Genomic DNA, 55,454 nt, shown 5'->3' on the forward strand with positions numbered 1-55,454 from the left:
GCCGGGGCCGCAGAATTCGCCATAGCCAATTCTCTCAAACCACGAACCATAAACTAATTAACGACACGCGACACTAGCTCGATCAGCGGGCAAGGCGACTTCAAGTGAACTTGAAGTCGCCTATTGTCGTTGTATGGGCCTGAAGAAGATCGAATTGTCCGTCGGTGAGCTGGCGCAGCGCGCGGGCATCGCGCCGTCGGCCGTGCGGTTCTACGAAGACCAGGGGCTGATCTTCTCGCGGCGCACGTCGGGCAATCAGCGGCGCTACCACCGCGCGATGCTGCGGCGGGTCGCCTTCATCCGCGCCTCGCAGGCTGCGGGGATACCGCTTGCGGTGATCGGGGAGGTGTTCACCGAGCTCGGCGATCACGAGTCGCCGTCGCGGGCGATGTGGGAGGCGGCGTCGCAGCGGTGGATCGCCGACATCAATCACCGCATCGACCTGCTCGAGACGATGCGCGACATGATCGGTTCGTGCGTCGGATGCGGTTGCCTCTCGTTGGGTGCGTGCCACCTGCTCAACCCTGGCGATGAGTTGAACCGGCAGGGTCCGGGTCCGAGGCGGCTTCCGATCGACTGACGCGTGCGGCGTCGGACGTCATCGTTAGGCTGAGCATCATGGCCCGACCGTCTCGCGTGGCCCTCGCTCTGGGTAGCGGGGGAGCTCGCGGTTACGCACACATCGGCGTCGTCACCGAACTCGACGCACGCGGGTACGAGATCGTCAGCGTCGCCGGATCATCGATGGGTGCGCTGGTCGGCGGGCTCTACTGTGCCGGGCGTCTCGACGACTACGTCGACTGGATCAGCGGTTTGTCGCAGCTCGACGTGATGCGTTTGCTCGACGTCTCGCTGTCCAAGCCGGGCGGGATGATCGGCGCCGAGCGCATCCTGGCGCGTGTCCGGGAGATCCTTGGCGACACCGTGATCGAAGACCTCGAGATCCCGTTCACCGCGGTCGCCACCGACCTCGCCGCGGGTCGACCGGTGTGGTTCCAGAAGGGCAGTCTCGTCGACGCCATCCGGGCGTCGATCGCGATCCCGGGAGTGATCCGGCCCCATGAGGTTGACGGTCGACTCCTCGCAGACGGCGGCATCCTCGACCCACTGCCTGTCGCCCCGACGTCGGCGGTCAGCAGCGACGTGACGATCGGCGTGGTGCTCGACGCCGACGAGGGCGCGGAACACGGCGCGAGTCGAGCACCCAAGACCAAGGGCGTGATCCGCCGCAACATCACCCCGTTGTTGGAAAACGACTGGGTGCGCTCGGTGCGCGAACGGTTCGGCGTCGAGGCCGACGATTCCGGGAGCCACGACGCTCCCGAGGAGGACGCGCCCGCCGGGTCGGACGGATCCGACGACGTCGAGACGCTGTCAACGGCGAGCGAGGTCGACGACGGTGCCAAAGCGGCTCCGATGGGCAGAATTGAGATCCTGCTGCGCTCTCTAGACATCATGTCGATTGCGCTGACGCGCTACCAGATCGCGGGATACCCGCCGGACATTCTGATTCGGGTGCCACGTAAAGCCGTGCGCACGTTGGATTTTCACAAGGCCACGGAGATGATCGAGCTGGGTCGCGCGCTGACCGCCGAAGCGCTCGACAAGCTTCCGGAGGAGCCGTGATCTGAGTGAAGCAGATTCCTCGCGGGATCTGGGTGCTGCTGGCTGCCAACGTGGTCATCGCGCTCGGCTTCGGTCTGATCGCGCCCGCGCTCCCGACCTTCGCGCGCAGTTTCGACGTCGGCTACACCGCTGTGTCGGCAGTGGTGTCGGCGTTCGCGGTGATGCGACTGGTCTTCGCGCCCGCCACCGGACGCCTGGTGACGGTCCTCGGCGAACGACGCATCTATCTGACAGGTCTGTTGATCGTCGCGGCGAGCACATTGGCATGTGCGTTCGCGCAGAACTACATTCAGCTTCTGCTGTTCCGTGGTGCTGGTGGTATCGGTTCGACGATGTTCACGGTGTCGGCGATGGCGCTGCTGATCAGGTTGTCGCCCAACGAGATCCGCGGCAAGGTCTCTGGGTTCTTCTCCGCGGGCTTCCTGATCGGCAACATCACCGGCCCACTGATCGGCAGCGCGCTGGTCGGGTTCGGATTGCGTATGCCCTTCGTCGTGTACGCCGTCGCACTGTTGATCGCGTCGGCGGTCGTCGCAACACAACTGCGCGACACCGCGGCGCCCGAGGTCTCCGACGTTCCGCAACGAGGTGCGATGTCGCTGCGAACCGCATTGCACGACAGCGCCTACCGCGCGATCATCGCGTCGAACTTCACGCAGGGTTGGGCGTCGATGGGCGTGCGCGTCGCGGTGGTGCCGCTGTTCATCACCGAGGGACTCGACGAGTCGGCCGCCATGACCGGTGTGGTCCTCGCCGTCTACGCTGCCGGTAACGTCGCCGCGATCCTCGTCGCGGGAAGGATGTCCGACAGGCTCGGTCGCCGACCGGTGATGCTTCCCGGCCTCGCCATCATGGCGATCTCGACAGCCCTGCTCGGGTTTTCGCCGAATATCGTCTTCGCGCTGGTGCTCTCGCTGTTCGCCGGTGTCGGATCGGGATTGTTCGCCCCGACTCATCAGGCCGCGCTCGCCGACGTTCTCGGCGCCAGACGGCAGGGTGGTTCGGCGCTCGCGGCCTACAGCATGTCGTCGGATCTCGGTGCGGTCACCGGTCCACTGATCGTCGGGTTCGTTGCTGGAGCTGTCGGATTCGGCCCGGCATTCGTGCTGACCGGAGCGGTGGCAGCCGTTGCGTTCGTCGCGTGGCTGTTCGCCCGCGAGTCGGCTCCCGAGGTTGTCGGTGCCGCCCCGCGACTGCATCCGACGCAGCAGTCCGATCCCGACGCACCCTGACGCTCGGCGTCGAGCATGCGCGGCACTCGGCGACTAGATTTGATCCATGCCTGCGTCGACTGCCAGCGGTGACTACACACTCGGCTCCAACACGGAGGTCGGCCGACTACGCGCGGTGATGCTGCACCGCCCCGGCGACGAACTGCTGCGCCTCACCCCGCGCAACAGCGACCAACTGCTGTTCGACGGTTTGCCCTGGGTCGCCCGCGCTCAAGAGGAGCACGACGAGTTCGCGGCCGCACTCACCGCGCGCGGCGTCGACGTCTTTCTCCTCGGCGATCTACTCACCGAGACGCTCGACCACAGCGGCGCCGCGCGAATCCAGGGAATCGCAGCAGCAGTGAACTCCCGATTGCTCGGACCCCACCTTGCCGAAGAACTGGCAGGGTACCTGCGCGGCCTGCCCGCACCGGAACTCGCCGACGTGTTGACCGCTGGGATGACCTTCGACGAGTTGCCGTTGACCCCGGCGGCGGAGTCGGCGTCGCTGGTGCGTCGCATGCACGTCGGGCCGGAGTTCGCCATAGCGCCGCTACCCAATCTGCTGTTCACCCGCGACAGTTCGTTCTGGATCGGGCCGCGCTTCGCGATCACCTCGCTCGCTCTGCCCGCCCGCGTGCGAGAGACCTCACTGACCGATCTGATCTACGCGCACCACCCGCTGTTCACGGGTGCGCGACGCGCGTACGAATCGCAGGTCGCACCCGTCGAAGGAGGCGACGTGCTGCTGCTGGCGCCGGGAGTCGTCGCCGTGGGAGTCGGTGAACGCACCACTCCCGCCGGCGCAGAAGCCTTGGCGCGCAGCCTGTTCGCCGACGGATTGGCCCACACCGCTCTGGCGGTTCCGATCGAGCAACAGCGCGCATTCATGCACCTCGACACGGTCTGCACCATGGTCGACGCCGATGCCGTCGTGATGTATCCGAACATCCGCGACAGCATGTCGGCATTCACGTTGCGCGACCTAGGCGACGGCGACGTCGATGTGAGCGGGCCGCGCCCGTTCGTGGAGGCGGCCGCGGACGCGATGGGCATCGGCAAACTCCGTGTCATCGACACCGGCCTCGACCCGGTCACCGCCGAGCGCGAGCAGTGGGACGACGGCAACAACACTCTCGCTGTCGAACCGGGCGTCGTGGTCTCCTACAACCGCAACGTCGAGACCAACCGCAGACTCGTCGACTCGGGTATCGAGGTGATCGAGATCGAGGGCCGCGAACTCGGCTCCGGCCGTGGCGGTCCACGGTGCATGTCGTGTCCGCTGTCGCGGGACCCGCTCTGAGGTCGACGATGGACCTCGCCGCACGGCTCGCCATCGACCACGACTCCGATCGCGCACCCTTCGAACAGGTGCGCCTCGGCGTCATCGACCTCGTCACGCGGGGCCAACTGCTTGTCGGAGAACGACTTCCGACGGTGCGCGCACTGGCCGCCGACCTCGACCTCGCCCCCAACACGGTCGCGAAGAGCTATCGCGAACTCGAGGCCGCCGGGATCATCGAGACCAGGGGCCGACGCGGAACATTCATCAAAGCCGGATCGAACACGACGCTCGACGACGCCCAGCGCGCCACCGTCGACCACGTCGCCGCACTGCGTGCGATGGGAGTCGACGACGCCACGATCATCGACCTGGTCACGCGGGCCGTCGGCGGCGACGAGCATCCCGCTGGCTGAGCGCACCACCGCTGGTTGAGCGGCCCCCGCTGGTTGAGCGCCTCACCGCTGGTTGAGCCTGTCGAAACCACCCCGCCCGCGCGTCAGCCCCAGCTCGGCAGCCAGATCTGTTGGTGCCATTCCTCGGGCGAGATGGGACTGGCGGTCAGGATCGGCCACAGCCAGGCGAAGTTCGCGACGACCAGCCCGATGTAGATCGCGACGACGATGATGCCGAGAACCTGCCGTTCCGGCCGGGGTCTGGTCGGCGACGATCTGGTCGCTCGCAGTATGTCGCCACAACACAGGGCCAAGCCCATCACGAGGAACGGTGCCAGGACCGTCGCGTAGAAGAAGTACATCTGGCGGTCGAGTTCGGCGAACCACGGCAGAAAGCCCGCGCCGTATCCGACGATCACCGCGGCGTAGCGCCAGTCGCGTCGGATCAGGAACGCCCACAACCCCCAGAGCAGCATCGGAAGCGCCAGCCACCACATTGCCGGTGACCCGATCAGCATCTGGGCGCGGACGCATTGGCCACCGCCACATTGGTCGGGTCCGTTCTCCAGTGCGTACAGCATGGGGCGCAGGCTCATGGGCCACGTCCACGGCTTGGACTCCCAGGGGTGGTGGTTACCGGCCGAGTTCGTCAGACCGGCGTGGAACTTGAGCACCCCGGCCTCGTAGTACAAGAGCGATCGCCACGCGCCGGGCACCCACGCGTACGGTCCGTCGGTCCCGATCGTGTTGCCGACCTGGTAGCGGTACACCGACGTCTCGCTCGTGAACCACGGGACAAAGCTCGCGAAGTAGATGGCGATCGGCATCACGACGAGGCTCGCGACGCCGGGTACGGCGTCACGAACCAGCGCGCCCGCCCAGGGGCGTCGAACGTGATACGCCTTGCGTGCCGCGACGTCGAATCCGATCACCAGCAGGCCGAAGAAAATGATGTAGTAGATGCCCGACCACTTCGTCGCACACGTCAGTCCGAGCATCACCCCCGCGGTGAAGCGGTACCACCGGAAACCCAGGCGAGGTCCGAACTGTGAGTCGTTGATGCGGCCGTCGAGGTAGGCGTTGAACATCCGCTCGCGTACCTGGTCGCGGTCACAGGTGACCGCGGTGAATGCCGCGACCACGAACAGGCACTGGAAGATGTCGAGCATGCCCATGCGTGACTGCACGAACAGCACGCCGTCGCAGATCGCGAATACCGCGGCGATCGCTCCGATGAGTGTGGACCGTGCCATTCGACGCACGACCCGGTAGATCATCACCACGATCGCGACGCCCGCGACCGCGGACATGACCCGCCAACCGAGCGGACTGTATCCGAACATCCACTCGCCGACGGCCAACAGCCACTTACCGGCCGGTGGATGCACGACGAGTCCGTAGGCCGGATTGTCCTCGATCCAGTTGCCGCCGGTCAGCACCTGCCAGCCCTGCGGAACGTAGTGCTTCTCATCGAAGACCGGTGTGCCCTGGTCTGTCGGGTGGTTCAGCCCCCAGAAGCGGGTGGCGGTGGCCACCAGGGTGATGATCAGACCGACGATCAGGCCCCGCGTTCGGTCGGGTGCGCCGAAGAGCGGCACCTCGATTTCGGGGTCGGGTCGGACCCGCGTCGAACGCAGCGCGGCCACCTTGAGCAGGCGTCCGCGGGCGGGCGTCGGATCGGCGGCGGGCGCAGCGATGGGTCCGTCGACGATGGTCACCCGGACCATCGTAATGTCCCGCTCGTACAGTGATTCGCATGATTCCCGCTCCGGACGCGTCCGACACCGACACGGGCAACGGTCGACTCGTCCTGGCCGCGACCCCGATGGGCCAGGTCGACGACGCGTCGTCGCGGCTGCGGCACGCCCTCGCGACCGCCGACATCGTGGCCGCCGAGGACACCCGCCGCACCAAGGCGCTGGCCCAGGCGCTCGACGTCACCATCACCGGGAACATCGTCAGCTACTACGACCAGGTCGAGGCTGCGCGCACCCCGGCACTCCTCGATGCGATCCGCGCCGGAAGAACAGTGCTGTTGGTCACCGATGCGGGCATGCCCTCGGTCAGCGATCCCGGGCACAAGATCGTCGCAGCATGTGCGGCAGCGGGTCTGCGGGTGACGGCACTGCCCGGACCGTCGGCCGTGACCACCGCGCTGGCGGTATCGGGCCTGCCGTCGGATCGCTTCTGCTTCGAGGGGTTCGCGCCACGCAAGCACCAGGCACGGCTCGACTGGCTGGCCCAGCTCGTCGACGAACCGCGCACCGTGGTCTTCTTCGATTCGCCCCATCGCCTGGCCGACACCCTCGCGGACGCCGTCGACGTCCTCGGACCCGATCGCGAGGCGGCCGTGTGTCGGGAACTGACGAAGACCTACGAGGAGATCCGCCGGGGCCAGCTCGCCGATCTCGCGCAGTGGGCGGCCGAGGGTGTCCGCGGCGAGATCACCGTCGTCGTGGCACCGGGGGAACGTCGGGTACCCGCGGTCGACGACCTCGTCGAGCAGGCCGAACGGCTCGTCGCGGGAGGTCTACGACTCAAGGAGGCCTGCGCGCAGGTCACCGAGGGCACGGGCGTATCGCGGCGCGACATCTACGAGGCGGTCCTGGCTGCGCGGTCGGAAGCGGACTGACGACCCAAGCTGCGGATACCCGCCGACGGCCCACTCAGTCGGGGACGACGGTCAGCGTCACGTCGGTGGCAAGGCGGTACGGCCGACTCGACACCAGGGCGCCGACGACGCGTCGTAGGCGCGACATCTCGGACCGGACAGACACCTCGTGGGTCGTGTCGCCGAACAGAAACTTGCTCAACTGCGCAGAGGTGAGGCCTGCGCGCCCGGCGTCGGAGAGCAGTAGCAGGATCTGCGCGTGACGCCGCGTGACGACAATGGTGATGTGGTCGGGGCCGTCGGTGACGTGAATCGACGGTTCGCCACGGAGATCGAGCTCGATGAGGATCGGACCGGCCGGCCCTGACGGACGTACCACCCAGCCGCCGTCGACGCGCTCCGCGATGCACACGCCCAGCCCGGCCACGAAGCGCATCTCACCGTCGCCCGGTGGGGCTATCCGGGTCGGGGCGATCACTCCGCGGCTGTCGGCGACGAGACCATCGTCGTCGACGAGGAGCGCGGTCTTGAAGGCGGACAACGTGGTTCGGCCGGTCTCACGCAGTCGGCTCAATCTGCGCTGGTGCTCGTCAGAGACGTCGCGTGCGCAGAACTCGGCGACCGACGCGGCGAGCATGAGCGTCGCGGGCTGGACGGCATTCATCTGCCCTCCGAAGGCAATCACCCCGGCGACGTCGCCGGTGACCCGATCGAGGACGGGAGCTCCCGTGCAGTACCAGTCGCCCAGTGCCTTCGCGTAGTGCTCGGCGGGGTAGACGCGCTGCGGTCTGGGGTCGGCGAGTACCTGTCCCACCACGGTCGTTGCGGCCGATTCTTCATCCCAGCGCGCACCCTCGGTGATGTGCAACCCGTGCGCCGCGTCGCGGAGTCGGGAATCGGCTTGTCCCCACAGCATCACGCCGTCTGCGTCGAACATCCCGAAGACGAGCTCGGATTCGTCGGCGCTTGCCTCGACGATCGCCCGGGCTGCCGTCGACGCGTGCCGAAGCGAACTCTGTTCACGGCGACGGTCGAGTTCGTCGGCATTGACCAGTTCGGGTTGATGAGTGTCGCGTTGGTGTCCGCGGGCGCGGGCGCGCAGCCACGATTCGAGAACTGATGTCGGCGGCGTGTAGTTGTCCGGATAGCGGTGCGCAGTGTGTGTGGAGCCGACCGCGTCAGCGCCGAGTGATTCACTGATGATCGAGGCTCGGATGTCGGCGAGGTCGGTGGTGATCTCGGCGGCCTGCTGGACGGTCGCGGCCCAATTCATATCGATAACGTTAGCCGAGCACACTCGGTCGCGCGTTGACCACACTTGCGGCTTTGTCGAGGCATTCCTGCCATTCACGATGCGGATCCGAATCGGCGGTGATGCCGCCACCGACGCCCAGCGCCATCGAGCCGTCGGGTGCGATCTCGACTGTCCGGATCGCGACGTTGAGGTCGAGCAAGCCTCCTGGACCTGCCAATCCGACTGCCCCGCAGTACACCCCGCGTGGGTCGCGCTCCCAGTCGGCCAGCAGTTGCATTGCCCTGAGTTTTGGAGTTCCGGTGACCGAAGCCGGAGGGAAGGTGGCATCGAGTAACGCCACGTTGCCGATCTCCGGCGGCAGTTGTGCCCCGACCCGCGAGACGAGGTGCCACACGCCCGGCGCGCCGACGACCTCGAGCAACCTCTCGACGCGCACAGACCCGGTGCATGCCACACGACCGAGGTCGTTGCGTACGAGGTCGACGATCATGATGTTCTCGGCGATGTCCTTCGACGACGCCGCGAGCACCGTCGGGTCGTCGCCCGCGGCGATCGTGCCCTTGATGGGCGCCGACCACACACGCTCGCCACGTCGGGACAGGAAGGTCTCGGGGGAAAAGCTCGCCACTGCGCCCCAATCACCCTGTAGGAAAGCAGATTTGGCGGGTCGGGTGCGCGACACGAGATCTGCGAAGAACCCGCACGCAGATCCGGTGAGCGTTCCGGTGAATCGGGTACACAGGCATGCCTGATAGATCTCGCCAGCGCTGATGGCCTCGAGACAGTGTTCGATCGCTGCCAGGTGTGGTCGAGGGTCTGGCGGTTCCCACCGGGTCGACCACCCTCGGGTCGAGTCGTCGACTTCCGTTGCGGCATCGGCTAATACCTCGCGCACCCAGTCGGGCGGCCCGGTGCCGGAGGCGCTGACGTGCTGCCAGCGCCCGTCTTTGAGTACGAGGAGGTGGTCGGTCTCACCGCCGGCGATCGTCGGCAATGCTGATTCGACGCCGCGCACCGGAAAACCCAAGTATCCCAACCAGAATCGGTCGGGACGATCGGGTGGTGCAAGACCTGGGCGTACCTCGATCGACGGCGCGATGACCGCGTCGGCGTCCCACCAGTCGCCCACAAGGGCTGCGGGAGGCGGTGATCCGCGACGCGCGGTCGCCACCTGCAGCGTGCGTAGCAGGTCCGTCGCGGTCGGGGTCAACGCGTCACCGCACACCGGCTCACGCGTCGCGGCGCGGGAAAATCACTGTGGGCTTGGGCAATTGGGTTCCGGGCGTGAGGCGGTCGTCGACGGTTGTGAACTCTCGATCGTCGCCGACAGCCAGTAGGTCGAGCAGCGCGTTGCACGACGTCGGCATGACCGGCTGCGCCAGCAGTGCGACTACGCGCACCACCTCTGCGCACACGTAGAGCACGGTGCCCGTCCGGTCGAGATCGGTCTTCGCGAGCTTCCACGGTTCCTGTGCCGAGATGTACCGATTGGTCTGCGCCAGCACCGACCACAGTGCCTCGAGTCCAAGATGGATCGCCTGCACGTCGAAGTTGTCGCGTACGCGCGGCAGCAGTGTGCTTGTGGCGCCGAGGATCTCGGAGTCGGCGTCGGTGTAGGCGCCGGGGGTCGGGACCGCACCGTCGAAGTACTTGCCGATCATCGACAGCGTGCGCTGCGCGAGATTGCCGAACTCGTTGGCGAGGTCGGCGTTGACGCGTGCGGTCATGCTCTCGGCGGAGTACGAGCCGTCCTGGCCGTAGGGCACCTCGCGCAGCAGGAAGTAGCGGAGTTGGTCGAGACCGAACTCGTCGAGGAGGCTCTCCGGATCGACGACGTTGCCGAGCGACTTGCTCATCTTCTCGCCCTTGTTGAACAAGAAGCCGTGCGCGAAGACCCGCCTGGGTAGTTCGATTCCCGCGCTCATCAGAAACGCCGGCCAGTAGACGCAGTGGAAGCGGATGATGTCCTTGCCGATCACATGCAGATCGGCGGGCCAGTACCGCTCGAACGTGGCGGCGTCGTCGGGGAAGCCGACGCCGGTGAGGTAGTTGGTCAGCGCGTCGACCCACACGTACATGACGTGATCGGGATGCCCGGGCACCGGAACACCCCAGTCGAACGTGGTGCGCGAGACCGACAGGTCGGTCAGGCCCCCCTTGACGAAGCTGACCACCTCGTTGCGTCGGACATCTGGTCCGATGAACTCCGGGTGCGATTCGTACAGTTCGAGCAGTCGATCCTGATACGCCGAGAGTCGGAAGAAGTAGGTCTGCTCTTCGGTCCAGGTCAGGACATGCCCGTTGTCGGAGGCCACGCGCTCGCCCGCGTCGTTGACCGTGGTGTCGGTCTCGGCGTAGAAGGTCTCGTCACGGACGTCGTACCAGCCCGAATAGGTGTCGAGGTAGATGTCGCCCGTGTCGGCCATGCGCTTCCAGATGACTTCCGACGCGCGCTTGTGGTCGTCGTCGGAGGTTCGGATGAAGCGCTCGTAGCTGGAGCCGAGGCGGTCTTGGAGAGCCTGGAAGCGATCGGAGTTGCGCTTGGCCAACTCCGCCGTCGGGATGCCCTCTTTCTCGGCGGTCTGCTGCATCTTCTGCCCGTGCACGTCGGTTCCGGTGAGGAATCGGACGTCGAATCCGTCGAGACGCTTGAACCGGGCGAGTGCGTCGGCCGAGATGTACTCGTAGGCGTGCCCGATGTGCGGTGCGCCGTTGGGGTAGGCGATGGCCGTCGTGATGTAGTACGGGCGCCCGGCGCCGTGTGATGTACGCGTGTCGGTGCTGGTCAGATCAGTGGGCATAGTGCCTGCCAGGATACTTGGTCGCCCGACGCCCGAGCGCCCCGCGTCGACCGCGCGCTCGGGGACGGCCGACTGGGCGCTCGAGGCGGCCGACTGTGCGCTCCTGAACGCCGACTGTGCGCCAGATCGTGCCGACTGGGCGCTCGAGACAGCCGACCGTGCGTTCATCGAGGCCGATCGAAGTGACACGTCCCGTATTCTGACCGCATGGTGATGGCTGATCGACCCGAGGTGGAGACCGCATCCAAGCCCGTCGCGGCGTTGACGATGGTTGGCCTCGGCGAGAGTCTGCTGAACGGTCTCGCGCGAGTGCCCTTCTCAAAACCGTGGAAGGGGCCTGCCGGATTCCTCGACAACGTCGGCCAGTCCGTCACCAGGAACACCATTCGCGCGTTCATGGGGTATTCGATGGGATTGCCCATCGAGGAGTTCCGTTCGATGGAGAAGGCGCTCGACGATATCTGCAATGTCGTCTTGCCGCCGGTCATCGAACTCGCCGGCAAGGTCGACATCTCCGAAGACGAGATCAACGGCGTGTCGGGAATCTGGTGCCGTGCCAAGGCCAGCAGCGACGAATTCGTCGACGACGACGAAACCAAGGAATCCATCGGGGCAACTGTCCTGTACCTGCACGGTGGCGGATATATCGGTACGACGCCGATCATGTACTCGGCATTCGCCGCAGCGCTGGTTCGGATCACCGGTTTCGAGATCTTCATCCCGGACTACCGTATGGCACCCGAATTCCCCTTCCCTGCAGGAGTTCTCGACGCCGCCGACGTCTACCAGGGCCTACTCGACCGGGGGATCGACGCCGATCACCTGATGGTGGCGGGAGATTCCGGCGGTGGTGGTCTCGCGACGTCGTTGATCAGCTATCTACACAACCAGGGCATGCCTCGGCCGGCGGCGCTCGCGCTGTTCTCGCCCGAGATCGACCTCGACCTCGACAACGCCTCGGTGACCGAGAACGCCAAGTACGACATCCTGCCGTGGAGCATCCCGGTCACTCCCTACCTGCACGGCGTGCAGCCCAACGACGTCAGGGTGTCGATCGTCTACGCCGAACCGAGTCCCGACTGGTTTCCCCCGACGTTCGTCTGCTGGGGCGAGTACGAGATGTTCCGCGACGGCATCCGCGACTTCGTCGGGAAACTCGAGGCCAACGGTGTCGGCGTGTACGGATACGAGGGTCGCGGTATGTTTCACGTCTTCCCGATCCTCATGCCGTGGGCGGAGGCGTCGAAAGACGTTCTGAGAGAACTGCGGACGCGCATCGCCCGCAACATCAAGGCCGACCCGGAGGCCAAGCCGACGCACTGAGGCGTCGGACTCGGCCACCCGGGAATCAGTCTCGGTGATACGGCTCGCAGCCCACCGGCGCCTTCGGCGGCTCACGATGTTCGATCTCCGCGATGTCGCGCGTCACCGGGTGCTCCGCGGTAAGCGTGAACTTCTCACCGTGGTGCGCGAGGTCGATCTTCGGACCGGAGAGCAAGCGGTACGTCGCGGTCTTCTTGTCGACGGCGACGACGATCTTCGAATCCCGCACCGTCATACGGAAAGACATGTAGGTCAGTCGCGGTGGGAGCCGGGGCGCAAACGTGATGTGGCCACCGAAGTCACGCATGCCGCCGAATCCCGCGACGCAGTCCATCCACGCACCCGCGAGCGCGGCGATGTGCAGACCACTGCTGACGTTGCTGTGTAGGTCGTGGAGATCGGTGAAGACCGATTCGGCGAGGAGGTCGTAGCTGAGGTCGAGATAGCCCACTTCGGCAGCCGTCACGGCCTCACAGCACGCCGACAGCGAGGAGTCGCGAACGGTGAGCGGATAGTAGTAGTCGAAGTTGCGGAGCTTCTGTTCCTCGGTGAACGCCCGGCCGAACATGTACATCGCGAACACGAGGTCGGCTTGCTTGACCACCTGTTTGCGATACAGGTCGTAGTACGGATAGTTCAGCAGCAGTGGGTATTTGCCGACCGACGCCGCGAAATCCCACGCGCCGAGCAAAGTGAACGCCTCGCACTGCTGGTGGACTCCCAACGCGTCGTCGTACGGGATCGTCATGTCGTCGGCGCACGATTCCCAGTGCGCCGCTTCAGCATTCGTCACGCCGTACTTCTGCGCGAGATCGGGCCGGCGATGGACCCAGGCCACGCCGTCGCGAAGTGCAAGTTGCGCAGCGAGATTCGTGAACACGTTGTTGTTGACGACGGCGGTGTACTCGTCGGGTCCGGTCACACCGTCGAGCCGGAAGTGTCCGTTGACGTCGTGGTGCCCGAGACCGGCGAAGAGGCGGGCGATCTCGACGAGAAGCTCGACGCCGCACTCGGTTTCGAACTGTTCGTCCTCGGTGGCGCGCATGTAGCGTGCGGTCGCGTTGGCGATGTCGGCGCTGACGTGCACACCCGCGGTACCGGCAGGCCAGTAGCCCGAACACTCGTCACCATTGATCGAGCGCCACGGGAACATGGCGCCGCGCTGTCCGAGTTCTGCTGCGCGTGACTTCGCCTTGTCCATCGTCGAATGGCGCCAACGCAATTCCTCACCTGCTGCCGCCGGGACGGTGTAGGTGAGCATGGGCAGGATGAAACTCTCGGTGTCCCAGAAGGTGTGGCCGTCGTATCCCGGTCCGGTGAGTCCCTTGGCCGGGATTGCGCGTGACTGTCCGCGCGCACCGGCCTGCAGCACGTGGAAGAGCGCGAAGCGCACCGCCTGCTGAACCTCGGGATCGCCGTCGAGTTCGATGTCGGCGTCGCGCCAGAAGTCGTCCATGTAGGCGGTCTGCATGGCCTTCAACGATTCCCAGCCGGTCTCCATTGCCATGGCGAGTGCGGCGTCGACCTGCGCACGAAGCGCGGGAACCGACCGTCGCGCCGACCACCCGTATCCGATGTACTTGGTCATCTTCAACGACGTTCCTTCCGGAACGTTCGCCGCGATGGTCAGCCGGGCCAGATCGTCGTCGGCACGGATGAAACTGTCTGCCGCGCCGGGGAAGTCGATCTGATGATCCATGCCGGCCGCCATGTGCAACCCGGACTGTTTGGTGTGGTGCACCAGGATGCCCCAGTAGTTGCGGCACGTCGCGAGGTCGGAGACCAGTGGCGACTCGAGTGCTGCGGCGAGCCGGGGATCGTTACCCGGCACCGGAACCGGCTCGTTGGCGAGCAGATCGGACTGCAGCACGATCTTCATGTCTTCGCCGACGGGCTCCACTTCGTAGTGGATCGCGGCGATGGTGCGTTTGGTGAACGACACCAGCCGCTCGGACTTGATGCGCACCGTGCGGCCGGTCGGCGAGGTCCAGAGAGTGTTGCGACGCAGCGTTCCGGTACGGAAATCGAGTGTCTGCGAGTGTTCTTCGGTGCGGCCGTACCGGAGATCCATCGGCTCGTCCTCGACGAGGAGGCGAATGATCTTGCCGTCGGTCACATTGACGACGGTCTGGCCGGATTCGGGGTAACCGTAGCCGCTTTCGGCGTACGGCAGATCCCGCAGTTCATAGAAGCCGTTGAGGTAGGTGCCGGGATGGTCGACCGGCTCACCCTCTTCGAAGCTCCCACGTAGTCCGATGTGGCCGTTGGACAGGGCGAACAGCGTCTCGTTTCGACCGAGCTTCTCGAGATCGACTCCGCGCCAGTGCAACTGCCACGGATCGATGTCGAATCCGGTGGTCTGTTCTGTGGTGCGGCTCATGCGGGGATCAGCTCGTCTAGATCGTTGACGACGATGTCGGCGCCCGTGGTGCGCATCGCCTCAGCCTGGGTGCCGCCGACTCGGTCGATACCGACGACGTAGCCGAAGTGGCCTGCCACGCCTGCTTGTACACCTGAGATCGCGTCCTCGAAGACGGCTGCTGCCGTCGGTTCGACGCCCATCAATTCTGCCCCCAAGAGAAATGAGTCGGGCGCGGGTTTCCCGCGCAGTCCACGTGCGGCCGTTTCCTGTCCGTCGACACGCACTTCCACGTACTTCGACAGTCCTGCAGCGTCGAGTACGGCCTCTCCGTTCTTCGACGATGTCACCACTGCGATGCGTAGCCCGGCTTCCTGGGCGGCCTGCAGATAACGCACCGACCCGGGATAGGGATTCACGCCGTCACTGGAGAGTTTGTCCAGGAACTTCGCGTTCTTCTCCGAGCCGATTCGCTCGGTCGTCGCCTCATCGACATCGTCGATGCCGCGTGACGACAAGAACGCGCGCACACCGTCCTCCCGTGGACGACCGTCGACGTAGTCGAGGTAGTCCTGTTCGGTGAACGGCACGAAGTCGTCGCCGTCGCGGTCACGTAGGAAGTCGTCGAAGGCGGCTTTCCACGCAACGCGATGTAGGACGGCGGTACTCGTGAGAACACCGTCGAGGTCGAATAGGGCGACCGAGATCTGTTCTGGCAAACCCAACACGTCCGACACGCTACCCGCCTGGGGGGTTCACGGCGCGGTATGCGCACAGACCACACGTCGAGCCAGGCGCGTCGCGCCGGTGCCCGGCGGTGCGAGATCCGTCTTCGCAAATCGCTGGACAACCCTCGGTCGCGGCGGCGAGCATGGGTTCATGTCTTCAGTGCAGCAGTCCCGACGTTTCGCCCAGGTCGACGTGTTCAGTTCGAAACCGTTGCGCGGCAACCCCGTTGCCGTCGTGGTCGATGGAGACGGGATATCCGACGATGATATGGCGGCATTTGCTCGCTGGACTAATCTTTCCGAGACGACGTTCATCCAGTCTCCGACCGACCCCGCCGCCGACTATCGACTGCGCATCTTCACTCCCGGTGGCGAACTCCCTTTCGCGGGACACCCGACGCTCGGGTCGGCGCACGCGTGGCTCGCCGCTGGCGGATCGCCGCGCGGTGCGAACGTCGTTCAGGAGTGCGGCGTCGGACTGGTCACGATTCGTCGTGACGGCGATCGGCTCGCCTTCGCCGCGCCTCCGCTGCGCCGGTCGGGTCCGGTCGACGACGCACTCGTCGACGAGGTTTTACCGTCCCTCGGACTCTCACGTGAGCACGTCCGCGCCGCGGAATGGATCGACAACGGCCCGCCGTGGTTCGTGCTCGAACTCGACTCCGCGGAACGGGTGCTCTCGGCGAGACCCGACCTCGCTGCACTGGGGGCGCACGACGTCGGCCTCCTCGGACGCTACGAGTCCGGGCACCCCGACGACCCGGACGTCGAGTTCGAGGTTCGCGGTCTCGCGGGCGGCGAGGCCGTCGGCGAAGACCCCGTCACCGGCAGTCTCAACGCGGGGATCGCGGTGTGGCTGCGTTCGAACGGCCGCGTGAGTGCGAGCTATGTGGCATCGCAGGGCACCGCCGTGCAGCGTTCGGGACGAGTCCACATCGACGACGACGGTGAGCACATCTGGGTCGGCGGGCAGTCGACGACGGTCATCAGCGGGACCGTCGATCTCTGATCGCTGCTTTCTGCTCTCTGGATCGCTGCTCGCCAGCTCTCTGGCGGGGTCGCGTCCGCCACCTTCTAGAGTCGAGTCCATGACGGAGGGTGCAGACACTTCGGCCGGCGCGCAGCCGGTTGGAGAATCGACGACCGAGAGCGCCAAGGCCGCAAAGAAGCGTCGACGCCGCGAGCCGCCGCCGGACCCGACGCCGCTCTACGGGCTGATCGACGCGCACACGCATCTCGCCGCGTGCGGCGGGCGTTCGCCGGAGACCGTTCGTGCGATCGTCGACCATGCCGAAGGTGTCGGCGTAGAGATGATTGTCACAGTTGCCGACGACATGGTCGACGCTCGGTGGGCCGTATCGGCGGCGGACTGGGATGACCGGGTCTACGCGGCAGTCGCGCTGCACCCGATGCACGCGGGCGACCTCGATGACGCGACCTCGCGTGAGCTGGAGCAGATGGCGCAGCATCCGAGGGTGGTGGCGGTCGGCGAGACCGGTCTCGATTACTATTGGCCCGCCCGGTCCGACGACTGTGCGAAGCCCGAGATCCAGCACGAAGCCTTCCGCTGGCACATCAGGCTCGCGAAGAGCATCGGTAAGCCGTTGATGATCCACAACCGCGAGGCCGACCGCGATGTGCTGGACATTTTGGCTGATGAGGGCGCTCCCGACACCGTGATCATGCATTGCTTCTCCGGTGACCAAAACGTTGCACGAGAGTGCGTCGAACGCGGCTACTTCCTCAGTTTCGCGGGCACTGTGAGCTTCGCCAATGCCGTGTCGCTACGAGATGCCGCACGCGTTGTGCCGGATGAGTTGCTGCTCGTCGAAACCGACGCTCCGTTCCTGACGCCGGATCCCTATCGGGGACAACCCAATCAGTCGTACTGTCTTCCGTACACGGCGAGGTCGTTGGCCAGGACGCGTGGAGTCGACGCCGATTCGTTGGCCAGGACGCTCGGCGAGAACGCGCGACGCGCCTACCAGCTACCTTTGCGGTAATCGCCCCGTCTCGTTATCGTATTGTGATCCCGCGTGATGGTGGGCGTCGATTGATCGGATGATTCGGTCTTTCTTCGGGAGCGATCTCGAGGCCACAGAGCCTCTGCAACTCGCTCCTGCGACGCCTGACGTGGGTTGACTCTGTCGCCGATCAGGATGCTTGGACCTTGTCTGTACTTGCGAGAATTCACAACTCAGAATCGATGCGCGCTCGCGTGGCCGTTGGTGCCGTGCTCGCCACCCTCGCCGCCGGTGGCGTCGCGGGCGTTGCGATGCACAAGAACGTGACGCTCGACGTCGACGGTCACACCATGAAGGTCTCGACCATGGCGATGTCTGTCGATTCGGTGCTCCGCTCGCAGGGGTACACCCCGGCCGAAGGCGACCAGGTCAGCCCAGGAGCAGATTCCGGCTTCGGCGACGGCTCGACGATCACCATGAAGCGCCTCAAGACCGTCGTCCTCGATGTCGAGGGTCAAAAGCAGCAGGTGAAGACCACCGCGGTCAAGGTCGACGAGCTTCTCGCCGAGAAGGGACTCGCTCACGGCGAAGACCAGACCAACTTCTCGGCCGGCGGAGCCATCCCGGTCAGTGGTGCCGTCGTCGACGTCACTCTGCCCAAGGCCGTCACTGTTGTCGACGGCGGAGTGCGGTTCAACACCACCGTGCCCGCTGCGACCGTCGCCGACGTTCTCACCGCGACCGGCAAGCCGCTGTCCGACGAGGACAAGGTCACTCCGGCTGCGGACACCAAGGTCGCGCCGAACATGGTCATCGACGTCACCCGTATCCGGACCGAGCGGGACACCGTGCTCGAAGACGTCGCCCCGCCGGAGATCAAGCAGGACGATCCGACCCTCATCCGCGACAAGAAGGTCGTCGTGAAGGCGGGCAAGCCGGGACGTGCAAACGTCACCTACAACGTCACTATCGTCAACGGCAAGGTCGTCAAGCGCGACAAGCTCTCCGCCGACCAGCTCGCTGCTCCGATCGCCGCAACCGTCAAGATCGGCACCAAGGAAGGCGCGCCCGACGTGCCGTCGGGTTCGGTCTGGGACCGTCTCGCGCAGTGTGAGTCGACCGGAAACTGGGCCATCAACAACGGCAACGGCTTCTTTGGCGGCATCCAGTTCGACCAGAACACCTGGGATCGCTGGGGCGGCCAGGAGTACGCGCCGCGCGCCGACCTCGCCACGCGTGAGGAACAGATCGCGGTTGCCTCGAAGACCCAGGCAGCGCAGGGGTGGGGCGCTTGGCCCGCCTGCTCGTCGAGTCTGGGCCTGCGCTGACAGACGACGCGGAATCGCCCGCTCCGCGGCTGCTCGGCCCGGCACAGATCCGACGCCTCGCCGCGGAGCTCGACGTTCGTCCGACCAAAACACTCGGACAGAACTTCGTCCACGACGCCAACACGGTTCGACGCATCGTCGCGGCGTCGGGTGTCGGGCCTGACGACACCGTCCTCGAGGTCGGACCAGGCCTGGGCTCACTGACGCTCGCGCTGCTGGGCACCGCGGGACAAGTCGTCGCCGTCGAGATCGACCCGAAACTCGCTCAGCGGCTGCCGCACACCGTCGACGAGTTCGCTCCCCAGCGTGCCGACGCACTCGACGTCGTCACCGCCGACGCACTGGCCGTGACCGCCGACGATCTGCCGGTGACCCCCACCGCGCTCGTCGCGAACCTGCCGTACAACGTTGCGGTGCCCGTGCTGCTGCACCTGATGACCCAAATTCCCTCGATCGCAACGGCTCTCGTCATGGTGCAGGCCGAGGTTGCCGACCGACTCGCGGCAGGCCCCGGCTCCCGCGTCTACGGTGTGCCGAGCGTCAAAGCACGATATTTTGGAGACGTGGCCCGCGCAGGTGCCGTGGGACGTAACGTCTTCTGGCCGGAGCCCAAGGTCGAGTCGGGTCTCGTCCGCATCACCCGGACGGACCCGTACGTCGATGAATCAGCCACCCGCGCACAGGTTTTCGCCGTCATCGACGCTGCCTTCGCGCAGCGCCGCAAGACAATGCGGTCGGCGTTGGCCACCTGGGCCGGATCGCCGGCCGAAGCCGAACGACGACTCCGCGCGGCGGGCATCGACCCACAGATCCGCGGCGAGAAGCTCGACGTCGGCGACTTCGTGCGCCTCGCGGGCGTCGAGCCCGCCTGAGCTGCCGACTGGGCGCTAGGGACTGTCGACTGGGCGCTCGGGACCGTCGACTGGGCGCTCGAGACCGTCGACCGGGCGCTCGAGACCGTCGACTGGGCGCTCACCCCGCAGCTGACCGCAGCTTCGCGAGCAGTGGCTCGGCGGCTTCGTCGAAGAATGCCTGCTGCGAGTCGGCGCCGATCTGGATGAGCGCGACGTCGGTGAAGCCCGCTTTCCAGTAAGCGCTCACAGCCTCGACTATCGCGTCGAGGTCGGGTCCACACGGAATAGACGCCGCGACGTCGTCGGGTGTGACGTACTTCGTTGCCGCGGCGAATCCTGCAGTGGTGCGCAGGTCGGCGTTGACGTCCCAGCCGCCGCTGAACCACCGAAACTGTTCGTGGGCGCGCTTTTTCGCGACGCCTGCGTCGGGATCCCAACAGATCGGGATCTGGCCGATCGCGCGTGCGTCCGTGCCGATCGTCGGAGCGTCGTCGACCTCGTTCCACAGCGAGATCAGCGACGCCTCCGGCTGTACTGCGATGAGGTGATCAGCGATCGGCGCGAACTGTCCGATGCCGCGCTCACCTGCGACTGCGACACCGATCGGCACGCCGTCCTCGGGGACGTCCCACAGCTTCGCGGAATCGACCTGAAAGAACTCGCCGCGATAGTCGAGCAGTCCGCCGTCGAGGAGTGCTCCGATGATCTCGATGCCCTCCACGAGCATCTCCTGCCGGTCACCGACCGACGGCCACCCCTTTCCGACAGCGTGCTCGTTGAGGTTCTCGCCGCTGCCGAGGCCGAGCGTGAACCGTCCTTCGGCGAGAATCTGCAGCGTCGCGGCCTTCTGCGCGACGACGGCCGGGTGGTAGCGCATCGTCGGACATGTCACGTAGGTCATCAGCCCGACGCGCTCGGTCGCGTGCGCGATGGCACCGAGCACTGTCCACGCGTAAGGCGCGTGTCCCTGCGCCGACAGCCAGGGAGAGTAGTGGTCGCTGGATACCTCGAAGTCGAAGCCCGCGGCTTCGGCACTGGCCGCGTCCCGGACGAGTTGTCGGGGCCCGGCCTGCTCGGTCATCAAGGTGTAGCCGAATCGAATTGCCATGTCGTGAACTCCATCGGTCGCGAACGTCGAGACTCTGGCAGGAGAGATGGCCGCTTGCTGGACCCGGAGGAAGGCGATGAGACCGACGCATGTGGCGCAGGACCGGATCGCACCCGCCTCGACAACACATCCGCCTCGACATCGACGCTACGCTCATCGATTCGTCACACCGGCTGTCGAGCCGTCAGCACCTCTCCCGGCTCCTCGCCCAGACCTTCACTCGGACCGCAGTCCATTACGCTGGAACATTGTGTCTCCTACGTCGTTGTCGGTCGTGTCCGACGCCGTGCGTGTGCGGGTGCCCGCGAAGGTCAACCTGCACCTCGGCGTCGGACCGTTGCGTGCCGACGGCTATCACGATCTCGTGACCGTGTTCCAGGCGCTCTCGATCTACGACGACGTCTCCGTTGCCCCGGCGACAACGCTGAGTGTGTCTGTGACCAGGGACAGCGGCAGGGGTTCCGGCTCACGCGATGTCTCCGACATTCCTGTCGACAACACCAACCTTGCTGCACGCGCGGCCATCGCTCTCGGTGAGTACGTCGGCAGGGAGCCCGCGGTCTCGATCGACATCGTCAAACGCATCCCGGTAGCCGGTGGCATGGCGGGTGGCAGCGCCGACGCCGCGGCAACTCTCGTCGCGTTGGCAGCGCTCTGGAAGCTCGACATCGACCGCGCGGAACTCGTCGAGCTCGCCGCGGGCCTCGGCAGCGACGTCCCGTTCTCGTTGCGCGGCGGCACGGCACTCGGTACCGGCCGCGGCGAGCGACTCGTGCCCGTCCTTGCCCGCGGAGATCTGCACTGGGTGTTGGCCCTCGCACTCGACGGACTGTCGACACCAGCGGTCTATCACGAGCTGGATAGATTGCGGGACAACGGTTCTCACGATGTCCCCGAGGGCGACGTCGACCCGGAAACCGCGCACCCCGACGCCCTGATCTCGGCGTTGGCATCCGGCGACGCCAACGCTGTCGCCTCCCACCTGCACAACGATCTGCAGCGCGCCGCACTGAGTCTGCAGCCGACGCTGCGTCGAACCCTGCGTGCGGGGGTCGACGCCGGGGCGCTCGCCGGAATCGTCTCGGGCTCTGGACCCACATGCGCGTTCCTGTGCGCCGACGACGTGTCGGCGGTCAACGTCGCAGCCGAACTGTCGGGCGCAGGTGTCGCCCGCGCGGTTCGCACCGCGAGCGGACCTGTCCCCGGCGCACGCGTGACCGATGAGTGACGTGTTGATGAGTGACGCCCAGCCAAGCGATCGTCGACGCCGCTCCGCTGTGCGAACGCGATACGGGCGGCGCGGTCTGGCGCGTGGTGTCGGTGTACTGCTCGCGGCGGTCGTGTCGGCTTCGGCGAGCGTGATGCTGGCACCGCAGGCCGCCGCCGACGATCTCGTGCCCGGCGGGACGATCATCACGCGCGAGCGGGTGCCCGCCGAACAGCTCCCGCCAGGCGCCGCAGCGGCCGAGCGCGTCGAATACGTCACACGCGACCAGACCGGACGCAGCGCGCCGTCGTCGGGAATCTACTGGATTCCGCAGGGCACACCACCGCCCGGCGGGTGGAAGATCGTTTCGTGGGCGCACGGCACCACCGGAATCGGCGACGCCTGCGCGCCGTCGAAGACCAAGACGGGGTCGGGAGTCGACGCCGCCGTCATCGCCGCGCTGAAGGCGGGATATGCGGTCACCGCAACCGACTACGCGGGCCTCGGTACGGCGGAGCAGACGGAGTACCTCGGTGGTCGGGCCGCCGCGCACTCCGTTCTCGACATGCTGCGTGCGGCGCGATGGGAAGAATCCCGGCTGAGCAACGACTGGGTGTCGATGGGCCATTCGCAGGGCGGACATGCCGCACTCTGGGCCGGACACATGGCTGCCGCATATGCCCCTGAACTGCGGTTACATGAGGTTGTCGCCGCTGCGCCCGCGTCGGGGATCGAGTCGGTGTTCAGTGCGTTCACACCCAACGTGCCGAGCCTCGGCAAGGGAAACATCGTCGGCGGGCTGCTGTTGTTCATCCTCGCGGGCCTCGACCACGCCCGCCCCGATCTGAACGTGCGCGATCATCTGACCGATACGGGGGAGAAGTACCTCGAACTCGCACACCAGAAGTGCTCCGGCGACTTCTCCGATGCGTTGCGCTCGGTGTCGCCGGGGTCGCTCGTGGCGCGCGCCTTCACCGACAAGGCATTCACCGACGCGCTCGCGGACTACACATCGGTTCCGTCCAACGACTGGCACGTGCCGATCCGGATCGACCACGGCCTGTTCGATCCTGCTGTGCCATACGTACTCTCGGCCTCACTGGTGCGTCGCTTGCGCTCGGCGGGCGCCGACGTCTCGTTCGTCACACACCCGCGTGCAGATCACACGAGCGTCGTCGAACAGTCTCTTGACGACGAGATGCGCACTATCGGGCAGGCGTTCGGACGCGATTAGGCCCGCCGGCAGGGCACGGGGCCACAGACGGCCACGCCGACCAGCGCCGCGCGCATTGGTAGCCTCGACCGGTGTCACCTGCCAATCCAACCGCGCTGATCAACGCCGACCGCATCAGTAAGAGCTACGGGATCAAACCGCTGCTCGACGAGGTGAGCCTCGGCGTGCACGAGGGTCAGCGCATCGGTGTCGTCGGACTCAACGGCGGCGGCAAGACCACGCTCCTCGAGATCCTCGGCGGCGTCACCGAACCCGACGCCGGGCGCATTTCGCAGACCGGCGGCATCCACGTCGCGGTCGTCACGCAGCGCGGTGAACTACCCGCAGGCGCAACAGTTTCCGACGTCGTCGTCGGCGACGATGTGGAAGTCCACGAGTGGGCAGGCGATGCGCGAGTGCGCGGCGTCCTCGCGGGAATCGGTATCGACGGCCTTCTCGATCGACGCGTCGACGAACTGTCCGGCGGGCAGCGGCGTCGGGTCGCGCTCGCGGCCGCGCTGGTCACCGACTCCGACGTGCTGATCCTCGACGAGCCGACCAACCACCTCGACGTCGAAGGCGTGCAGTGGCTTGCCGAGCACCTCGTTTCTCGACGCGGCGCGCTCGTCGTCGTCACCCACGACCGCTGGTTCCTCGACACCGTCGCCACGCGCACCTGGGAGGTGCACGACGGTCAGGTCGATGAGTACGAGGGCGGCTACAACGACTGGATCTTCGCGCGCGCCGAGCGGGCACGACAGGCCGACGTCGCGGAGGAACGTCGCCAGAATCTTGCGCGCAAAGAGTTGGCATGGCTGCGGCGCGGACCGCAGGCGCGCACCTCCAAACCTCGGTATCGGGTCGAGGCGGCCGAGAAGTTGATCGCCGACGTCCCGCCGCCGCGAGATTCGGTGGCGCTCTCGGCATTTGCCCGACGCAGACTCGGTCGCGTCGTGATCGAACTCGAGGACGCGCACATCGAGACACCTCCGAGCGACGACGGCGCGCCGGGCCGGGTCCTGCTCGACGACCTCACCTGGCGACTCGCGCCAGGCGAACGTGTCGGTCTCGTCGGGGTCAACGGCTCGGGTAAGACCACATTGCTGCGGGCGCTGGCCGGTGAGGTCGACGTCGAGCCAGGGCGTCGGGTCGAGGGACTGACCGTCAGCATCGGTTGGCTCAAACAGGAACTCGACGACCTCGACCCCGACCAGCGGGTCCTCGACGCCGTGGAGTCGGTGGCAACGCGAATCACGCTGGGCGACAAAGAGATCTCGGCCAGCCAGCTCGCCGAGCGACTCGGTTTCTCGCCGGCACGCCAGCGCACTCCAGTCGGGGATCTCTCCGGCGGCGAGCGGCGTCGACTCCAGTTGACCCGCATCCTGATGGGCGAACCCAACGTGCTGCTACTCGACGAGCCGACCAACGATCTCGACATCGACACCCTGCAACAACTCGAGGACCTGCTCGACAACTGGGCCGGAACCATGGTCGTGATCAGTCACGACCGCTACCTCATCGAGCGCATCGCCGACAGCACGTGGGCTCTGTTCGGCGACGGCAAGCTCACCAATCTTCCCGGCGGGATCGAACAATATCTGCAGCGGCGCAAGGAGATTACGGCGAGCAGCTCCGGCGACAACCGTTCTGCGGTGCTGTCGGGCGTGGCGGACAAGGCGACGGTGTCGACAGGGGAGACGTCGGCGGTGACGGCCGGCGCCCCGCAGCCCGCCGCGCCTGCGTTGAGCGCTGCGCAGCACCGCGAGGCGCGCAAGGCGATGAACCGACTCGAGCGGCGGATCGCGCAGCTGGACGAGCGGGAGGCGAAGCTTCACGTCGAATTGGCCGACGCGGCAAGCGATCCCGGCCGTCTCGTGACGCTCGGCGCCGAGTTGCGCGGCGTCGTCGACGAGAAGGAGACGGCCGAGATGGAGTGGCTCGAAGTCGCCGAGCAGCTCGAATAAGGTTGCGAGAGTTCGCGTTATGCCGTGCAATCAGCGGCGGATCGCGCCGTTGACAAGTGTCGCGACACCGATCGACCCCGCCTTGTTCAGGTGATAGGGATACGCGATGCGATTACTCAGGCTCGACTCGTACCACGACGTGAGACCGCACGGATCATGGCCTGCCGACGCACGATTGACGTCGACGAACTGTCCGTCGACCTTCGCGGTGGCACGTGCGAGAGCACTGTTGGCCCGATCGAAAACCCCGTGAAGCCACCGCACGTCTGGATCGCTGATCGGTACCAGCGGCCAGCAGCCGTGTGAACCCATGAAACCGCCGATACCCACGACGACGATCTGAGCGTGGGGGGCTTTTCTGCGGATGGCGGCGAGCGCCGGTGTGACCGCGTTCTCCATGACGGCGATGCGGTTGACGGCGAGCTGTGCCAGCCCGCGGTTGGAGCGGCAGTGTCTGTCGCCGAACGGCGAAGTGCCGCAGGGTCCGACGATGCGTCCCCACGCCATGTCGTTTCCGCCGATGCTCACGGTGACGACCTGCGCATCCGACGGGACCGACCACACCTGGGGCGGCTTGTACCCACCGCTGGTCTGCTGGCCGACGCGGTAGAGATGTTCGGCCAACGCGCCCGAGCAGGAGATGTCGATGAAGCGTCGCGGCAATGTCAGCGCCGCGACCACGGTCGGGTAGTTCAGTGCCGAGCGTTTGCATCCTCCGAAGTAGCCGGGCGTCGGAGTGAAGAAGCTGCCCGAGGCGCGTGAATCGCCCAGCGCCACGTACGGACCGCCCGAGTAGCGCACCGGTGTGCTGCCGGGATCCGCGCCGGCCCGCGAGGACGTGAATCCGCCGCCGGCCAGCAGGGTCGCAGTGCACAGCATCACGAGCGCGATCGCGACGATCGGCCGTCGTAGGAACCGCTTCAGATCAAGCCCATCAGGTTGCACAGAATGAACTTTAGGTTGTCTCGCACACATTTTTGGTATGCGGTGTGAATCACATATCCGTGAGTAGAGTGATCCGCGGCATGTGCGAGCTTCCAAGGAAGGGCAGTGAGCGATGACAACCGTGTCAGAATCTTCGACGTCGACGCGTGACGAGTTTCCCGACGTCGAGTTCGTGACTACCGATCCCGACCGACCACCCGTAGCGGTGATCGACCGGAGTCCGATGACACCCGCGAAGAAGGCGATCTTCGCGGTGATCGGCCTCCTCGGTGCCATTGCCTGGGTGGTCATCGCCCTCGTCCGTGGCGAATCGGTGAATGCGGTGTGGTTCGTCATCGCGGCGCTGTGCACCTACGTCGTCGCGTATCGCTTCTACGCTCGGCTCATCGAGATGAAGGTCGTGAAGCCGCGCGACGACATCGCGACTCCCGCCGAGGAGTACGACAACGCTCGCGATTACATGCCGACCGACCGTCGGGTGCTGTTCGGTCACCACTTCGCGGCGATCGCCGGTGCGGGGCCGCTCGTCGGGCCGGTGCTGGCCGCGCAGATGGGCTACCTGCCGGGCACGATCTGGATCATCATCGGCGCGGTGGTCGCCGGATGTGTGCAGGACTACCTCGTGCTCGCGATCTCGACTCGACGTCGAGGACGCAGCCTCGGCCAGATGGCCCGTGACGAACTCGGGTCCGTCGGCGGCACGGCCGCGATCGTGGCGGTGCTAGTCATCATGGTCATTCTGATCGCGGTGCTCGCGCTCGTCGTCGTCAACGCACTGGCTGAGAGTCCGTGGGGTGTCTTCTCGATCGCGATGACCATCCCGATCGCGCTCTTCATGGGTGTCTACCTGCGATATCTCCGGCCGGGCCGGATCAGCGAGGTGTCGGTGATCGGCGTCGTGCTGCTCCTGTTGGCCATCGTCGCCGGCGGGTACGTCGCCGAGACGTCGTGGGGGCAGGACTGGTTCAGCCTCTCGCCGGTGGTGCTCAGCTGGGCGATCATCATCTACGGCATCGCGGCGGCCGTGCTGCCGGTCTGGTTGCTGCTCGCTCCGCGCGACTACCTGTCGACGTTCATGAAGGTCGGCACCATCGCGCTGCTGGCCATCGGCATCCTGGTGGTACAGCCGGTCATGAAAGCCCCCGCGGTCAGTGAGTTCGCGTGGAACGGAAACGGCCCGGCATTCGCGGGTGCCCTGTTCCCGTTCCTGTTCATCACGATCGCCTGTGGCGCGCTCTCGGGCTTCCACTCGCTCATCGCGTCGGGCACCACTCCCAAGCTGCTGGCCAAGGAGGGACAGGCTCGGATCATCGGCTACGGCGGCATGCTCACCGAGTCCTTCGTCGCGATCATGGCGCTGATCACCGCATGCATCCTCGATCAGCACCTCTATTTCGGCATGAACGCACCGAAGGCGCTCACTCAGGGAACCAATCAGGGAGCTGCCGACTACGTCAACGGCCTCGGACTCAGCGGAAAGCCGGTCGACGCACAGTATTTCGCCGACGCCGCGCAGAGCGTCGAGGAGAAGTCGATCGTCTCCAAGACCGGCGGTGCACCGACGCTCGCGATGGGAATGTCAGAGACGCTGCAGCGTGGTTTCGGCGGAGAATCGTTGCGCGCCTTCTGGTATCACTTCGCGATCATGTTCGAGGCGCTCTTCATCCTCACCACGGTCGACGCCGGGACACGCGTGGCGCGCTTCATGCTGTCCGACGGTATCGGCAACCTGCCGGGTGCTCGTCGTTTCAAAGATCCGTCGTGGCGCCCCGGAGCGTGGGTGTGCACGCTGATCGTCTGTGCCGCTTGGGGTTCCATCCTGCTGATGGGTGTCACCGATCCACTCGGCGGTATCAACACGTTGTTCCCGCTGTTCGGCATCGCCAATCAGCTACTTGCCGCTATCGCGCTGACTGTTGTGACGGTGGTCTTGATCAAGCGGCGCCAGTGGAAGTGGGCGTGGATACCCGGTGTGCCGTTGGCATGGGACCTCATCGTCACCATGTCGGCGTCGTGGCAGAAGATCTTCTCGTCGAATCCGGCCATCGGCTACTGGGCGCAGCACCGGGCATTCGTGAACGCCAAGGACGACGGTCTGACCACGTTCAAGACCGCCAAGAGCATCTCGGAGATCGATGCGGTCATCCGCAACACGTTCATTCAGGGAACACTGTCGATCATCTTCGCCGTGCTCGTGTTGATCGTCGTCGCGGCGGGCCTCTGGGTCGCCATCAAGGCCGTGCGCGCGGGCGGACTACCCACCACCGAAGAGAAACCCGTTCCGTCGAAGATCTTCGGGCCGCGCGGACTGTTCCCGACACGCGCCGAGAAGGCGGTGCAGCGCGAATGGGACGAATATGATGCCGCCCACGGGATTTCAGCTCGGAGTAGCGGACACTAGAAGGCGATGACATGAAGACCGGCCTCACCCACGCCCTGACCTCGGTGCGCTGGTACGTGCAGAGCGTCATGGGCGATCGAGACTACGACCGCTACCTCGCACACCACGCATCGGAGCACGGGGCGTCGGCTCCACTGACCGAGCGCGAGTACTGGCGACAACGCTTCGCCGACCAGGACCGCAACCCGCAGGGACGGTGCTGCTAGGCGGAGATGGGGAGCCGGCCCCAAATGTGTGTCCAATTGAAGGATGTGGGTGCTGCAGCAGCCACATCTTTCGATACGACACACATTTAGGGCCGGGGGGCTCGATCAGTGGAGCGGGGCCCGGTCAGCGGAGTCGACCGTGTCCGCGAAGTCGTCGATGAGCCCGGCGGTGAATTCCGGCTGGATCAGTGGGAACAGGTGCATGGCCCGCGGTACGACGACGAGGTGTCCGTCGGCCGCGGTCTCGACGAACCTCTTCTCGTGCAGCCGGAACTGGTCCCACGCGCCGTTCGCGAACAGCGTCGGTCCGGGATAGGCCGCGAGGGCGGCGAGGGCGTCGAAGTGGAGCACCGCGTCGACGACGTCGCGGATCGAATGCAGCGCGAGGCCGCCTGCCTCCATGTCGTCGGACACCTCTCGGCCGACGGCGATGCGCGTCAGAACCCTGCTGACCTGGGCGGCTTCGGACGGAAGGACGCTGGTCGCCGCGCCGAAGAGGCGAAACGGCGCGGCGAGCAGGCCACTCGGCTGCGCGGTTGCACACAGCACACCGAGGCCTGCGACGCGGTCGGGATGTCTCGCAGCCGTCGCCATTGCGACGTAGCCGCCCATCGACATACCGACGACCAGCGCTGAGCCGCCGACCGAGTCGATCGCGTCGCTCACCGCGACGACGGCTCCGTCCAACGTGAACGTCTCATCGGCGCGTGAACCGTGGCCGGGCATGTCGGGGCACACCACCTCACGGTCGGCGAGCGAGCCGGCCACGCGTCGAAAGGTCTGTCCGCTCACGCGCAATCCGTGCACCAGAACGATCGGTGTGCGTGCTGTGGTGGGGGGAAAGTCGGTGGCAGCGCTGTCGGTGCTCATCGAAAGTCAGTATCCACAAAGAGTTGCGTGGGATCCACAGGTACAAAAATGCCCCCGTGGATCCCACGCAACTTTCACCCGAGCGTGACCTCGCGGTCGATTCCGACCTCGTCGCGGAAACCCGCGTCATGCGAGACGAGCAGCAGCGCGCCCGACCAGTCCCGTAGCGCCGTGACCAACTCCTCGACGGTGTCGATGTCCAGGTTGTTGGTCGGCTCGTCCATGATGAGGAGCTTGGGATCGGGGTCGACGAGTAGCGCATCCGCCAACGCGACGCGAAGCCGTTCGCCGCCGGAGAGTTCGTCGAGGCGCCGATCGCCACGTGAGCCGCGGAACAGGAATCGCGCGAGATGAGCTCGCACATCCTGACCGTCGACTTCTGGGTGCCGCTTGCCGACGAATTCGACGACGGTCTGCGCCGGATCGTCGAACGAGATCTGTTGCGGCACATATGCGTAAGGAACGACGATGCGCTCGTTGTCGATGAGGTCGGCGATCAGGGTGGTCTTGCCGGAGCCGTTGCGTCCGGTGAGTGCAACGCGTTCTGGGCCGTCCATTCGTAGCCGATCGTCGACGATCACCTGAGCCGAACTGCCAAGTGCCACATCCGGCATGGTGATCCGCGCGCCCCGATCGGAGCGCACGTCGTCGCGGACGGACTCGAGCCGTCCGGCGGCGGCGGTCACGTCGTCGCGGTGCTCGTTGCGGAAGCGTCCGGCCGACTTCTCGGCGGCGTCGCGTCGGAGATGCGCGATGATCTTGGGGACACGCTTCTCCCGTTCGGCCTTGGCCGCGGTCCGTGCTCGTCGGTCGAGGGCGATCTGCGCGTTCACCATCTCCCGACGCTGCTTGCGAAGATCGTTGGCGGCGTTGGCAACTGCGGCCTGCGCCGTCGCCTGTTCAGACTCGACCACCTCGCGATAGAACGAATAGGGGCCACCGAACACGCGCACGTCGCCGTGATACAGCTCGAGTGTGGCGTCGACGCGTTCGAGGAGCTCGAGATCGTGGGAGACGACGAGTACGGTTCCCGCGAATCTGTCGATCAGCTCGAAAACCCTGGCCCGGGAATCGGTGTCGAGATTGTTGGTGGGCTCGTCGAGCAGCAGTACCGCCGGCGAGTGCACGATCCGCGACACGATCGCGAGCAGCGTCGCCTCGCCACCGGACAGTGTTCCGACCGACCTGTCGAGGTCGGTGGGCAGCCCCAGCGCCGCCAGTTCGGAGGTCGCGCGCGCCTCGATGTCCCAGTCGTCACCGACGGCATCGAAGTGTGCGCCGTCGACAGAGCCTGCTTCGATTGCGCTGATCGCGGCCCTGATCGGCTCGATCCCCAACGCCGACGCGATGGTCAGCGAGGTGTCGGAGAAGGCGTGTTGGGGAACGAGCGAGACCTCGCCGGTGGTGGCGATACTTCCCGATGTCGGTACGAGCTGGCCCGCGATCAGCCGCAGTAGCGTCGTCTTTCCTGCGCCGTTGGCGCCGACCAGCGAATACACGGCGCGTGGAACCGAGAACGAGAGCTCGTCGAATACCGGTGTCCCGTCCGGCCAGCTATACGAGACGTCCGAGAGCGTGATCGACGGTGCGAGATCGACGGATGACGGTGTGGACATGAACAACTCCGAGAGATTGGTGGGTGCGTACGGCGTCGGATCGACGCGGTCGCGCTGAATGCCAATCTCAGATGTTCATGTCTGTCAGATCACCCCTGTGCTCATCGAAGAATGGTGCCGCACATCGTGCGAACCCAATCAACCATAACTCCGACGACCGACCCCCTGTCAACAGAGTTGTGTTCGCCAGCCGATGGAGTCGGTGTTCGACGACGCGCTACCGTGAAACGCATGTCCTTCATCCGAACTCAGGTCGGCAACGGCGTCGGTGAGATCATCCTCGACCGTCCCAAGGCACTCAATGCGCTCGATCAGACGATGATCGACGACATGCACGACGTCCTCGGGCGTTGGGGCGACGACGATTCGATCGAGACGGTGTTGGTGACCTCCGCGAGCGATCGCGCTTTCTGCGCGGGCGGCGACATCCGGGCGATCCGCGAGCATGCCGTCGCTGGTGAGTACGACGAGATCCGAAACTACTTCGCCGCAGAGTATCGACTCGATCAGATGATCGCGCACTATCCCAAAGCGTACGTCGCGCTGATCGACGGAGTGGCGATGGGTGGCGGACTCGGGATCAGCGTGCACGGCGAGGTTCGCGTCGTCACCGAGAACTCGCTGATGGCCATGCCCGAGACCGCGATCGGATTCTTTCCCGACATCGGCGCAACCTACTTTCTGCCTCGCCTGCCGCGTGGTGTCGGAATGTGGTTGGGGCTCACCGGTTCGCGCGTGCGTGGTGCCGAGGCCGTACACCTGGGGCTTGCCACTCACTTCGTGCCAGCGGCCGAGCTGGAAGCCGTCGCAGACGCGCTGCGCGCCGGCGAGTCGCTCGTCGACATCCTCGGTGGCAGAAGCGAATTGCCCGTCTCCGATATCCCGATCGCCAAGATCGGCGAGTACTTCGGCGACGACAATGTCGCCGCGATCCTCGGCGGGTTGCGCGGCGCGGCAGGTGACGACTGGGCCGCGGAGATGGTCGAACTCCTCGAAGGTGCGTCGCCGACGAGTCTGTGGGTGACCGCAGCACTCCTCGACGCCGGCCGGGATTCGACGCTCGACGAGTGCTTCGACCGCGAATTGCACGCGGCGACAACGATAACGAAGACCAATGACTTCTCCGAGGGCGTGCGGGCGATGCTCGTCGACAAGGATCGCAGCCCGTCATTCGAGCCGTCGACCGTCGACGCCGTCGATCAGTCTGTGGTCGCCTCGATCGTTGAGGACTGAGCCGATCACGGCTGCAGGTCGAACCATCCGGTGAGGCTTGTCGGGCGCTCGGGCTGAGCGCCCGGTGTCGGTGCGGCAGCAGGCGCCGCGCTGTCGTCGTCGACGGGCACATCGTCGTTCGGATCGAGCGGATTCTGTTCGGACACAATCGTTTCGGGGCAGTCGAATGATCCTGCGGCCCGCTTCGACGACATCGCGGTCAGCGTCAGCCTGCACGCCGTCGACGACCTGTAGGTCCCCTTCTCCGACAGTCCGATGGTGGCGGTAATCGATGTGGTCAGGGGGCCAACCGGCGGGCGTGGACCATCGGTTGGCGGTAGGTGTTCGCCGGTCAGCGCGCCCACCGGGAATTCGATCTGTGCGCCCTCGGTGCCGTCGCCCTTGAACACGAACAGCAGAGAGTCGGGCGGGACATCGGGCGTCGGCTCGCCCCAGCGGCCGAACTCGTAACATGTTGGGGCAGGCGACATTTGCTGCGCAGTCGGGCTGACGGGTGCAACTACCTGCCCGTCCGCCCCTACCTGTCCATCCACGCCCACCTGCCCGCCAACGCCGGGCTGGCCCGTCGATGCCGTGAGTTGTCGCGGCGAGATCAGGACGTGTCCCCGGGTGAATCTCAGGTCGGAGCCCTGCCGGTCGATGGGCCCCGACGGGGGCTTCTCGGCGCAGCGTGCCGGATCCTGTTGCGCGGAGACGGTTGGCGTTGCTGATGACGACTGCGCCGCACGCGTCACCGATGTCGAGTCGGCGCACGCCGAGGTGATCGATGTGAGTGCGGCAGCGACCGCGAGCAGTGCGCAGATCCGCAGCGTGCTCGAGTGGCGTGCGGTCGATCGTCCGATCACGTCAGCCCGCCCTGGTCAATCAGCCGTTGCGACAAGCGGTTCGAGCGTCAGGTCGCCGTGTTCCTTCTCGATGTACTGCAGTCGCCATTTGTCGCTGAAGAGTGCGAGTATCGCGCCGTCGGTCCGCGTGAACACCTCGACGCCGCGCTGGCGGTTGAGTTCCGACGCGCTGTCGGCGTCGGTACGTCGGGCGAGGCTGTACCCGAGTGGCTCGATCACGGTGTCGACGTTGAACTCCGTCTTCATCCGTGCGGTGACCACCTCGAACTGCATCGGTCCGACGGCGGCCAGTACGGGTGACGCGTCTCCGCGGGTCTCGTTGCGCAACACCTGCACAACGCCTTCGCTGTCGAGCTGATCCATGGCCTTGCGGAACTGCTTGTACTTGTCCGCGGTGGTGACGCGGAGCGTCGAAAAGTGTTCTGGCGCAAAGGAAGGGATGGGCGGGTACTGGATGCGCGGGCCGTCGTAGAGCGTGTCGCCCGGTGCGAGTGCCGTCGCGTTGACGAGGCCGATGACGTCGCCGGGGTAAGCGGTGTCGACCGTCGAGCGGTCGCGGCCGACGACGGTGTGAGCGTACTTGGTGGCGAAGGGTTTTCCGGTCTGCGCGTGGGTGACGACCATGCCGCGCTCGAACTCGCCGCTCACGATGCGCATGAAGGCCAACCGGTCGCGGTGGCTGGAGTCCATGCCTGCCTGGACCTTGAACACGACGGCGCTGAACGGGTCGGTGACCTCGCGTTCGGTCCCGTCGATCCCGGTGCGACCCGACGGTGCGGGCGCGAGCTCGACGAGCGCGTCGAGCAATTGGCGGACACCGAAGTTCAGCATCGCCGAGGCGAAGATCATCGGCGACGTCTGGCCTGCGAGGAAGAGTTCCTCGTCGTGATCCTGGCCCATCTCGGAGAGCAGTTCGCTCTCTTCCACGGCCGCGATCCAGGCGTCGCCCTCGCGCTCGAGAGCGGCGTCGGGGTCGAGCAGTTCCTCCGGCGCGATCTTGGCTCCACCGGCGGTGCGGGTGAAGTGGATGTACTCGCCGGTGCGGCGGTCGAGGAGTCCGCGGAAATCGCCCGCGATGCCGACGGGCAGGAACAGCGGGGTGGGGATCAAGCCGATGCGTTCGCTGATCTCGTCGATGAGCTCCAACGGGGTGCGGCCGGGGCGGTCCCACTTGTTGATGACGGTGATGACCGGGATGCCTCGATGGCGACACACCTGGAACAGCTTGAGCGTCTGGGGCTCGAGCCCCTTGGCGGCGTCGATGAGCATGACCGCGGCGTCGACCGCGGTCAGCACTCGGTAGGTGTCCTCGGAGAAGTCGGCGTGGCCGGGGGTGTCGACGAGGTTGATGACCGCGCCGGGGCCGTCGGTGCCCTCGAGGGCGTAGTTGAACTGCAGAGCGGTCGAACTGACGGAGATTCCGCGAGCCTTCTCCATCTCCATCCAGTCCGACACCGTCGATTTACGGCCGGCCTTGCCGTGGATGGCACCCGCCTCGCTGATCACGTGCGCGTGCAACGCCAGTGCCTCGGTCATCGTCGACTTACCCGCGTCAGGGTGGGAGATGATGGCGAAGGTACGTCGACGCTGGGCCTCGAGCCGCAGCTCACGCGCGTCAGAACTCACCAGACGAGGCTACTAGCCGGGCGAGCGTCGGAGCAAAACGCTCGACGCTGCCCGACGGTCAGGTCAGCCGCTACTCGAACGGGACCGGCGGCATCTTGACCACCTGCGCGGCGTAGCTGAGGCCCGCGCCGTAGCCCAGCAGCAGGGCGGTGTCGCCCGGCTGGGCCTTGCCGGTGGAGAGCAGATCCTCCATTGCCAGCGGGATCGACGCCGCCGACGTGTTGCCGGTGTATTCGATGTCGTTGGCCACCGGGGTGCCCTCGGGCAGATGCAGCGTCTTCGCGAGCAGATCGTTGATGCGGGTGTTGGCCTGATGGGGGACGAAGACGTCGAGGTCTTCGGCGCCGATCTTGGCGGCGTCGAGCGCGCGCTGTGCCACCTTGCCCATTTCGAAAGCGGCCCAACGGAATACCGCGGTGCCCTGCAGGCGCACGTAGGGCCGCTGCACCCGGTCGCCGTCGAGGAAGGTCACCCAGTCGATGTCTTGACGAATCGCGTCGTACTGACTGCCGTCGCTACCCCAGATCACTGGTCCGAGCTGCTGATCCTCGGTGGGTCCGACGACGACGGCTCCGGCGCCGTCGCCGAAGATGAAGCAGTTGGTGCGGTCGGTCATGTCGAGGGTCACGGACAACTGCTCGGCGCCGATGACGAGGACATGCGTCGCGCTTCCGCCGCGCACCATGTCGGCGGCGAGTGCCATCCCGTAACCGAATCCGGCGCAGCCGACGGTGACGTCGAACGCGGGAACACCGTTCGCGCCGAGTTCGGTGGCAACCTTCGTCGCGCCTGCAGGCGTCATGAGCAGATGGGTGTTGGTCGCGAGGATGACGGCGTCGATGTCGGAGCCGGAAAGCAGAGCATTGGCGATCGCCGTGCGCCCGGCCTTGATGCCCATCTCCACGACGTCCTCGTCGCGGCGCGCGAAGCGTCGGGTTTTGATGCCGGTCCGCGTGTAGATCCACTCGTCGGAGGAATCGATGTGCTCGCAGATCTCGTCGTTGGTGACGACGCGCTCGGGGCGGTACGCACCGATGCCGAGCATGCCGATGTTGTTGACGCCCGATGTGTCCGCGATCTCTGCCATGATCTTCCTTCCGTTATGCGACCCGACATAGACCGTCTCACATCGCGGAGCTACTCGGAAGTACCGATGCGCGAGGAGGGGACATCGTGGCCGGGCTGACCTTCGAGAATGCGCCTGTAGTCAGTGCGGTCTGCGGTCATCTGGTGCCCGGGATCGTCGGGCGGTGGCGTCCAGTCGGCGTTCTCCAGGAACGACAGCTTCCCCTCGTGCACGTCGGCGATGACGTCGGTGAGCCAGTCCGCCTCGGCCTGCGCGAGACGCAACCACAGGCGAGCGCCCTCCATGGCATGTGGTGGAGCGTAGGGGTTGGCGCCGGGTTCGGTGTCCGCGCTGTATTCGCGTATGACCTCCCTCAGCGTCACCAAACGCTGCTGCAGCAGCGTCGTCGCATGGTCGTCGCCGAGGAGTGGCAGGAGATTGAACGCCGCTTGGAACGCGCTGCGGTCGAAGACGTCGACGCCGATCATCGCGCGCTCGATCATGCTGTGCAGCCTGGCCCGACCCGACTCCGTGATCTCGTAGACGCTGACCTCGCGCGAGCCGTCGGAGACCTCGCGGCGTGTGAGATCGCCTGAGTCGCTGAGCTTTCCGAGCGCGTGGTAGATCGAGCCCGGATTCACGTTGGCCCACTTGTCGACCTGCCACGACAACAGTTCGCGGCGGATCTGATAGCCGTTGACCGGCCCGAAGATGCCGACGACGCCGAGCAGGAGTAGCGGCGTCGTCGGTGGGATGGGTGGCGTGGAAGCCATGACCTGACAGTAATGCGTCGAGAAAGATTTCGAATCGAGGGCAGGGGTTGTCCGCATTTCGATGAATCATCGACGCGTAGGTGATCAGTACACGCAGACAGTCACGACGACGCCGTCGGGTTTCAGGGGCCTTTCGACGACTACTTCTGCGACGAAGTAAGCATCTAGTCAACTTTGACTAGATGGCTTATATTCAAATTTGAACACGATGCGTGAGCGGCTCACTCGACGTTCACACAGAGAGGGGACGAGCTGTGATACCGACGATGATCCAAGCGCGAGGTCTGGTGCAGACCTTCACGACGGGGCGAGGCAAGAACAAACGCGAGGTGCGAGCCGTCGACGGCGTCGACCTCGATATTCACGAGGGTGAGGTGGTCGGTTTTCTCGGCCCCAACGGCGCGGGGAAGACCACCACGCTGCGTATGTTGACGACGTTGCTGCGGCCAACCGCCGGAACCGCGACCGTCAACGGATACGACGTCGTGAACGAGTCGGTGATGGTCCGTCGCAGCATCGGCTACGTGTCACAGGCGGGTGGAACGTTCAGCCAGGCCAGAGCGGGTGACGAGGTGGTCGACCACGGGATGCTCTACGGACTCTCACACGCCGACGCCACTCGGCGCGGGCACGAACTGTTCTCCCGACTGCAACTCGACGGTCTCTGGGAGCGGCAGCCCAAGAACATGTCGGGCGGTCAGAAGCGTCGCCTCGACATCGCGATGGGATTGATCCACGACCCCTCGCTGGTCTTCCTCGACGAACCGACCACCGGCCTCGACCCACAGGCACGGGCGAACCTCTGGGACCACATCAGCAGGCTGCGCACCGAGCGCGGCTCCACGGTCTTCCTCACCACGCACTACCTCGACGAGGCCGACGAACTCTCCGACCGCATCCTGATCATCGACAACGGCAAGATCGTCGCGGCCGACACCGCTCAGAACCTGAAAGACCAGGTGTCGGGCGACCTCGTCGACCTCGAGGTCCAGACGGCAGCCGAGGTCGACATAGCCGCGGATCGTCTACGACGCATTGCCAACTCCGTGGAGACCGACGGCCGCCACGTCCGCGGACGTGTCCGGCACGCGGGGCGCGAGATACCGGGACTTCTCCGCGAACTCGACGCGTCGGGTATCGCGCTCGACAGCATCGAGGTGCTGCGACCAACGCTCGACGACGTGTTCCTGACGATGACCGGGCGTTCGCTGCGCGACGCGCAAAGCGGGACCGAAGACGCCGCACTCGAAGAACTCGACAACGAAGGAGCCATCCGATGAACTTCCTCCGCGATTCCACCATCGTGTTCCGTCGACAGATCCGGATGAATCTGCGCAACCCGGCCTGGGTGCTGATCGGGGTGCTGCAACCCGTGCTCTATCTGGTGCTCTTCGGTCCACTGCTCAAACCCATCGTCAACCAGTTCCCCGGGGGCGCCGACAACGCCTACACGTTCCTGGTGCCGGGTCTTCTGGTGCAGCTCGGGTTCTTCGGCGCGTTGTTCGCCGGTTTCAGTCTGATCGGCGAGTGGCGCGAAGGCGTCGTCGAGGCCGAACGTGTGACGCCCGCGAGTCGCTCCGCACTGCTGACCGGTCGGCTCATGCGCGACGTGCTGCAGTTGTTCGTCCAGGCGCTGATCCTGGTGTTCCTCGGCTACGCCATGGGCATGCGCGGATCCGTCAGCGGCGCGATCGTCGGCATCGCCATCACGCTGCTGATCGGCGCAGCGTGCGCCGCGGCGTCGAACGCGCTTGCTCTGACTGCCAAGAGCGAAGACGTCATGGCGCCGGTCATCAACATGGTGATGATGCCGGTGCTGTTGCTGTCGGGAATCCTGCTGCCGATGACGCTCGGACCGATGTGGCTGCAACGGGCCAGCGATTTCATGCCGTTCCGCTGGATCGTCGACGCCGTCCGAAGCAGCTTCGTCGGTGGCGTCGCGACATCGACGGTCGCGTGGGGTCTGCTCACCGCCATCGCGCTCGCGATTCTCGGAACATCGTGGGGCACAGCGGTCTTCCGCAAGGAGAACGCGTAGCGGGTTACCCCAGGTCGTCGAAACTGCTCACCTTAGGTGCCGGGGGAAGCGTAACGACAGCCCCGGCGTAGGAGAGGCCAGCGCCGAACCCGAGCAGCAGCGCGGTCTGTCCGCCCTTGGCTTTGCCGGTGGCCAGCATCTCTTCCATCGCGAGCGGGATCGACGCCGCCGACGTGTTGCCGGTGTTCTCGATGTCGTTGGCCATCGGCAGGTCGTCGGGGAAGCCCAGGTTCTTCTTCATCAAGTCGTTGATCCGGGCGTTCGCCTGGTGGGGGACGAACACCTCGATGTCGTCGAGTCCGATCCCGGACCTCTCGATCACCGACGACAACGCCTTGGGCAGTGTGATTGCCGCCCAGCGGAATACGCGCGAACCCTCCATGGTGACCACCATTCGGCCGACAGGCTCGGTCTCCGGATCCTTGTGCTGATATTCCTGAGCGCGGTCCATGTACTCGGGGATGTCGTAGTTCTGGCCGATCGCCTCGGCGTTCTCGCCGTCAGAACCCCAGACGGTCGGGGAGATCCCGTTCTCGTCGCTCGGTCCGACGACGACCGCACCGGCGCCGTCGCCGAAGATGAAGGCGGTGTTGCGGTCGGTGGGCTCCATGACGACCGACATCGTCTCGACGCCGACGACAAGTACGTACTCGGCCGAGCCCGCGCGCACGGTGTCGGCCGCGACGCCCAGGGCGTACCCGAAGCCGCCGCATCCCGCGGCGATGTCGTAGGCGGGAATCCCGTTGAGGCCGATGTCGTATGCCACGATCGGGCCGCCGTGCGGAATCTTGGTCTTCCAGCTGTTGGTGGCCAGGATCAGCGCACCGATCTTGTCCTTGTCGATCCCGGAGTTTTCGATGGCCCGCTCGGCTGCGGCGGCGGCCATCGACCGTGCCGACTCGTCGCCGCTGATCCACCGGCGATTACGGATGCCGCTGCGTTCGAAGATCCACTGATCCGAACTGTCGAGAACCTCGCACACCTCATCGTTGCTGACCAGGCGTTTTGGTCGGTACGCGCCGATGCCCAACATCGCTACGTTCTGATGGCCTGTGTTGGCGGCGATGACGGTCACGCGTACTTCCCTTCGACAAACGGATCACGCAGCGGATAGCCCTGCGCCCGAAAAGAGTGTAGGCCCCGCCACATCCGGTGACGAACAAGGCCGCTTCTCACGGCGCCTGCTCGTCAGCCGTTGATCGGCCAGAACACCGGGACCAGGGTCACGGTGACGACCAACCAGCAGACCATCAGGACGATCCCCAGCCGCCAATAGTCGCCGAAGCGGTATCCGCCCGGATTCATCACGATCATGTTGGCGGGAGTGGCGATAGGCGTCAGCAGGGAAGCGGCGGCAGCGACGCAGACCACCATGAGCACCGTTCGGGCGTCGACACCGACGTCGGCCGCGGCGACGAGCGCGATCGGTATGACGATCAGCGCGGTGGCGACGTTGGAGATGAACTGCCCGAGTACGGCGGTCAGCACGAACAGCATGGCCAGCAGCAGATACGCACTGTGTCCGGACACCAGGTCGACGATGGGTCGTGCGATCAATTCGGCACCGCCACTGCTCGTGATCGCCGCCGACATCGGGATCAGCGCGGCGATCAGGACGAGCGTCGCCCAGGGAACGGCACGGTATGCCTGCTCGCTCGACAGCACGCGGAACAGCACCATCGCACCCGCTCCGAGCAGACCCGCGACCACCGGCGGCACGGCCCCACTGGCCAGCAGCGCGATCGTCACCACCAGGATGACTGCCGCACGTGGAGCGCTTCGCCCGAGCGGAACCGTCTGCCGCCGAACGGTTTCCGACGATGCGACCACCAGAACGTCCTTGTCGTCGGCGAGAGCGTCGAGCGCGCCCCACGGGCCGTACACCAGTAGTGCGTCGCCTTCCTGCAGCGTCGACGCACGTGACGAGACGTCGTCGTTCTGCCTGCGCACCGACAACACGAGCAGCCCGTCTTCTGCGCGCACCATCCCGCCGAACGCCGGCCGCCCGATCCACGACGAGCGCGGTGGGATCACCAACTCACAGATTCCGTTGTCGCGGTTGATGAGACTGTCGCGCTGGCCGCTCATGCGCCTGCCGATGGTGTCCTCGACGGTGAGGTCGGCTTCCCGTGCGAGTGCCTCGACGGCTGTGCCGACGCCCGAGACGACGAGCACGTCCGACGGTTCGAGGCGATGCGTCGAACTGAGCACGCGGCCACGTTCGGACTGCGCGGCGACGGTGTCGATCGCGTCGTCGGTGATGGCCGCGCGGACCGTCTTCCCGACGAGCGTCGACGCTGGTTCGACGTGCAGGCGAAAGGTGCGCACGCCGGTCGTCGCCAATCCCGACAGTTCGTAATGCTCGACGACGTCGCGCTGATATCTGCTGAAATCCTCTGGCAGTGACTGCGATTCACGACGTGGAATCAGCCGGTCGCCGACGAGGGCGATGACAACCAACGTCACCACGACCAGGGGGACGCCGATGAGGGAGAAGCCGAAGTAGCCGATGGACGAACCGGTTTGCTCGGTGGCCGCCTCGTCGATGATGACGTTGACCGGGCTGCCGCTCAGGGTGAGTAGCGAACCGGCGCTCGCGGCGAACGCGAGAGGGAGCAGTACGCGCGACGGCGACAGATGTGCTCGCCGCGCGACGGCGACACTGACCGGGACCAACGCTGCCGCTGCGCCGTTGATCGTGATGAGCGGACTCAACGCCGCGGCGAGGACCATGATTGCGGCAACCACCCTGGTGCGCGTACGACCTGCGACGCGCGCCAGCACGCTGCCCAGCCACGCGGTGATTCCCGATGCCTCGAGTCCCTCGCTGATCACGAACAGGGCGGCGATGAAGGCGATGACGCTCTGACCGAGACCCGAGGTCAGTTCGTCGAGCTGTACCAGTCCGAGGAAGTAGAGCGCCAACGCCGACCCGATGGCGACGAGCCCGACCGGCAGCTTGTTGATGATGAACAACACGACCGTGACGCCGAGGACGATGAGACTCAGGGCGGCGTCCGACATTGGACCATCGTTGCACCGCGAGGGGGTTCATGCTGCGGTGTCGGGCAGTGCGTGCCGCTTCTCAGTCGGTGGCGGCGTCGTCGAACCGCGGTATCACCAGGTGTGGACGACGTTCTGCGCTGCCTCGAGACCTGAGGCGATCAGCGCCTCGGTGGCGTCGGCGCCATGCTGGATGAGCAGTTCGACGTCGGCGCGTGCCGACGACGGAAAGGGTTTGAGCACGAAGTCGGCGGGATCCTGGCGACCGGGCGGACGACCGATGCCGAGGCGGACGCGGTAGTAGTCACGCGATCCGAGTGCCTGGCTGATCGAGCGCAGCCCGTTGTGGCCGCCCTCGCCGCCGCCGAGTTTGAGCCGGACGGCGCCGAAGTCGATGTCGAGTTCGTCGTGCAGCGCAATCAGATCCGACGGGCCGATGGAGTAGAACTTCGCGAGCGGGCCGATCTCGCGACCGGTGGTGTTCATGTACGTGCGCGCACGTGCCACCAACACCGACTGGCCGGCGAGCGTGATGGGTGCCACCACCGCGCCGGAGCGCTTGTGCACCTTCCATCGCTCGCCGGCCGTCGTGACGAGATGGTCTGCGACCATCGCGCCGATGTTGTGACGCGTCCGCTCATACTTGGAACCCGGATTGCCGAGTCCGACAACAAGTTTCATGATTCCTGTGTCATCAGTAGGGGCGGCGCGTCGGCGGAGATGACGCCGAATTACTCGGCCTCGGCCTCAGCGGCGGCAGCGTCGGCGTCAGCCTGCTCGGCGTCGGTCTCTTCCTCGAGCTCTGCGGCGGTGGTCGCCTCGTTGACCGCGACGATGAGGGTCTCGGGGTCGGTGACGAGCTCGACGCCCTCGGGGAGGACCAGGTCCGACGCGTGGACCGACGTGCCGACTTCCTTGCCCTCGACGTCGACGACGATCTGCTCGGGGATCGACAGTGCGTCGGCCTCGATCTCGACGGTGTTGGCGTCCTGGGTGACCAGGGTGCCGGGAGCGGCGTCGCCCTCGACGACGATGGTGACCTCGACGGTGACCTTCTCGCCGCGCTTGATGACGAGCAGGTCGACGTGCTCGATGTAGTTGCGGATCGGGTGGATGTCGATCTGCTTGGTCAGCGCGAGCTGGCTGGTGCCCTCGATGTCGAGGTCGAGGACAGCGTTGGTTCCGTTGTTACGCAGGATGGCGGCGAAATCGCGAGCCGGGAGGTTGAGGTGCTGCGGGTCGGTGCCGTGGCCGTACAGCACGGCGGGCACGTTGCCTGCGCGACGAGCGCGTCGAGCGGCGCCCTTGCCCTTTTCGGTGCGGGTGGTGACTGCCAGCGCGTTTGCCTGGGTTGCCATGTGACTCTCCTTGGTGGTTCGGCCGCGTCGGTGCGTGCAGCCGGATGGTCGGTGCTCGGCGCTCTGTGGCAGTTCCGCAGGCCGACAATCCACGACCACCTGCGGAAACTCGAGTCCGCAAGGAGATGTGCGATGGTCGCGCCGATTACGGTGACTGCTCACCCTCGCCGAGACAACCCGTCAAGAATAGACGACGACCTGCGGTGAAGTCACATCGCGCACCGTACGGTGACACCATGACCTCCCGTACCCCTGATCGCGTCGTCACCGACTTCCTCGATGCTCTCGCCCGCGACGACAGTTCCGCAGCCATGGCAGATCTCGACGAGAACGTCGTCTACACCAATGTCGGACTGCCGACGGTCCGTGGCAAGCGCAACGTCGCCAAGGTCTTCGGTGCGATGGACGCGTCGTCGTTCGCAGGCTTCGACTACGGGATGATCAACGTCGCCACCGACGACACCGTGGTGCTCACCGAGCGGATCGACGAGATTCGCCTCGGTCCCGTACGTATCCGGTTCTGGGTGTGCGGACGCTTCGAGGTTCTCGACGGTGCGATCGCCGTGTGGCGCGACTACTTCGACTTCTGGGACTTCACCAAGGGCATCGTGCGTGGACTCGTGGGCGTCGTCGTCCCGTCGGCAGTGCAGTCGCTGCCGCCGCGCACGGTCGACGTGCCTGGAATTGCCTAGCCCCCGCGACCTAGCCGAGTTCGCCCTGCGCAGCGGCCGCGGCGACGGCGGGGTCGGCAGACGAGGTGTCTTTGAGTGCGACGCCCGAGGCGCCGAGTTGCCGTGCCCCGGACACCAGTGCTCCGACGATCCGCGCGGCATCGCGGTATCCGAGCCCGTCCGGCGGATGGATGTTGGAGATGCAATTGCGTTCGGAGTCACGACGACCCGGCTCCGGGCGATACGTCAAGTAGATGCCGAGGCTGTCGGCGACGGACAGTCCCGGACGTTCCCCGATGATCACGAGAAGGATCTCGACGCCGAGTGCCTCCCCGATGTGATCACCGAGCGCGACGCGCGCCTGGGTGGCCACGACCGGTGGAGCGATCGAGAATTGCCGCGACAGTTCGGCGGCGATCGTCTCGACGAGCGTGACCGCGTGCGTGTCCACCGCCGTTGCCGACAGGCCGTCGGCGATCACGAAACCGATGTCGGCGCCCGAATGTTGCACTGCGGAAAGGTCATTCGGGATTCGGCCGAGATCGGGCCGGCGCAGGTACTCCGCCCGCGACGACGCCTGACTCGTGACGACCGCCGGCTCACCCAACCCCAGCTCCCGCAGACCGTCGACGACGCCGTCGGAGTCCATGGGCGTGTGCACGGCGTCGCGCGCTGCCGCGTGGTCGGCCTGGTACTGTAGGACGTCGGTACTCGACAGCGCATTCCCGCTGCGCTGCAACCCGATTCGCGCCTGGGTGAGTCCGCGCATCGATCCCCACGGATCGACCGACGGGGTCGACTGCGTGTCGGGTGTGTTCACGACGCCGCCAGTCCGCGCAGCGCCGAGGTCTGCGGGTCGAGTGGCACGACGTGGCCGCCGTCGTCGGCCATGCCGATCGTCTGCATCCACGCCTCGAACTCCGGTGCCGCGCGCAGACCGAGGACGTCGCGCAGGTACAGGACGTCGTGGAACGAGAGGCTCTGGTAGCCGAGCATGATGTCGTCGGCGCCCGGCACGGTGATGACGAATCCGACTCCGGCCATCCCGAGCAGGCTCAGCAGCGTGTCCATGTCGTTCTGGTCGGCCTCGGCGTGGTTGGTGTAGCAGACGTCGACCCCCATCGGCAGCCCGAGGAGTTTGCCGCAGAAGTGATCTTCGAGTCCCGCTCGGATGATCTGTTTACCGTCGAAGAGATATTCGGGGCCGATGAATCCGACGACGGTGTTGACCAGCAGAGGCTCCAGCGACCGTGCGACCGCGTAGGCGCGCGCTTCGAGGGTCTGCTGGTCGACGGGCCGGCCACCGGTCCCCAGGTGTGCGCCCGCCGACAGTGCCGAGCCCTGCCCGGTCTCCAGATACATCACGTTGTCGCCGACGGTCCCGCGGTGCAACGACCGCCCGGCCTCATTGCCTTCGTTGAGAACTGCCAGGTCGACGCCGAATCCGCGATTGGCGCCCTCGGTGCCCGCGATCGACTGGAAGACCAGGTCGACCGGTGCGCCCGCCTCGACCAAGCCGATCGTCGTGGTCACGTGCGAGAGCACACACGACTGCATCGGAATATCGAAACGCTGCCGCACGTCGTCGAGGAGTTCGAGCAGCGTCGACGTCGCCTGTGGTGAGTCGGTTGCGGGATTGATTCCGACGACGGCGTCGCCGCAACCGAGGAGCAGGCCGTCGAGCAGTCCTGCCGCGATGCCGCGCGGATCGTCGGTGGGGTGGTTGGGCTGCAATCGTGTCGCGAGGCGGCCGGGCAGTCCGATCGTGGTGCGGAATCCGGCGGTGACCTCCATGCGGCGGGCGACGGAGATCAGATCCTGATTGCGCATCAACTTGCTCACCGCCGCAACCATTTCCGGGGTCAACCCGGGGGAGACGGCCTGCAGGCGCTGCGTTCCACCCGACGCCACGACCTGCTCGAGCAGCCAGTCGCGGAGACCGCCGACGGTCAGGTGCGCGATGGGGGCGAATGCCTCTCGGTCGTGGGTGTCGATGATCAGCCGTGTGACTTCGTCTGATTCGTAGGGGACGAGCATCTCTTCGAGGAAGACGGTGAGCGGAAGGTCGGCGAGAACCCAAGCCGCTGCGGCCCGCTCGGCGTCGGATTGTGCTGCGCACCCGGCCAATTCGTCGCCCGAACGTGCCGGGGTGGCCTTGGCCATCACATCGATCAGGTCGGCGAACTGGTAGGTGTGCCCACGAAGCGTGTGGCGGTAGATCACGAGAGTCCCTCTTCGGCGTCGGCAATGGCCTCGAACTCTTCGTCGGCGCTGGCGAAGACCAACCGGTTGCGGCTGTACAAGCCAAAATACGTCATGAAGAGCGCGAACACGATGAGACAGCCGGTCGCGGCCTTGATGTCGACGAGGAACGTCGCGACCAATGCGAGCACAGCGATCACGAGGGCGAAGCCCGTCGTGACCATGCCGCCGGGGGTGCGGTAGGGGCGCGCCAGTTCCGGCTCCCGGATGCGTAGCACGATGTGGCTCACCATCATCAGCACATAACTCAGCGCGGCACCGACGACGGCCATGTTCAGCAGCGTCGCGCCCTGTCCGCTGAGTGACAGGAGGAACCCGACGACTCCGGGGACGATCAACGCCAGCGTCGGAGACTTGCGAGAGTTGGTGACGGACAACGACTTCGGCAGGTATCCGGCGCGCGAGAGTGCGAACAACTGCCGCGAGTAGGCGTAGATGATCGAGAAGAAGCTCGCCACGAGCCCCGCCAAGCCGATGTAATTGACGACCGTGTGTGCGGTTCCGCTTCCCAGCGCCTCGACGAGCGGGTTACCCGAACTCTGCATGGCCGATGCCCCACCGGCTCCCGGCACCAGGAACAACACCAGCGCACACGTGAAGATCAGCGCGCACATCGCCGCGATGATCCCGCGCGGCACGTTGCGGGCAGGATCCTTGGCCTCCTCCGCGGCGAGGGGGACGCCTTCGACGGCGAGGAAGAACCAGATGGCGAACGGGATGGCCGCCCAGATGCCGAGGTATCCGTGGGGCAGGAACGAACTCGCGCCCGCTGCATTCGTCGGGGCGATATCGGTGAGGTTCGACCACGAGAAGTCGCCGATTGCCGCGACCGCGAACACGATGAGGCCTGCGAGCGCGACCGCGGTGATCACGAACATCACCTTCAGCGCCTCCCCGACACCCGCGAGATGTACGCCGATGAACAGTGCGTAGACCGCGAGGTACACCCACCACCCGTCGGTGATGCCGAACAGGTGCAGCGACTCGACGTACGCGCCGATGAAGGTCGCGATCGCTGCGGGCGCGATCGCGTATTCGATCAGGACCGCGGTACCGGTCGCCATCCCGCCCCAGGTGCCGAGGGCTCGGCGCGCGAAGGTGTATCCGCCTCCTGCCGCAGGCAGCGCGGAACTCATCTCGGCCATGCCGAGCACCATCGCGAAGTACATCGCGGCGATGATGACGGCCGCGATCGCCAGGCCACCGAAGCCGCCCTGCTCGAGCCCGAAATTCCACCCGGAGTAGTCGCCGCTGATGACGTAGCTGACCCCGAGGCCCGCGAGCAGCACCCACCCGGCCGTGCCGGTCTTGAGTCGACGTTTGTCGAGGTAGTCGGTCGAACTCGCTGCCGACGACGTGGCAGCCGTCGTGCCGCCTCCGGATTCGATTGTGCTCATGAACGCGCCTTTCGTGCGGAGGCGAGATCACCGTCGGTCTCGCTGCTTACTTGATTCCGGCAAGACGGTACGGAGTGTGTGTCACATCACAATGGCGTCGACGTAAGAGTGGCTGAGAAATGAGAACCCCGGATTTCTCACGCGGGTTAACACGCTGGAAACACGAAAACGATGCGTCGCAACGACTGCTCCGTCACGGTAGAGGGCGCTATGCCGACATCCTCCACCGCCGAATCATCGTCCAGCGCAGAATCGCCGTCAGCGACGTACCCGTTGGTCGCCGACGAGTCGCCGGTGCGCGGCCTGACCCGTCGTCAGCTTCCCTTCATACCCGTCTTCGCGCAGTCCGTCGCGGCCATCGCGCCCGCCGGGACGTCGGCGGTGACGCCGTTGTTCGTGATCGCCGCGATGAGTGGTGCCGGGGGAGTCATCTCGTTCGCCGTCGCGATGGTCGTCGTCATGATGATCTCGGCGTGCGTACGGCCGATGGCACAACGACTCGCCGTCGTCGGCGGTCTCTACTCGTACGTGGCTCAGGGGTTTGGCCCGCGCGTGGCGCTGCCGACGGCGTGGTCGGCGATTGTCGGATACGGCTCGGTGAGCATGGCGGGACTTCTCGCAGTTGGCTTGTACCTCAACCACATTGCCGTCAGTATCGGCGTGTCGACGTCGGTGTGGCTGCCGATCGTCTGTGTGATCATCGTCGTGGCCGCTGTCGCGATGACGGTGCTGATGGTTCGCGGGATCAAGGTCTCTGCGACCGCGACACTTGCGATCGAGGTCGTCGCCGTTGTCATTCTGGTGGGCCTGATGGTGTGGCTCGGGATCACGCACCATTCGGCTGACTGGTCGAAGGTGTTCGCGCCGCAGGTCGACGTCGGGTCGATGGGTCTGATGATCGTGGTCGCGGTCAGCGCGTTCGTCGGATTCGAGAGTGCGACGACGCTGTCGGCAGAGGCACGTCGACCGTTCCGCAGCGTTCCGCGGACCCTGCGTTGGACCCCGATCGCCGCCGGGCTCATCTATCTGCTCGCCGTGACCACTCAATCGGTCGCGATGTTCGACGCCCCCGCGGGCGTACGGACGAGCTCCACACCCCTCGCCGCACTGTTCCTCTCCGACGGCACCCGCGTCACGGCGGTCATCCTCGACATCGGGATCGCGACGTCGTTCTTCGCATGCGCGCTCGCCTCGGTCAATGCGCTCGTGCGCGTGCTGTTCACTTTGGGCCGCGAGAGGGTGGCACCTCGGGCGTTCGGCACCACGCACCCACGCTTTCACACACCCGCGTTCGCCACGGTCTGTGCGATGGCGGTCGTGACGCTCGGGCCACTGGTGTTCCTCTGGTGCGGCGGCGATCCGCAGAACGGGATTCGCGACTTCCTGACACTCAGCGCCCTCGGCTACATGGGTAGCTACCTCACCGCCTGTCTCGCATCGCCGCGGCTACTGGCGCGGATCGGCGAGAGCAGCAGGCGCATCCTGGCGCTCGGCGTGTTCACGGCGACCATTCTCGGAGTGCTGCTGCTGACCGCTTTCGGGACCGGCGTCGGACACGGACGCATTCTGGGCGTCGTCTACGTTGCGTCGATGGCTGTCGTGACCGTGTTCGTGCTGGGCGTGGCGCGACGCCGACCTCGTCTGCTCGCCGGAGTCGGAGTCTTCGATGCGACGACCAGTGCCGACATCCTCACGACTGCGACTCTGCGGTGACAATTCGGCGACTCGCGTGCGGACGCTGCGGTGAGGGGGCGACATGGCGATAGGCCGTGCGCCGCGGTCGGATTCGGTGGTGCGCGCCCTGCAGATCATCGAGACCGTTGCCGACCTCGGAATCGGTACGACGGCCCGCGACATCGCCGATCGGCTCGACCTACCCTCGGCAAGCACGTATCGGCTGCTCAACAGTCTTGTCGCCGACGAGTTCCTGGTGCGGACAGCCGACCTGCGCGGCTTCGCGATCGGCACCCGCCTCGCGTCGTTCGTCGACGGAGTGGTCACGCCTCCGGTCCCCGCGCGCGCCGCGGAGCTGATCGACGAGTTCCGCGGCTCGGTGCGGTTCGCCGTGCATCTGCTCTACTTTCGCCCCGCGTCGGTGCGCGTCCTCGACGCCGATCCCGACCATCCGCTCGACGGGGTGGGTGAACTCATGCGGTACCTGCACGCATCTGCCGCGGGCAAACTGCTGCTGGCGTCGTTGTCGCAGTGGCGCGACGCGCTCGAGATGCCGTTGCTGCCGGTCACGCCCGCCACGATCATCGACCCTGCGCGTCTGGAGGAGCAGATCGCCGAGATCCGACGCACCGACGTTGCGCGCGACGACGGCGAACTCGTGGTGGCCCACGCCCACCTGGCCGTGCCGATCTACGACGTCACCGGCGCTGTGCGCGGGGCGGTGATGATCGGCGGGGTATCGAGCAGGCTCGAGGCGATCTGCTCACTCACCGACGCGGCGCGCGGACTCGCGAACGCCGTCGGGCCGCTGCTGTTCTGAGCGGCCGTGTGGGTCCGGCCGGCTACAGGATCTCGTCGAGCTTGTCGAGTGGGCGGGCGAGGCGAGTTCCCTTGTCGGTCACCACAAACGGACGTTCGACGAGGATCGGGTGCGCCACCATCTCGTCGAGCAGTTTCTCGTCCGACGCGGCGTCGAGGTCGAGCTCCTTGTAGAGCGCTTCGCGCTTGCGCGCGGCCTGGCGAACGGTGATGCCGGCATCGGCGAAGAGCTGTTCGAGTTGTTCTCGGGTGTACGGCTCGTCGAGATACTTCACGATCGTCGGCTCGACGCCCTCGTCGCGGAGGCGCTGGAGTGCTTTGCGCGACGTCGAGCATTTGGGGTTGTGATAGATCGTCGCGTTGTCGGTCGCAGCAGCCATGAGGGTGACACTACCCAAGCGCCAACTACCCGGACCCCTGGCGCTACCCGGACGCTGCGGCTGCGTCGTCGGGTGTGACGCGTCGGGGGAGCGTGAGGGCCACGGCGAGGGCAATGACCGCGCACACGGCTCCGACGACGACGGGTGCCAGCGCGCCGCCGTGCTCGATCGCCAATGCGCCGATCAGTGCGCCGACGCCGATCGAGAAGTTGAACGTCGTGGAGTAGAGCGTCGTCGCCGACTCGCGGTATGCGGGCGCCACGCGGAACACCGTCGTCTGCAGGCCGATCGGGGCGGCGGCGTATCCGGCGGCCCACACGAGGAGTCCGACGAGAGCCGCGGGAAGCCACAGACTCGCGACGGGCGTGAGTATCAGTGCGCCCGCGAGGACCGCGATGATCGCCGCGAGTGACCACCGCACGGACTGGGTGCGGGACAGGAATGCCCCGGCCACGAAGTTGCCCGCGACCCCTGCCACGCCCATCACCAGCAGGACGACACCGACCAGGTCGGCGTCGATACCGAGGACTTCGACGATGAACGGGGTGACGTAGGTGTAGGCGGCGTACGCGCCGGTGATGACGAGCGCGGTGACGATCAGCGTCGTCCGGAGGTCGCGCATGCGGAGCAAGCGCGGCAGACCCCGCAGCCCGATGGTCTCGCTGTCGCCGGGGACCGAGCGCAGCAGCACTGCCAGCGCGACGAGGCTGACCAGGCTCAGTCCGGCGAGCGTCCAGTAGGCGGCTCGCCAGCCGAACGCCTGCCCGATCACGGTGCCGACGGGCATGCCGAGCACCGACGCCAGCGACACTCCCGAGAACGCGATCGTGGTCGCGCGCACGGCAGCATTCGGTGGGACGAGGCGCACGGCGGTCGCCGCGACGATCGCCCACATCAACCCGAGGGCGACACCGATCGCCATGCGCACCGCCAAGAGCATCGCGTAGTTCACGGCGAGCGCGGTGAGCGTGTTGCCGACGACGAATGCGGCCATCACGCAGAGCAGGATCGGCCGGCGGTCGAGTCGTCGAGTCGCCGTGGAGAGGGTGGGTGCACTGACCGCGGCCACGAACGCGAAGAACGTGACAGTGAGGCCGATGGTGCCCTCGGAGACGTCGAGGTCGGTGGCCATCGGACGGAGTAATCCGATGGGCATGATCTCGGTGGTAGTGATGGTGAACACACCGAGGCCAAGTGAGACCACCGCCGCCCAATCGCGTCGGGCGGCGGTGGTCGTCATCGACGTGTCAGGCGTTGCCGTCGAAAAGGCTTGTCACCGAACCGTGTTCGAACACCTCGCGGATGGTCTGTGCCAGCAGCGGGGCGATCGAGATCACGGTCAGCTTGTCGAAGCGCTTCTCCTGGGGGATCGGGAGCGTGTCGGTCACGATCACCTCGTCGGCCTCGGAGTTGGCGAGGCGCTCGGCAGCCGGATCGGAGAAGACGGCGTGCGTCGTGGCGATGATGACGTCGCCCGCGCCCGCTTCCTTGAGCTTCGAGACCGCGCCGACGATGGTGCCGCCGGTGTCGATCATGTCGTCGATGACCACACAGGTGCGGCCTTCGACCTCACCGACCACGCGGTGCGCGACGATCTGGTTGGCGACCAACGGGTCGCGGGTCTTGTGGATGAACGCGACGGGAGCGCCACCGAGCGCATCCGACCACTTCTCCGCGACGCGCACACGACCCGAATCCGGCGAGACGACGACGAGGTTCTCGATGCCGTACTTGCCGCGAACGTAGTCGGAGAGCTGACCCTGGGCGTGCATGTGGTCGACGGGGCCGTCGAAGAAGCCCTGGATCTGATCAGTGTGCAGGTCGACCGAGATGATGCGGTCGGCGCCTGCGGTCTTCATCAGGTCGGCGATGAGGCGTGCCGAGATCGGTTCACGACCGCGGGCCTTCTTGTCCTGGCGTGCGTACGGGTAGAAGGGCAGGATCACGCTGATGCGCTTAGCTGAGCCGCGCTTGAGCGCGTCGATCATGATCAGCGCCTCCATCACCCACTCGTTGAGGGGGGCGGGGCAGCTCTGGATCACGAACGCATCCGAACCGCGCACCGACTCCTCGTAGCGAACGAAGATCTCGCCGTTGGCGAAGTTCCGCGCGGTCTGCGGAGTCAGCTTGATGCCGAGTTCGTCGGCGACAGCCTGCGCCAGGTCGGGGTGTGCACGCCCCGAGAACAGCATCAGGTTCTTCTGGTTGTCGGTGGTCCAGGTCATGAAAACTCTTCTACTCGATCGTCGGCCGGTGGGCGGCTCTGCCAGCGGGTCACGTGGCTAGGAGCCGGGCTGTTCGGGCTGAGTATCGGCCGCGCCTGCCTCGATCGCTGCGCGTGCGGCAGCCGTGTCGGGGCGTTTGCGGGGTACCCAACCGTCGATGTTGCGTTGTGGACCCGACGAGACCGCGAGGGCGCCGGGCGGGACATCGTCCCGAATGACCGTACCTGCCCCGGTATACGCGCCGTCACCGACCTGCACCGGAGCGACGAACATGTTGTCCGATCCGGTCCGGCAATGCGACCCGATGACCGTTTGATGCTTGTTCACCCCGTCGTAGTTGACAAAGACGCTCGACGCCCCGATGTTCGACTCCTCGCCGATCGTCGCGTCACCGACGTAGGTGAGGTGCGGAACCTTGCTACCTGCACCGATGGTGGCTTTTTTGGTCTCGACGAAAGTGCCGATCTTGCCGCGCTCACCCAATTCGGTACCCGGCCGCAGGAAGGCGAACGGGCCCACGGAAGCGTCGTCGGAGATCACCGAGTCGGAGCCGTGCGTGCGGATCACCGACGCCCCGCGGCCGATCGTCACGTCGGTGAGCGTGGTGTCGGGGCCGACGACGGCATCTTCGGCGATGCGGGTGGCACCGTGCAGTTGGGTGCCCGGCTCGATGCGTACGTCGCGCTCGATGCGTACGTCGACGTCGATCCACGTCGAGCCCGGATCGACGACCGTGACGCCCGCGAGCTGGTGGCGACGGATGGTCGTGGCGTTGAGCGCGGCACCGAGCGCGGACAGTTGCGCGCGGTCGTTGCAGCCCGCGACGACCAGCGGATCGTCGACGACATGCGCGCGGACGGTCTTGCCCGCGGTGCGCGCGATCTCGATGACGTCGGTCAGGTAGAACTCGCCCTGTGCGTTGTCGGTGGAGAGTTGTTGCAGCGCTGAGCGCAGTGCCTGCGCGTCGAACGCGTAGATGCCCGCGTTGACCTCGGTGATCGCGCGCTGGGCGTCGCTTGCGTCCTTTTCTTCGACGATTGCCTGCACCGAGCCGTCGTTGGTCCGGATGATCCGGCCGTATCCGGTCGGCTCGTCGGCGATGAAGCCGGTGAGCGTGACCGCGGCGCCGTCTCCCGCGGTGTGTGTGGCGACGAGGGCCTCGATCGTCTGGCCGTCGAGGAGTGGGATGTCGGCGGCGGTGATGATCACCGTTCCGGTGAAGTCGTCGGGGAGTGCGGTGAGACCCGCGCGCGCGGCGTCGCCGGTTCCGGCGGGCGAATCCTGAACGGCCACAACGATATCGGTGCCGATCTCCGCGGCGATCTCGTTGACGGCCGCAGTGACGCGTTCGCGTTCGTGGCCCACGACGGCGACGAGTTGATCAGGGGATGCCGCTGCTGCACCATGCAGCACATGGCCGACGAGCGAGCGTCCACCGATGGTGTGCAAGATCTTGGGCGTCTTGGATTTCATCCGAGTGCCCGCGCCCGCGGCGAGGACGATCACGGCTGTCGCGGCTGACTTCTCTGTCATGTCCACCTCCGGGATTCGACGACTGCGCGCCGCGCGCACCGAGTGACGGCGTCGGGCGTGGCGACGGACCGATACTACTGACTCGTCTACGGCACAGAAGCGTCAGTGCAGGTAGTGGCCGGGGTGCAGGTGGTGACGGCCGCCCGAACGGCGACTGATAGAACCGAGGGGACGCACGTCACACAGGAGACGTACACGCAATGGAGGAGTTCGCAATGAGCGCTCAGAAGACAGCAATCGTCACCGGATCGGGTCGGGGCATCGGCGCGGCGGTGGCCAAGCGCCTCGCCGACGACGGTCTGGCCGTCGCCGTTCTCGACATCACCGAGGAAGCCGCCGCCGACACCGCCAAGGCGATCAACGACGCCGGTGGCAAGGCGATCGCCGTCGGCGCAGACGTATCCGACGAGGCATCGGTCAACGCGGCCGTCGAGAAGGTCGCCGCCGAACTCGGCGCGCCGACCGTGCTCGTGAACAACGCGGGCATCCTGCGCGACAACCTGCTGTTCAAGATGAGCGTCGACGACTGGGACGCAGTCATGGGCGTGCACCTGCGCGGCGCCTTCCTGATGAGCCGCGCCTGCCAGAAGTACATGGTCGACGCCGGCTGGGGCCGCATCGTGAACCTGTCGTCGACGTCCGCACTGGGCAACCGCGGCCAGGCCAACTACTCCGCAGCCAAGGCCGGCATGCAGGGCTTCACCAAGACGCTGGCGATCGAGCTGGGCAAGTTCGGCGTGACCGCCAACGCGATCGCCCCCGGCTTCATCGAGACCGACATGACCGCCGCCACCGCCGCCCGCGTCGGCATGGACTTCGAGGAGTTTAAGAAGCTCAACGCCTCCGCCATCCCCGTCGCCCGCACCGGCAAGCCCGAGGACATCGCCCACACCGCCTCGTTCTTCGCCTCCGAGGGCGCCGGCTTCGTCTCCGGCCAGGTCATCTACGTCGCCGGCGGCCCGCGGGACTGATCCGCGCGGCCCGCCGCTGGTCGAGCTGACCACCGCTGGTCGAGCTTGTCGAGACCACTCCGCTGGTCGAGCTTGTCGAGACCACCCCGCTGGTCGAGCTTGTCGAGACCACCCCGCTGGGTAGATGTGGGTCGAACGTGAGGACGTGGGCGCTGCAGCACCCACTTCTTTACGTTCGACACACATTTAGGTCGGGGTCTGGTCGGTCGTGTCGACGGTCACGTAATTCCCCAGGGGTGTCCGTCACGGATTTCCCCATGTTCGGGTGTGCTGGGTTGAGGGTAGCTGGGGTTGTGGGTTAGGTGGTTTTCGG

The 55,454-nt window shown here is 66.1% G+C and carries 48 protein-coding genes; 23 read left to right on the forward strand and 25 right to left on the reverse strand.

Translation table 11 applies throughout. The features are described 5' to 3' along the window. Positions 1-133: 133 nt before the first annotated feature. The 5 genes from soxR to A5788_RS23100 are packed head-to-tail and all read left to right on the forward strand — an operon-like array spanning position 134 to position 4,535. Positions 134-580: a redox-sensitive transcriptional activator SoxR gene (gene soxR, locus A5788_RS23080; protein ID WP_049697962.1), complete on the forward strand. Its 447-nt coding sequence runs from the start codon at positions 134-136 to the stop codon at positions 578-580. A 38-nt stretch (positions 581-618) separates the two neighbouring features. Then, positions 619-1,626, forward strand: a complete 1,008-nt coding sequence (locus A5788_RS23085; RefSeq protein WP_064869492.1) for a patatin-like phospholipase family protein — start codon at positions 619-621, stop codon at positions 1,624-1,626. Between the two features lie 5 nt (positions 1,627-1,631). Then, the gene (locus A5788_RS23090; RefSeq protein WP_064869490.1) at positions 1,632-2,858 is read left to right on the forward strand and encodes an MFS transporter; all 1,227 of its coding nucleotides are present in this window, start codon (positions 1,632-1,634) and stop codon (positions 2,856-2,858) included. A gap of 46 nt (positions 2,859-2,904) precedes the next feature. Continuing rightward, positions 2,905-4,140, forward strand: coding sequence for an arginine deiminase (locus tag A5788_RS23095; RefSeq protein WP_064869488.1), 1,236 nt, complete (start codon positions 2,905-2,907; stop codon positions 4,138-4,140). Positions 4,141-4,148: 8 nt separating this feature from the next. Next, positions 4,149-4,535 carry a GntR family transcriptional regulator gene (locus tag A5788_RS23100; protein WP_064869486.1) on the forward strand — a complete coding sequence of 129 codons (387 nt, stop codon included), beginning with the start codon at positions 4,149-4,151 and terminating at the stop codon, positions 4,533-4,535. Between the two features lie 83 nt (positions 4,536-4,618). On the opposite strand, the gene A5788_RS23105 is transcribed toward A5788_RS23100, so the two are convergent. Further along, positions 4,619-6,241, reverse strand: a complete 1,623-nt coding sequence (locus A5788_RS23105) for a dolichyl-phosphate-mannose--protein mannosyltransferase (RefSeq protein WP_082937926.1) — start codon at positions 6,239-6,241, stop codon at positions 4,619-4,621. Between the two features lie 29 nt (positions 6,242-6,270). On the opposite strand from A5788_RS23105, the gene rsmI reads away from it, so the two are divergent. Beyond that, positions 6,271-7,146: a 16S rRNA (cytidine(1402)-2'-O)-methyltransferase gene (gene rsmI, locus A5788_RS23110; RefSeq protein WP_064869516.1), complete on the forward strand. Its 876-nt coding sequence runs from the start codon at positions 6,271-6,273 to the stop codon at positions 7,144-7,146. Between the two features lie 34 nt (positions 7,147-7,180). On the opposite strand, the gene A5788_RS23115 is transcribed toward rsmI, so the two are convergent. Genes A5788_RS23115 through metG form a run of 3 tightly spaced genes read right to left on the reverse strand, consistent with a single transcriptional unit; the run spans position 7,181 to position 11,181 of the window. Next, complete coding sequence (locus tag A5788_RS23115) at positions 7,181-8,398, reverse strand: GAF domain-containing protein (protein ID WP_064869484.1); 1,218 nt, start codon at positions 8,396-8,398, stop codon at positions 7,181-7,183. Positions 8,399-8,408: 10 nt separating this feature from the next. Further along, positions 8,409-9,590 carry an aminodeoxychorismate synthase component I gene (locus A5788_RS23120; protein ID WP_064869514.1) on the reverse strand — a complete coding sequence of 394 codons (1,182 nt, stop codon included), beginning with the start codon at positions 9,588-9,590 and terminating at the stop codon, positions 8,409-8,411. Between the two features lie 19 nt (positions 9,591-9,609). Further along, complete coding sequence (metG, locus tag A5788_RS23125; protein ID WP_064869482.1) at positions 9,610-11,181, reverse strand: methionine--tRNA ligase; 1,572 nt, start codon at positions 11,179-11,181, stop codon at positions 9,610-9,612. 207 nt (positions 11,182-11,388) lie between these two features. On the opposite strand from metG, the gene A5788_RS23135 reads away from it, so the two are divergent. Then, complete coding sequence (locus A5788_RS23135; protein WP_049697971.1) at positions 11,389-12,504, forward strand: alpha/beta hydrolase; 1,116 nt, start codon at positions 11,389-11,391, stop codon at positions 12,502-12,504. Between the two features lie 25 nt (positions 12,505-12,529). Here the strand turns inward: A5788_RS23135 and A5788_RS23140 are convergent, their stop codons facing one another. Further along, on the reverse strand, positions 12,530-14,884 hold the full coding sequence (locus A5788_RS23140; RefSeq protein ID WP_049697972.1) for a glycoside hydrolase family 65 protein: 2,355 nt from the start codon (positions 14,882-14,884) through the stop codon (positions 12,530-12,532). After that, positions 14,881-15,591, reverse strand: coding sequence for an HAD family hydrolase (locus tag A5788_RS23145; RefSeq protein WP_064869512.1), 711 nt, complete (start codon positions 15,589-15,591; stop codon positions 14,881-14,883). The genes A5788_RS23140 and A5788_RS23145 overlap by 4 nt, the downstream gene beginning before the upstream one ends. 151 nt (positions 15,592-15,742) lie before the next feature. Here A5788_RS23145 and A5788_RS23150 point away from each other — a divergent pair, with 151 nt between their 5' ends. From A5788_RS23150 to rsmA, 4 genes are all read left to right on the forward strand, one after another. Next, on the forward strand, positions 15,743-16,600 hold the full coding sequence (locus A5788_RS23150; RefSeq protein WP_064869510.1) for a PhzF family phenazine biosynthesis protein: 858 nt from the start codon (positions 15,743-15,745) through the stop codon (positions 16,598-16,600). Between the two features lie 79 nt (positions 16,601-16,679). Further along, positions 16,680-17,594, forward strand: coding sequence for a TatD family hydrolase (locus A5788_RS23155; RefSeq protein ID WP_064869478.1), 915 nt, complete (start codon positions 16,680-16,682; stop codon positions 17,592-17,594). Positions 17,595-17,797: 203 nt separating this feature from the next. Beyond that, positions 17,798-18,883 carry a resuscitation-promoting factor gene (locus A5788_RS23160; protein WP_064869476.1) on the forward strand — a complete coding sequence of 362 codons (1,086 nt, stop codon included), beginning with the start codon at positions 17,798-17,800 and terminating at the stop codon, positions 18,881-18,883. Further along, complete coding sequence (rsmA, locus tag A5788_RS23165; protein ID WP_064869508.1) at positions 18,847-19,755, forward strand: 16S rRNA (adenine(1518)-N(6)/adenine(1519)-N(6))-dimethyltransferase RsmA; 909 nt, start codon at positions 18,847-18,849, stop codon at positions 19,753-19,755. Before A5788_RS23160 ends, rsmA begins: the two co-directional genes overlap by 37 nt. Positions 19,756-19,855: 100 nt before the next feature. Here the strand turns inward: rsmA and A5788_RS23170 are convergent, their stop codons facing one another. Continuing rightward, positions 19,856-20,845 (reverse strand): TIGR03557 family F420-dependent LLM class oxidoreductase, encoded by a 990-nt coding sequence (locus A5788_RS23170; RefSeq protein ID WP_064869475.1) that lies wholly within the window; start codon positions 20,843-20,845, stop codon positions 19,856-19,858. A 250-nt stretch (positions 20,846-21,095) separates the two neighbouring features. Here A5788_RS23170 and A5788_RS23175 point away from each other — a divergent pair, with 250 nt between their 5' ends. From A5788_RS23175 to A5788_RS23185, 3 genes are all read left to right on the forward strand, one after another. Further along, positions 21,096-22,073, forward strand: a complete 978-nt coding sequence (locus A5788_RS23175; protein WP_064869473.1) for a 4-(cytidine 5'-diphospho)-2-C-methyl-D-erythritol kinase — start codon at positions 21,096-21,098, stop codon at positions 22,071-22,073. Between the two features lie 76 nt (positions 22,074-22,149). Further along, positions 22,150-23,286 carry a lipase family protein gene (locus A5788_RS23180; RefSeq protein ID WP_064869506.1) on the forward strand — a complete coding sequence of 379 codons (1,137 nt, stop codon included), beginning with the start codon at positions 22,150-22,152 and terminating at the stop codon, positions 23,284-23,286. A gap of 71 nt (positions 23,287-23,357) precedes the next feature. Then, positions 23,358-25,229: an ABC-F family ATP-binding cassette domain-containing protein gene (locus A5788_RS23185; RefSeq protein ID WP_064869471.1), complete on the forward strand. Its 1,872-nt coding sequence runs from the start codon at positions 23,358-23,360 to the stop codon at positions 25,227-25,229. A gap of 30 nt (positions 25,230-25,259) precedes the next feature. On the opposite strand, the gene A5788_RS23190 is transcribed toward A5788_RS23185, so the two are convergent. Further along, complete coding sequence (locus A5788_RS23190) at positions 25,260-26,108, reverse strand: SGNH/GDSL hydrolase family protein (protein WP_064869504.1); 849 nt, start codon at positions 26,106-26,108, stop codon at positions 25,260-25,262. Between the two features lie 178 nt (positions 26,109-26,286). On the opposite strand from A5788_RS23190, the gene A5788_RS23195 reads away from it, so the two are divergent. Both A5788_RS23195 and A5788_RS23200 read left to right on the forward strand, forming a co-directional pair. Then, positions 26,287-28,575, forward strand: coding sequence for a carbon starvation CstA family protein (locus A5788_RS23195; RefSeq protein WP_064869469.1), 2,289 nt, complete (start codon positions 26,287-26,289; stop codon positions 28,573-28,575). 11 nt (positions 28,576-28,586) lie between these two features. Next, positions 28,587-28,781: a YbdD/YjiX family protein gene (locus A5788_RS23200; protein ID WP_049697979.1), complete on the forward strand. Its 195-nt coding sequence runs from the start codon at positions 28,587-28,589 to the stop codon at positions 28,779-28,781. A 105-nt stretch (positions 28,782-28,886) separates the two neighbouring features. On the opposite strand, the gene A5788_RS23205 is transcribed toward A5788_RS23200, so the two are convergent. Together A5788_RS23205 and A5788_RS23210 are read right to left on the reverse strand one after the other, a co-directional pair. Further along, positions 28,887-29,651 (reverse strand): alpha/beta fold hydrolase, encoded by a 765-nt coding sequence (locus A5788_RS23205; protein WP_049697980.1) that lies wholly within the window; start codon positions 29,649-29,651, stop codon positions 28,887-28,889. 74 nt (positions 29,652-29,725) lie between these two features. Further along, positions 29,726-31,267, reverse strand: coding sequence for an ABC-F family ATP-binding cassette domain-containing protein (locus tag A5788_RS23210; RefSeq protein WP_064869467.1), 1,542 nt, complete (start codon positions 31,265-31,267; stop codon positions 29,726-29,728). Positions 31,268-31,498: 231 nt separating this feature from the next. Here A5788_RS23210 and A5788_RS23215 point away from each other — a divergent pair, with 231 nt between their 5' ends. Then, the gene (locus tag A5788_RS23215; protein WP_064869465.1) at positions 31,499-32,500 is read left to right on the forward strand and encodes an enoyl-CoA hydratase/isomerase family protein; all 1,002 of its coding nucleotides are present in this window, start codon (positions 31,499-31,501) and stop codon (positions 32,498-32,500) included. Between the two features lie 5 nt (positions 32,501-32,505). Here the strand turns inward: A5788_RS23215 and A5788_RS23220 are convergent, their stop codons facing one another. From A5788_RS23220 to A5788_RS23235, 4 genes are all read right to left on the reverse strand, one after another. Continuing rightward, entirely contained in the window at positions 32,506-33,345 is an 840-nt protein-coding gene (locus A5788_RS23220; protein WP_231894159.1) for a hypothetical protein, read from the reverse strand. 15 nt (positions 33,346-33,360) lie between these two features. Continuing rightward, complete coding sequence (locus A5788_RS23225) at positions 33,361-34,971, reverse strand: peptide chain release factor 3 (protein ID WP_064869463.1); 1,611 nt, start codon at positions 34,969-34,971, stop codon at positions 33,361-33,363. A gap of 70 nt (positions 34,972-35,041) precedes the next feature. After that, entirely contained in the window at positions 35,042-36,058 is a 1,017-nt protein-coding gene (locus A5788_RS23230) for a beta-ketoacyl-ACP synthase III (RefSeq protein WP_064869461.1), read from the reverse strand. Positions 36,059-36,108: 50 nt separating this feature from the next. Next, complete coding sequence (locus A5788_RS23235; RefSeq protein ID WP_064869459.1) at positions 36,109-36,810, reverse strand: PadR family transcriptional regulator; 702 nt, start codon at positions 36,808-36,810, stop codon at positions 36,109-36,111. Positions 36,811-37,076: 266 nt separating this feature from the next. Between A5788_RS23235 and A5788_RS23240 the strand changes: the two genes are divergently transcribed. Together A5788_RS23240 and A5788_RS23245 are read left to right on the forward strand one after the other, a co-directional pair. Next, on the forward strand, positions 37,077-38,090 hold the full coding sequence (locus A5788_RS23240; protein ID WP_064869500.1) for an ATP-binding cassette domain-containing protein: 1,014 nt from the start codon (positions 37,077-37,079) through the stop codon (positions 38,088-38,090). After that, a complete protein-coding gene (locus tag A5788_RS23245) occupies positions 38,087-38,848 on the forward strand; it encodes an ABC transporter permease (RefSeq protein ID WP_064869457.1) in 762 nt (253 codons plus the stop codon). Before A5788_RS23240 ends, A5788_RS23245 begins: the two co-directional genes overlap by 4 nt. Before the next feature lie 4 nt (positions 38,849-38,852). Here A5788_RS23245 and A5788_RS23250 read toward each other — a convergent pair whose 3' ends face one another. From A5788_RS23250 to A5788_RS23265, 4 genes are all read right to left on the reverse strand, one after another. Further along, positions 38,853-39,923, reverse strand: coding sequence for a beta-ketoacyl-ACP synthase 3 (locus tag A5788_RS23250; protein WP_152930013.1), 1,071 nt, complete (start codon positions 39,921-39,923; stop codon positions 38,853-38,855). Between the two features lie 113 nt (positions 39,924-40,036). Next, positions 40,037-41,872 carry an SLC13 family permease gene (locus A5788_RS23255; RefSeq protein ID WP_064869455.1) on the reverse strand — a complete coding sequence of 612 codons (1,836 nt, stop codon included), beginning with the start codon at positions 41,870-41,872 and terminating at the stop codon, positions 40,037-40,039. Positions 41,873-41,965: 93 nt separating this feature from the next. Then, positions 41,966-42,532, reverse strand: a complete 567-nt coding sequence (gene pth / locus A5788_RS23260; RefSeq protein WP_064869453.1) for an aminoacyl-tRNA hydrolase — start codon at positions 42,530-42,532, stop codon at positions 41,966-41,968. Positions 42,533-42,582: 50 nt separating this feature from the next. After that, positions 42,583-43,209 (reverse strand): 50S ribosomal protein L25/general stress protein Ctc, encoded by a 627-nt coding sequence (locus A5788_RS23265; RefSeq protein WP_064869452.1) that lies wholly within the window; start codon positions 43,207-43,209, stop codon positions 42,583-42,585. A gap of 236 nt (positions 43,210-43,445) precedes the next feature. Between A5788_RS23265 and A5788_RS23270 the strand changes: the two genes are divergently transcribed. After that, positions 43,446-43,901, forward strand: a complete 456-nt coding sequence (locus A5788_RS23270) for a limonene-1,2-epoxide hydrolase family protein (RefSeq protein WP_064869498.1) — start codon at positions 43,446-43,448, stop codon at positions 43,899-43,901. A gap of 10 nt (positions 43,902-43,911) precedes the next feature. Here A5788_RS23270 and eutC read toward each other — a convergent pair whose 3' ends face one another. Genes eutC through eat form a run of 3 tightly spaced genes read right to left on the reverse strand, consistent with a single transcriptional unit; the run spans position 43,912 to position 47,539 of the window. Then, positions 43,912-44,700, reverse strand: a complete 789-nt coding sequence (gene eutC, locus A5788_RS23275; protein ID WP_082937923.1) for an ethanolamine ammonia-lyase subunit EutC — start codon at positions 44,698-44,700, stop codon at positions 43,912-43,914. After that, positions 44,697-46,103: an ethanolamine ammonia-lyase subunit EutB gene (locus A5788_RS23280; protein ID WP_064869450.1), complete on the reverse strand. Its 1,407-nt coding sequence runs from the start codon at positions 46,101-46,103 to the stop codon at positions 44,697-44,699. Before A5788_RS23280 ends, eutC begins: the two co-directional genes overlap by 4 nt. Beyond that, positions 46,100-47,539 (reverse strand): ethanolamine permease, encoded by a 1,440-nt coding sequence (gene eat, locus A5788_RS23285; protein WP_064869448.1) that lies wholly within the window; start codon positions 47,537-47,539, stop codon positions 46,100-46,102. Before eat ends, A5788_RS23280 begins: the two co-directional genes overlap by 4 nt. 210 nt (positions 47,540-47,749) lie before the next feature. Here eat and A5788_RS23290 point away from each other — a divergent pair, with 210 nt between their 5' ends. Both A5788_RS23290 and A5788_RS23295 read left to right on the forward strand, forming a co-directional pair. Next, complete coding sequence (locus A5788_RS23290) at positions 47,750-49,252, forward strand: APC family permease (RefSeq protein ID WP_064869446.1); 1,503 nt, start codon at positions 47,750-47,752, stop codon at positions 49,250-49,252. A gap of 43 nt (positions 49,253-49,295) precedes the next feature. Beyond that, a complete protein-coding gene (locus A5788_RS23295; RefSeq protein WP_064869444.1) occupies positions 49,296-50,033 on the forward strand; it encodes an IclR family transcriptional regulator in 738 nt (245 codons plus the stop codon). A 22-nt stretch (positions 50,034-50,055) separates the two neighbouring features. Here A5788_RS23295 and arsC read toward each other — a convergent pair whose 3' ends face one another. Genes arsC through glmU form a run of 4 tightly spaced genes read right to left on the reverse strand, consistent with a single transcriptional unit; the run spans position 50,056 to position 54,170 of the window. Then, positions 50,056-50,412, reverse strand: a complete 357-nt coding sequence (gene arsC, locus A5788_RS23300) for an arsenate reductase (glutaredoxin) (RefSeq protein WP_064869442.1) — start codon at positions 50,410-50,412, stop codon at positions 50,056-50,058. A 43-nt stretch (positions 50,413-50,455) separates the two neighbouring features. Continuing rightward, the gene (locus tag A5788_RS23305; protein WP_064869440.1) at positions 50,456-51,652 is read right to left on the reverse strand and encodes an MFS transporter; all 1,197 of its coding nucleotides are present in this window, start codon (positions 51,650-51,652) and stop codon (positions 50,456-50,458) included. 7 nt (positions 51,653-51,659) lie between these two features. Then, entirely contained in the window at positions 51,660-52,637 is a 978-nt protein-coding gene (locus A5788_RS23310) for a ribose-phosphate diphosphokinase (protein ID WP_049697995.1), read from the reverse strand. A gap of 57 nt (positions 52,638-52,694) precedes the next feature. Further along, positions 52,695-54,170, reverse strand: a complete 1,476-nt coding sequence (gene glmU, locus A5788_RS23315) for a bifunctional UDP-N-acetylglucosamine diphosphorylase/glucosamine-1-phosphate N-acetyltransferase GlmU (RefSeq protein WP_064869494.1) — start codon at positions 54,168-54,170, stop codon at positions 52,695-52,697. A 215-nt stretch (positions 54,171-54,385) separates the two neighbouring features. Here glmU and A5788_RS23320 point away from each other — a divergent pair, with 215 nt between their 5' ends. Further along, positions 54,386-55,141, forward strand: coding sequence for an SDR family oxidoreductase (locus A5788_RS23320; protein WP_049698121.1), 756 nt, complete (start codon positions 54,386-54,388; stop codon positions 55,139-55,141). The last annotated feature ends 313 nt before the right edge of the window (positions 55,142-55,454 follow it).

The organism is Gordonia sp. 852002-50816_SCH5313054-c (genome assembly GCF_001665925.1).
Taxonomy (GTDB): domain Bacteria; phylum Actinomycetota; class Actinomycetes; order Mycobacteriales; family Mycobacteriaceae; genus Gordonia; species Gordonia jacobaea.

Bases quoted from the DNA above. Each gene is read 5' to 3' on its own strand.
- A5788_RS23290 (WP_064869446.1), top strand. From the start codon at position 47,750: ATGCCGACATCCTCCACCGCCGAATCATCGTCCAGCGCAGAATCGCCG.
- A5788_RS23095 (WP_064869488.1), top strand. From the start codon at position 2,905: ATGCCTGCGTCGACTGCCAGCGGTGACTACACACTCGGCTCCAACACG.
- A5788_RS23270 (WP_064869498.1), top strand. From the start codon at position 43,446: ATGACCTCCCGTACCCCTGATCGCGTCGTCACCGACTTCCTCGATGCT.
- A5788_RS23135 (WP_049697971.1), top strand. From the start codon at position 11,389: ATGGTGATGGCTGATCGACCCGAGGTGGAGACCGCATCCAAGCCCGTC.
- metG (WP_064869482.1), bottom strand. From the start codon at position 11,181: ATGCCCACTGATCTGACCAGCACCGACACGCGTACATCACACGGCGCC.
- A5788_RS23170 (WP_064869475.1), bottom strand. From the start codon at position 20,845: ATGGCAATTCGATTCGGCTACACCTTGATGACCGAGCAGGCCGGGCCC.
- A5788_RS23240 (WP_064869500.1), top strand. From the start codon at position 37,077: ATGATCCAAGCGCGAGGTCTGGTGCAGACCTTCACGACGGGGCGAGGC.
- glmU (WP_064869494.1), bottom strand. From the start codon at position 54,170: ATGACAGAGAAGTCAGCCGCGACAGCCGTGATCGTCCTCGCCGCGGGC.
- A5788_RS23255 (WP_064869455.1), bottom strand. From the start codon at position 41,872: ATGTCGGACGCCGCCCTGAGTCTCATCGTCCTCGGCGTCACGGTCGTG.
- A5788_RS23160 (WP_064869476.1), top strand. From the start codon at position 17,798: ATGCGCGCTCGCGTGGCCGTTGGTGCCGTGCTCGCCACCCTCGCCGCC.
- A5788_RS23245 (WP_064869457.1), top strand. From the start codon at position 38,087: ATGAACTTCCTCCGCGATTCCACCATCGTGTTCCGTCGACAGATCCGG.
- A5788_RS23085 (WP_064869492.1), top strand. From the start codon at position 619: ATGGCCCGACCGTCTCGCGTGGCCCTCGCTCTGGGTAGCGGGGGAGCT.
- A5788_RS23320 (WP_049698121.1), top strand. From the start codon at position 54,386: ATGAGCGCTCAGAAGACAGCAATCGTCACCGGATCGGGTCGGGGCATC.
- A5788_RS23235 (WP_064869459.1), bottom strand. From the start codon at position 36,810: ATGGCTTCCACGCCACCCATCCCACCGACGACGCCGCTACTCCTGCTC.
- pth (WP_064869453.1), bottom strand. From the start codon at position 42,532: ATGAAACTTGTTGTCGGACTCGGCAATCCGGGTTCCAAGTATGAGCGG.
- A5788_RS23115 (WP_064869484.1), bottom strand. From the start codon at position 8,398: ATGAATTGGGCCGCGACCGTCCAGCAGGCCGCCGAGATCACCACCGAC.
- A5788_RS23305 (WP_064869440.1), bottom strand. From the start codon at position 51,652: ATGACGACCACCGCCGCCCGACGCGATTGGGCGGCGGTGGTCTCACTT.
- A5788_RS23310 (WP_049697995.1), bottom strand. From the start codon at position 52,637: ATGACCTGGACCACCGACAACCAGAAGAACCTGATGCTGTTCTCGGGG.
- A5788_RS23150 (WP_064869510.1), top strand. From the start codon at position 15,743: ATGTCTTCAGTGCAGCAGTCCCGACGTTTCGCCCAGGTCGACGTGTTC.
- arsC (WP_064869442.1), bottom strand. From the start codon at position 50,412: ATGGCTGCTGCGACCGACAACGCGACGATCTATCACAACCCCAAATGC.
- A5788_RS23265 (WP_064869452.1), bottom strand. From the start codon at position 43,209: ATGGCAACCCAGGCAAACGCGCTGGCAGTCACCACCCGCACCGAAAAG.
- A5788_RS23210 (WP_064869467.1), bottom strand. From the start codon at position 31,267: ATGTCCACACCGTCATCCGTCGATCTCGCACCGTCGATCACGCTCTCG.
- A5788_RS23200 (WP_049697979.1), top strand. From the start codon at position 28,587: ATGAAGACCGGCCTCACCCACGCCCTGACCTCGGTGCGCTGGTACGTG.
- eat (WP_064869448.1), bottom strand. From the start codon at position 47,539: ATGAGCACAATCGAATCCGGAGGCGGCACGACGGCTGCCACGTCGTCG.
- A5788_RS23195 (WP_064869469.1), top strand. From the start codon at position 26,287: ATGACAACCGTGTCAGAATCTTCGACGTCGACGCGTGACGAGTTTCCC.
- A5788_RS23215 (WP_064869465.1), top strand. From the start codon at position 31,499: ATGTCCTTCATCCGAACTCAGGTCGGCAACGGCGTCGGTGAGATCATC.
- A5788_RS23230 (WP_064869461.1), bottom strand. From the start codon at position 36,058: ATGGCAGAGATCGCGGACACATCGGGCGTCAACAACATCGGCATGCTC.
- A5788_RS23190 (WP_064869504.1), bottom strand. From the start codon at position 26,108: ATGCTGTGCACTGCGACCCTGCTGGCCGGCGGCGGATTCACGTCCTCG.
- A5788_RS23140 (WP_049697972.1), bottom strand. From the start codon at position 14,884: ATGAGCCGCACCACAGAACAGACCACCGGATTCGACATCGATCCGTGG.
- A5788_RS23205 (WP_049697980.1), bottom strand. From the start codon at position 29,651: ATGAGCACCGACAGCGCTGCCACCGACTTTCCCCCCACCACAGCACGC.
- A5788_RS23295 (WP_064869444.1), top strand. From the start codon at position 49,296: ATGGCGATAGGCCGTGCGCCGCGGTCGGATTCGGTGGTGCGCGCCCTG.
- soxR (WP_049697962.1), top strand. From the start codon at position 134: ATGGGCCTGAAGAAGATCGAATTGTCCGTCGGTGAGCTGGCGCAGCGC.
- A5788_RS23105 (WP_082937926.1), bottom strand. From the start codon at position 6,241: ATGGTCCGGGTGACCATCGTCGACGGACCCATCGCTGCGCCCGCCGCC.
- rsmI (WP_064869516.1), top strand. From the start codon at position 6,271: ATGATTCCCGCTCCGGACGCGTCCGACACCGACACGGGCAACGGTCGA.
- A5788_RS23155 (WP_064869478.1), top strand. From the start codon at position 16,680: ATGACGGAGGGTGCAGACACTTCGGCCGGCGCGCAGCCGGTTGGAGAA.
- A5788_RS23100 (WP_064869486.1), top strand. From the start codon at position 4,149: ATGGACCTCGCCGCACGGCTCGCCATCGACCACGACTCCGATCGCGCA.